The sequence below is a fragment of the Stenotrophomonas sp. YJH_SMC_4 genome (genome assembly GCF_059371575.1).
In genome coordinates this window covers 56,825-108,732 of record NZ_JCAFUR010000011.1, presented here as the reverse complement: position 1 = coordinate 108,732, position 51,908 = coordinate 56,825, and the positions used below count along the sequence as shown (strand labels likewise).

The window sequence follows — 51,908 nt, the reverse complement described above, 5'->3', positions numbered from 1 at the left end:
CGGCCGCTGGCCGGCATCGCGCCCAAGGTGGCAGGTGAATCACCACCCGGTAGTGCCGGCCGCTGGCCGGCATCGCGCCCCGGATGGCAGGTGAATCACCATCTGGTAGTGCCGGCCGCTGGCCGGCATCGCGCCCCGGATGGCAGGTGAATCACCATCTGGTAGTGCCGGCCGCTGGCCGGCATCGCCTACCGCTTATTCCAACGCGTAGCGCAGGGTGAACAGCACCGCCACCAGCCACACCGCCGGATGCACTTCGCGCCAGCGCCCGGTACCCGCCTTCAGCGCGGCATAGGCGATGAAGCCGAACGCCAGGCCGTTGGCAATCGAGTAGGTGAACGGCATCGCCAGCGCACACAGCGCCGCCGGCACCGATTCGGTCAGGTCGCTCCAGTCCACTTCCACCAGCTCACGCAGCATCAGGCCAGCCACGAACAACAGGGCCGGCGCGGTGGCATAGCTGGGCACCATCGCTGCCAACGGCGAGAACAGCAGCGCCGCCAGAAACAGCGCCGACACCACCAGTGCGGTCAGGCCGGTGCGGCCGCCCACCTGCACGCCGGAGGCGCTTTCGGCAAAGGCCGTGGTGCTGCTGGTGCCGAGCATCGAGCCCGCCACGATCGCGGTGCTGTCGGCCAGCAGCGCGCGGCCGAAACGCTTCTGCGCGCCCGGCAGCTTCAGCAGGCCAGCCCGGCCGACTACGCCGTACAGGGTACCGGTGGCATCGAACACTTCCACCAGCACGAACACCAGCACCACCTGCAGAAGTACTGCGATGGGTGCGCCGCCGTCATGGTGCAGCAGGCCCGGCAGGTCCAGCTGCAGGAAGGTGGGTGCAAGGCTCGGCGGCAGCGAGACCAGACCCTGGTACTGCACGTCGCCCAATGCCCAGCCAGCGCCGGTCACGGCCAGGATGCCGATCAGGATCGCACCGCGGATGCGGCGCGCTTCCAGCACCGCGATCAGCAGGAAGCCGGCCAGTGCCAGCAGCGGCGGCGCCGTGTTCAACGGGCCCAGTGCCACCAGCGTGTCTTCATTGCCGACGATCACGCCCGACTTCTGCAGCGCGATGATCGCCAGGAACAGGCCGATGCCGGCCACGATGGCCGAGCGCAGCGATGAGGGAATACCCGATACCAGCCACGCGCGTACTCCGGTCAGCGACAGCACCAGGAACACCAGGCCTGAGATGAACACCGCACCCAGTGCCTGCTGCCACGGCAGGCCGGCGGCGCCGACCACGGTGAAGGCGAAGAACGCGTTCAGGCCCATGCCGGGCGCCATGCCGACCGGGAAGTTGGCGGCCAGCGCCATCACTGCCGAACCCAGTGCGGCGGCCAGGCAGGTGGCCACGAACACCGCACCCGCATCCATGCCGGTGGTGCCGAGGATCTCGGGGTTCACGAAGACGATGTAGGACATCGTCAGGAAGGTGGTGACACCGGCCAGCAGCTCGGTGCGCACGGTGGTGCCGTGCTGCTGCAGCTGGAACAGGCGCTCGAACAGGGACATGGGGTCGCTCATGGGTAGATGCCGGCCGCTGGCCGGCATGCATGGTCGGTACACATTGCAAAAAGGAGAAAGGCCGCGCGAGCGCGGCCTTTCCGGTTGCCTTACTTCAGCGCCTTGAAGCGCAGGCGCTTCGGCGCGGCGTCGTCGCCCATGCGGCGGCGCTTGTCTTCTTCGTACTCGCGGTAGTTGCCCTGGAAGAACTCCACGTGCGAGTCGCCTTCGAACGCCAGGATGTGGGTCGCGATGCGATCCAGGAACCAGCGGTCATGCGAAATGACGAAGGTGTTGCCCGGGAACTCCAGCAGCGCATCTTCCAGCGCACGCAGGGTTTCGATGTCCAGGTCGTTGGACGGTTCGTCGAGCAGCAGCACGTTGCCACCCTGCAGCAGGGTCTTGGCCATGTGCAGGCGGCCACGCTCACCACCGGACAGCGAACCGACCATCTTCTGCTGGTCCTGGCCCTTGAAGTTGAAGCGGCCGATGTAGGCGCGCGACTGGATCTCGATGCCGTTGATGTTGAGGATGTCCAGGCCGCCGGCGATTTCCTGGAAGACGTTGTGGTTGCCTTCCAGCGCGTCGCGGCTCTGGTCCACGTAGGACAGCTTCACGGTCGGGCCGACCACGATCTCGCCGGTATCCGGCTTTTCCTGGCCGGTGATCATCTTGAACAGGGTCGACTTACCGGCACCGTTCGGGCCGATGATGCCGACGATGGCACCGGCCGGCACCAGGAAGCTCAGGTTGTCGAACAGCAGGCGGTCGCCGAACTTCTTGGAGACGTTCTTGAACTCCATCACCGCATTGCCCAGGCGCTCGCCCGGCGGGATGAAGATTTCGTTGGTCTCGTTGCGCTTCTGGTAATCGACCGACTGCAGCTCTTCCAGGCGGGCCAGACGGGCCTTGCCCTTGGTGCGGCCGCCCTTGGCGTTCTGGCGCGACCACTCCAGTTCCTTCTGGATCGCCTTCTGGCGAGCCTTTTCCTGGTTGTCTTCCTGCTTCAGGCGCTCGTCCTTCTGGGTCAGCCAGTCGGTGTAGTTGCCCTTCCACGGAATGCCGCGGCCGCGGTCCAGTTCCAGGATCCACTCGGCGGCGTTGTCCAGGAAGTAGCGATCGTGGGTAACGGCCACCACGGTGCCGGTGTAGCGCGCCAGGAACTGCTCCAGCCATTCCACCGACTCGGCGTCGAGGTGGTTGGTCGGTTCGTCGAGCAGCAGCATGTCCGGCTTCTGCAGCAGCAGGCGGCACAGCGCCACGCGGCGCTTCTCACCGCCGGACAGCTTGCCGACCACGGCATCCCACGGCGGCAGGCGCAGCGCATCGGCGGCCACGTCCAGCTGGTTTTCCAGCGTGTGCGCGTCGCCAGCGGCGAGGATCGCCTCCAGGCGCTCCTGTTCCTTGGCCAGTGCGTCGAAGTCGGCACCTTCCTCGGCGTAGGCGGCGTACACCGCTTCCAGCGCGGCCTGTGCCTGCAGCACTTCGCCCACGCCTTCCTCGACCGCTTCACGCACGGTCTTGGTCGGGTCCAGCTCCGGTTCCTGCGCCAGGTAGCCGACCTTGATGCCGGGCTGCGGGCGGGCTTCGCCCTCGAAATCGGTATCCACGCCGGCCATGATCTTCAGCACGGTGGACTTGCCGGCGCCGTTCAGGCCCAGCAGGCCGATCTTCGCGCCCGGGAAGAAGGACAGCGAGATGTCCTTGATGATCTGCCGCTTGGGCGGGACCACCTTGGACACGCGGTTCATGGTGTAGATGTATTGCGAGGACATGCGGTCTCCGTAGGCGCGGCCCTGCGCCCGACCCGTCACGGGAACATCCCGTTGCGGCAGCGGGCACAGACTGAAATGGAATACCACCAATTATAGCCGGAACCGGTTCCGGGCCGCTCCCGGGAGGCGCCGCCGGGCTGGCTATCGCCTGAATACTCGGTCACAGTCCTGCAGCGGGAAGCGTTTCCAGCCGGAAACGGTTCAGATCGGTTGCGCAATATGGGTTCACCACCCACCCAAGCAGAGGTCTGACATGCGCATCAATCGAGTAATGGCCAGTGCCGTGGCCTCTGTGCTGGCACTGGGCGCCGTGGCCCCGGCCTTCGCCGACAACGACCATCGCCGCGACCACGACCGCCGTGAATGGCGGGAGGATCGCCGTGAGTGGCGCCAGGACCGCCGTGACTGGGAGCGCGACCGCCGCGAGGCCCGGCGCGACTGGGAGCGCGACCGCCGCGACTGGCACCGCGACCATGACCGCTACTACCGTCCGGCACCGCCGCGGGTGGTCTATCGCCCTGCCTATGGCCCCGGCTACGGCTGGAAGGTCGGCCACCGCTACCGCGACTACTACCGTGGCCCGATCTACGTGGTGAACGACTACCCGCGCTACAACCTGCGCCGCCCGCCGTACGGCCACCAGTGGATCCGCGATGATCGCGGCAACATGCTGCTGGTCGCCATCGCGACCGGTGTGATCGCCCAGTACGTACTCAGCAGCCGCTGAGGGGCGCGGCTGGGGTCGGATCCCTTTCCAACGGAAAGGGCTCTGACCCCACGACATCAATCGAAACCATACGGGGCCGGATTCCTTCGGGGATGCCGGCCCCGTCCGTTTCGGCCCCAGCGGGCCGGTGCGGGGCTACAATCGAAGGCTGAGCCGTACCCCTTTTCCCTGCCTGCTGGAGTACCCGATGTTCCCGCGTGACGTCCGCATCGAATCCTACGATCCCGAACTGGCCAAGGCCATCGCCGCTGAAACCCAGCGCCAGGAAGACCACGTCGAGCTGATCGCCAGCGAGAACTACACCAGCCCGGCGGTGATGGAAGCCCAGGGCAGCCAGCTGACCAACAAGTACGCCGAAGGCTACCCGGGCAAGCGCTACTACGGCGGCTGCGAATACGTGGACATCGCCGAGCAGCTGGCGATCGACCGCCTGAAGCAGCTGTTCGGTGCGGACTATGCCAACGTGCAGCCGCACAGCGGTTCGCAGGCCAACCAGGCCGTGTACTTCGCGCTGCTGCAGCCGGGCGACACCATCCTTGGCATGAGCCTGGCCCACGGCGGCCACCTCACCCACGGTGCCAAGGTGAATGCCTCGGGCAAGCTGTTCAACGCCGTGCAGTACGGCGTGAACGACCAGGGCCTGATCGATTACGACGAAGTCGAGCGCCTGGCCCTGGAGCACAAGCCGAAGATGGTCGTGGCTGGTTTCTCGGCCTACTCGCAGGTGATCGACTGGGCGCGCTTCCGTGCCATCGCCGACAAGGTCGGTGCCTACCTGTTCGTGGACATGGCGCACGTCGCCGGCCTGGTCGCCGCCGGCGTCTACCCGAGCCCGCTGGAACATGCTCACGTGGTCACCTCGACCACCCACAAGACCCTGCGCGGCCCGCGTGGCGGCATCATCGTCGCCAAGGGCGCCGACGAAGACCTGGTCAAGAAGCTGCAGTCGATCGTGTTCCCGGGCATCCAGGGTGGTCCGCTGATGCACGTCATCGCCGGCAAGGCCGTGGCCTTCAAGGAAGCGCTGGAACCGGGCTTCAAGGCCTATCAGCAGCAGGTGGTGAAGAACGCCCAGGCGATGGCCAACACGCTGATCGCGCGCGGCTACAAGATCGTCTCCGGTGGTACCCAGAACCACCTGATGCTGGTCGACATGATCGGCAAGGACGTGTCCGGCAAGGACGCGGAGGCCGCGCTGGGCAAGGCCCACATCACCGTCAACAAGAACTCGGTGCCGAACGACCCGCGCTCGCCGTTCGTGACCTCGGGCCTGCGCCTGGGCACCCCGGCGGTGACCACCCGTGGCTACGTCGAACAGGACTGCGTGGACCTGGCCAACTGGATCGCCGACGTGCTTGATGCACCGAACGACGACGCTGTCATCGCCCGCGTGCGCGACGCCGTCAGCGCGCAGTGCCGCAAGTACCCGGTCTACGGCTGATCGAAACAGGGGTCGGATCCCTTCCCGCAGGGAAGGGCTCTGACCCCGGTATTGGAGCAACCGCGCATGGATGAGCGCCGCCTCAAGTATCTGTACGTGGTGCTGGCCGCGCTGTTCGGCCTGCCCAGCCTTTTCGCGGGCGGCGTCGGTGCCTGCATCGCCCTGGTCATGGGGGTGATCGGCCTGGTCTCGCTGGATGCTGACAAGCTGTGGTTCGCTGCCGTCATGTGCGTCTGGGGAACGGCCGCGCTTGCCGGCCTGGTGGCCTGGGTCGCGCTCAGCGTCATCTGGTTGCGTGATGGACTGCAGGGCCTGCGCACGGCCTCGCCACGCTGGTGGTGGTTGCTGGGCATGGGCGTGCTGGCGGGCCTGCCGTTGCTGGGATTGGCGATATATACCTTCTCCGGGTTGGGCCCGGCGGTGGTGAGCGGTCTCTTCGCAGGGCCGTCGCTGCTGGTGCCCACCGGCATGCTGATGTTGCTGCGTGCGCGTGCCGATACCGTGGATGTGCCGCCCGTACGAGCGCGGGCATCGGAGTAACCGCGCATGGATGAGCGCCGCCTCAAGTACCTGTATGCCGCGTTGGCGGTACTGCTCGGCCTGCCCGGCCTGGCGATGGGCGGCGCGGTCGCGGTGATGTTCCTGGTTGTTGGCGTGCAATCCTTCGGCGGCAACCGCTCCCCCGATCTGGTGCCACTGCTGTGGGGCCTGGCCGGCGTGGCGGGTTGCCTGGCCTGGCTGTGGCTCAGCGCCGGCTACCTGCTGCAGGGCCGGGCCGGCCTGCAGGTGCGCGCGATCTGGTGGTGGCTGCTGCTGGCCGGTGGGCTGGCAGCGCTGCCGGTTCTCTGGATGACCGCATGGTTCGGCTTCCAGCAGGGGGGCGCCGCGTTGGAACTACTGCTGCTGGGGCCGTCGATGCTGGTACCGGCCGCCATGCTGGTGTGGCTCAAGCGCCGCGCCTGACGCGGCCAATCAAAGGGAATGGAACGCATGGATGAGCAGCAGCACAAACGATGGATGGGGATAGCAGGCCTGCTGGTGGGCCTGCCCACCGCGGCGGCAGGAGGCACCGGGGCAGTATTGGGGTTGATGGTCGTGCTGGATGGCAAGTATCTGACTGGCGATGAGCACTCGCTGTTGCTGCTCTGGTCATCGGCCGGAGTGCTCGGCCTGCTGTCCTGGATGTGGCTGAGCGGCCTCTTCCTGTGGCGTGGTCGCGCAGGCCTGCATCAGGCGCCGGTGGTCGCATGGATTGGCCTGGTGCTGGGAATACTGGCCGCGCTGGGTGTCGTCGCCGCCACGCTGTATTTCACCTTCAAGGAAGGGGAGATCTCGACCTTGGGCTTTCTCGGGTTTGGCCCACTGCTGCTGGTGCTGGCCGCGCACCTGTTGTGGTTGCGCTGGGGCGGGAATACTCCGGCGTCCGGCCCGGCCGGCTGAGTGGCGGCCCAAGAGCGCATCAGGCGCCCATTCCGGCTTTCGCGCAGGCAGCATTTGCTGCTGGACCCTTTCTCAGGTACCTTTGCGACGCTGCCATGACCGTGGCATCTAGGTTGCCCCCTGAGCCAGGCGTTCCATGCATTGCCCCTTCTGCCAACATGCCGATACCCGGGTCATCGACTCGCGCGTCTCCGAAGACGGCGCGACGATCCGCCGTCGGCGTGAATGCGAAGCCTGCGGCGAGCGCTTCAGCACCATGGAAACGGTTGAACTGAAGCTGCCGGCGATCATCAAGAGCGATGGCACCCGCGAAGCCTTCGACCAGCGCAAGGTCCGCGCTGGTTTCGACCGCGCACTGCAGAAGCGTGCGGTGGCCGAAGACAAGATCGAAGCGGCGGTGCGGGCGGTGGTTCACCAGCTGCGCATCAGCGGCGAGCGTGAAGTGCCTTCGATCAAGGTCGGCGAGTTCGTCATGAACGAACTGCGCAAGCTCGATCATGTCGGCTATGTGCGGTTTGCTTCGGTCTATCGCAGCTTCGAGGACGTTGCCGATTTCCGCGAGGAGATCGAGAAGCTGGAACGTGACCTGCCGTCCAGTACCGAACAGCTGCAGCTGCTGGGCGACGTGATTGCCCTGACCAAGAAGAAGAAGGGCTGACCGCTTCTGCCTTGGTGGGTGCCAACCTTGGTTGGCACAATGGCCGTTGCTCTGGTGGGGGCCAACCTTGGTTGGCACTGATGGCATGGATCTACGCCAGCGGCGGTACCATGGTGGCATGAGCATCCCGTTCTCCGTCCTCGACCACCTGCACATGGCCAACGCACTGCGCCTGGCCGAGCGTGCTGCCTATACCACCCGCCCCAACCCAATGGTCGGTTGCGTCATCGCCCACGGCGAACGCGTGGTCGGGCAGGGCTGGCATCAGCGCGCCGGCGGTCCGCATGCTGAAGTGTTCGCCCTGCGCGAGGCCGGAAGCGAGGCGCGTGGTGCCACCGCCTACGTCACCCTGGAGCCTTGTGCGCACTACGGGCGCACACCGCCGTGCGCGCTGGCCTTGATCGAAGCGGGCGTGTCGCGCGTCGTTGCCGCGATGCGCGATCCGTTCCCGAAGGTCGATGGTGGTGGCTTCGATCTGCTGCGCAATGCCGGCATCGAGGTTGCCGAAGGACTGATGGCGACGCAGGCGCGTGAGCTCAACAAGGGCTTCCTATCGCGCGTGGAGCGCAACCGGCCGTGGCTGCGGGTGAAGCTGGCGGCCAGCGTCGACGGTCGCACCGCGATGGCCGATGGCAGCTCCAAGTGGATCACCGGCCCGGCCGCGCGCGAAGACGTGCAGCACTGGCGCGCGCGCGCAGGTGCGATCCTGACCGGCGCCGATACCGTGCTGGCCGACGACCCGATGCTGACCGCGCGCCTGGCCGATACCGAGGTGATGCCGCCACTGCGCGTGGTGCTGGATTCGCGCCTGCGCTCACTGGAGTGCAGCCGTGTGCGCGAGGGTGGGGCACCGACGCTGTACCTGCACGATGCAGCGGTGAGTGCACCGGATGCGGCCGACGCCGAATTCGCCAGCGTGCCCTGCGTTGAAGGGCGGCTGGACCTGGGCGCGGTGCTGGCGCTGCTGGCCGAGCGCGGCATCAACGAAGTGCATACAGAAGCCGGCGCGACGCTGGCCGGTGCGCTGCTGCGCGGCGGCTGGGTGGACGAGCTGCTGCTGTACCAGGCCCCCACGTTGCTGGGCGATAACGGACGCCCGCTGCTGGCCGGCCTCGGCATCGATGCAATGGACCAGCAGCGCCGCCTGCGTGTGGTTGACCAGCGCCAGGTGGGCGAGGACATCAGACTGTTGTTGCGCCCGTGAGGGAATGACGGCATCTCCTGTGTCGTCAGGTGCCCTCGTCCTCGTCGGCGGGGCACTGCTCTGCCCATTGCTGCTTCCACAGCATGTGCAGGTCCCGGCAGTAGGCACCGAGCGCTTCCCCCGTCAGTTGCGTTGACTTCGACCGCAGCCTGCGCCGGCTGATGCCGTCGTCGTACTCGTCCGGCAATACCGTCGGCGCACATTCATCGTGGTATATCAGGAATGCACGGCAGTCGTCGTCTTCGCTCAGCTGTGCATCGATGTCCCTGTCGCGTAGCTGGTTCGACTCGAAGGCAACCGATGGGCGGATGATGAAGGTCTTGGGCCTGTGCGCTTCGGCCTGCCCACACACCATCAGCGCCAGCAGCATGACCGTGGTCGACCCTGTACGATGTTTCATGCGGTTGCCCCGGTGGAAGAGAGCAACAGCATTGACCATGCACACCGCAATGGGCCATGCAACGGTTCTGAAAGTGCGTTCGGCTGTTCGCGGCCTAGTGGCACTCATGCGTCCAGAGTGCCTGCATTGCGGGCCGCAAGGCCATGCATTGCTGCAGCAGCTCCGCCTCGGGAATCTGCTGTCGCCGCTTGCTCAGGGTAGTGGCCAGGTCACTCACCCCCTTCAGTTCCTGCGGCGCAATGCGTGCCATGCAGCGGCGATGCTGTTGCAGCAGGTCGTCACACTCGACGATGCCTGTCATCTGTGCGATGGCGTCACGCGTGCCCGCGCGGTCCAGGTGGCGCGGCTGTGCGATCAGTGCTTCGGTCAGAACCACGTATATGTCATGTTCGACGCGGCCGGAGGGGAAGTCTTCATTCGGATGCCTCGACTTCTCGCTGTGCCAGGCGGGTTCGCGAGTGGTCGATACCACGCGCGTGGTGCCAACGATCTCGTGGAAGGGGCCGTCGCGCAACGTCTCGATATAGGCTCTCCAGAAGCGCTGCTCGCTCTGCTCACCGCCATCGAAGACCGTAGCCTCGGACAGGTACCGAAGACGCTCGACATCGCCCACGCGGCAGCTGAAGTGCACGTCGGCAACCTGCATGCCTTCGGTCAGACTGTGCCATGCCTCGCTTCGGTAGGGCTTGCATCGGCTGTTGGCCAGAACCTGCAGCGCCCAGACAAGATGTGGCGAATCCACGCCGTCGATCGGATCGACATGGCGCTCGATGTTCCTCGTCCAGGTCGCCAGCAACTCCGCCATGGGCGGAGCATTGAAGAGATCACTGGTTGCACCGGTCCGGTCGGCCTGCTGCTTCTGGACAAGCATCTGCAGTGCGAAGTCGTTGCGTTCATGCATGGCCTGCAGATGCTGGGAAACGACGTCTTCCGGGGTTCTGTCGCGGGCAGTTGCCAAAGGCAGGTGCATGCCCAGGGCAAGCAGGCAGAGAAGAGGGCGGTGCACGGTGATTCCATCGGGACGGGGCGGGGGAGAATGCCCCCCGCCCCCAGGCCTGTCCATGCAACTCGTCCGAACCTGCGGCCGGGGTCGAGCCGGATATCGCCAATGCGGCTGCGTTCGGCCCCTGCGCCCTCACCTGCACTCGTCGGTCCACATCATCTCGGCGATCGGGCGCAGTGCCTTGCACTCCTGCGTCATCGCTTCGGCCGACTGCACCTGCGCCTTTGTTTTCAGTTCCTCGGCCATCGCATCCACGCCGCTGATCTGGTCCGGCGCGATCTTCGCCACGCAGGCGCGGTGCTGCTGCAGCAGCAGGTCGCAGCCCGGTACGCCGGTCACCTTCGGTGCGCTGGCGGCCTGCACGTCCTGCATCCAGTCTTCGAACGGTGCCAGTGCACCGGCCACGGTGCCTACCAGATCATCGAAGTTGCCGCTGTACCAGTAGCCATTGTCCTTGGCCGGGTACAGGGTGAAGGTGCCGCTGACCGGCACGCGCGCGCCACTCTGCAGTGCCTGGGTATAGGCATCGGTGAACTGCTTGCGCGAGGCCGGGCTGGCATCGGCGGCCAGGCTGGCGGCGAACAGCGGGCGCACCTTGCCCAGGTCGGGCACCTGGCAGCTGAAGCTGATGCGCGCCAGCTTCTGGTCTTCAACGTATTCGTTGTCTTCGACCACGCTCTTGGTCGCGCGGCACTTTGAATCGCGCAGGGCCTTGGCGTACAGCGCTTCAGTGGCCGCAGCGCCGGTCTTGTCACCGGCGCTGGCCAGCACGGTCTGCCACGGTTCGGCCAGGGCCTTGGCCAGTGCGCCCGGGGTCGGGGTCACCGCGTCCTGGCCTTCAAAGGCGGGTTTCAGCGCATCGTTGAGCGTGCGGGTAGCAGCCGCGTCGTCTTCCAGCAGGGTGCGCGCGTACAGGTCGAAGGCCTGCTCGGGGGTCAGCTGGGCCGATGCGGCGCCGGCCATCAGCGGGGCGCACAGCAGGGCGCTGGCCAGCAGGGTACGGGTGAAGGTCTTCATGACGGTGTTTTCCTTTTCCAGAGGCGCGCAAGCCTAGCGCATCCAGCAGTACTTTCGATGGCGACCAGCGGTCACATGGTGGCTGCACACCGGCCAAAAAAACGGGCCCCTTGCGGGGCCCGTTCGATCGCTCGACGAGAAGCGATCGTTGGATCAGAAGCTGGCGCGCACGCCAACCGAGTACTGGGTGACGTCGCGGTAGCCGGAGATCTCGCCCACCAGACCCCAGGTCCTGGTGAAGTTGATTTGGCCGCCGACCGTGCCAACCCAGGTGCCCTTGAAGTTGTTGCCGCCATCCATGTAGCCGGCCTTGGCCCAGGCTTCGGTCATGCGCGACGGCTTGCCGCGGATACCCATGGTGACGCGGCCCAGGTTGGTGTGGTCCTTGCCGTGGTAACGCACGCCGTCATAGCGCAGGGTCGATTCGGCGTTCTGACGCACCCAGGCGGCATCGGCGGTGAAGTCCACGCGATCGGACCACGGCATGTGGTAACCAATGCCCAGCTCCGGCTGGTTGAGTTCCAGCTTCAGCGAATCTTCGCCGTAATGGCGGGTCTTGCTGGTACGCGACCAGCCGCCGAACACGTAGACCTGTTCGGCCAGCGCGACCGAACCACGCAGGTAGCCGCCGTCGACCTTCGGGTCGTCCAGTGCGTTGTCGTCAACCTTGACCTGCGTCCAGCCACCTTCAACGTAGGTGTAGCTCAGGGCGTCGGCCGACGCAGTGAACGGGGCGGCGGCCAGCAGGGCGGCCACGATCAGGATCTTGCGCATGGGAATTCCTGTGAATTTCAGTCCATTGGCGGGCCTGCCCTTGCGGCTGCCCGTGGCGACATCATGTCGTCCAGGGCAGGATTTTAATGAAAGTTTTACAAATTGCGAGCGACGGCCGTCACAGCTGTGGCATCCGACCCCGTTCAGCCCGGGCTGGTACACTGGCCAGGCCGGTTCGCCGGTACACAAACGTCTTCAGGGCGGGGTGCAATTCCCCACCGGCGGTAGGTGCGCAAGCACGAGCCCGCGAGCGCCCCGGCCCACGGCCGGGGGTCAGCAGATCCGGTCCAATGCCGGAGCCGACGGTCATAGTCCGGATGAAAGAAGACGGTGCCACAGGGCGAATGCCCTGCGTGCGCCTGTTTGCCTTGCGGCGTTTTTCGCTCACATCCTGCGGAGAACGTTTCTTGTTTACTGGAATCATCGAAGGCGTCGGCCGTCTGGCCGCTCGCGAACCCATCGGCGGCGATGTCCGCTTCACCTTCAATGTCGGGAATCTGCCGTTCGACAACGTGCAGATGGGCGAGAGCATCGCCATCAACGGTGTCTGCCTCACCGTCATCGCATTCGACGCCAGCAGCTTCCAGGCCGATGCCTCCACCGAGACCCTGGGCCTGACCACGCTGGGCCAGCTCGGCGAGGGTGCGGTCATCAACCTCGAACGCGCCATGCGCCCGACCGATCGTCTCGGCGGCCATCTGGTCAGCGGCCACGTCGATGGTCTCGGCCAGGTGCTGTCCATCCACGAAGACGCGCGTGCCCAGCGCTGGCGCTTCGCCGCGCCGGCCTCGCTGCGCCGCTACATCGCCAAGAAGGGCTCGATCTGCGTGGATGGGGTCAGCCTGACCGTCAACGAAGTGGACGATGAAGGCTTCGAAGTCGCCCTCATCCCGCACACCGTGGCCAACACCGCGTTCTCCGCCGCTGGCGTGGGCAGCGCGGTCAATCTTGAAATCGATCTGGTCGCCCGCTATGTCGAGCGCCTGATCAGCGTGCCGGCCAACGGTCAGCACCCGCAAGGAGATGCAGCATGAATTTCGCCCCTATTCCGGAAATCCTGGAAGACATCCGCCTGGGCCGCATGGTGGTCATCGTCGATGACGAGGACCGCGAGAACGAAGGCGACCTGATCATGGCCGCCGAGCTGGTCAAGGCCAGCGACATCAACTTCATGGTCACCCACGGGCGTGGCCTGGTGTGCCTGCCGCTGAACCGTACCCGCGCCGCCGATCTGGGCCTGGCGCCGATGGTGCAGGCCAATACCGCGCAGTTCCAGACCAACTTCACGGTCAGCATCGAGGCCGCCGAGGGCGTCACCACCGGCATTTCGGCACACGACCGCGCCCATACCATCCGTACCGCGGTGAAGCCCAACGCCAAGCCGTCGGACCTGCACCAGCCGGGCCACATCTTCCCGCTGATTGCCCAGCCGGGCGGCGTGCTGACCCGCGCCGGCCACACCGAAGCCGCGGTGGACATGGCCATGCTGGCTGGGCTGGAGCCGGCCGGCGTGCTGGTGGAGATCCTGAACCCGGACGGCAGCATGGCGCGCCGCCCGGAACTGGAAGTGTTCGCGCGCGAGCACGGGCTGAAGATGGGCTCCATCGCCGATCTGATCGCCTACCGCCTGGCCACCGAAAAGACCGTTGAACGCGTGGACGAGCGCGAGATCGACACCGAATTCGGCCGCTTCAAGCTGGTCACCTATCGCGACCGCATCGCCCACGACCTGCATTTCGCGCTGGTCCGCGGCACGCCGGATGCGGAAACACCGACCCTCGTGCGCGTGCAGGTAGAAAACCCGCTGGCCGACCTGCTGCACTGGCGCCGTGACGACTTCGGCGTGGCTGCCACCGATGCCCTGCGCGCGATCGATGCCGAAGGCGCCGGCGTGATGGTGGTGCTGCAGGCCCCGCGCGACGGTGAAGCCCTGCTGGCCCGCCTGCGCCAGCAGCCGGCGCCGGTGGTACCGGGCAAGGACAAGGACGTGAGCCAGTGGCGCCGCAACGGTGCCGGCGCGCAGATCCTGTCCGACCTGGGTCTGGGCAAGCTGCGCGTGCTGGGCACCCCGCGCCGCCAGATCGGCCTGGCCGGGTACGGCCTGGAAGTGGTGGAGACGGTCACCCTGTAATGGGAATTGCCGGCCAGCGGCCGGCACTACCGGTGGGTGCCGACCCCCTGCCACCGGTGGGTGCCGACCGTTGGTCGGCACAGCCCTGGGCCCCGCCAGCCACGGCCGGGGCCCATCCACGCTAGAATTACCCCCTTATCGAGTCCCCCAAGCCGCATATGAGCCACTTCGAAGGCGATCTTCGCACTCCCGAATCGGCGCGCTTCGCCATCCTGGCCAGCCGCTGGAATGCCCGCATCACCGACACGCTGGTCGCTGGCGCCCGCCAGAGCCTGGCCGGCAACGGCATCGCCGAAGCCAACATCGACGTGATCCGCGTGCCGGGTGCCTGGGAGCTGCCGCTGGTGGCCGCGCGCCTGGCCGCCGCCCATGAACACGCCGCCATCCTCACCCTGGGCTGCGTGATCCGTGGCGACACCCGCCACTACGAACACGTGGCCGACCGCTGCGCCGAAGGCCTGATGCGCGTGCAGCTGGACTTCGGCGTGCCGGTGCTGAACGGCGTGCTGGCGGTGGAACGCGTTGAAGACGCCGAGGCCCGCGCAGGCGGCAGCCACGGCAACAAGGGCGAGGAAGTCGCACTCGCCGCATTGGAAATGGTCAACCTTCTGGAGCAGCTGCCATGAACAAGAACACCCAGGGCAAGCCCTCCGGTAAACCCGTCCGCCGCGATGGCGTCGACCCGGTGCTGCGCTCGCGCGCACGCCGTCGCGCCGTGCAGGCCATCTACGCCTGGCAGATCTCTGGCGGCAACGCCCAGTCGCTGATCGCCCAGTTCGCCCACGAGCAGGCCCGTGAAATCGCCGACCTGGCGTATTTCGAGGCGCTGCTGCACGGTGTGCTCGACAACCGTCGTGATATTGACGAAGCCCTCGGCCCGTACCTGGACCGTGGCATCGAGGAAGTGGACGCGATCGAGCGCGCGGTGCTGCGCCTGGCCGGCTACGAGCTGCGTTATCGCCTGGACGTGCCGTACCGCGTGGTGATCAACGAAGCCATCGAATCGGCCAAGCGCTTTGGTTCCGAACATGGCCACACCTACGTCAACGGCGTGCTGGATCGTGCCGCCGTGGAATGGCGCAAGGTCGAATCGGGTCACTGACCCACTGCGTCCCGCATCGTTCATTGAACGGCGCGGGAATCTGCTTCGGTAGAGTCGACTGTCAGTCGACTGCCTTTCGATCAGCAGTCGTAGTGTCGGACCGGAGAGCAGTCGACTGACAGTCGACTCTACCCCCCCCCAGCCGGTTCACCTGGTCGGCATCCGCGCCCGCCGCCCATCCATGCAACCCGCCGGAACGCCCCATGTCCCTGGCCGAATTCGCCCTCATAGACCGTATCCGCGCCCGCACCCTCGAGCGCGACGACATCCTGCTCGGCATCGGCGATGACGCTGCGCTGCTGCAGCCGCGGGCCAACGAACAGCTGGTGGTCACCGCCGACACGCTCAACAGCGGTGTGCATTTCCCGGTGGAAACCCGGGCCTTCGACATTGGCTGGAAGACCTTGGCGGTCAACCTGTCGGACCTCGCCGCGATGGGCGCGCGCCCGGCGTGGTGCACGCTGGCGCTGTCCCTGCCGGAAGCCTCTGAAGACTGGATCGAGGCCTTCGGCGATGGCTTCTTCGCCCTCGCCGACCAGCATGACATCGCACTGATTGGTGGCGATACCACGCGTGGCCCGCTGTCGCTGTCGGTTACTGCGATGGGACAGGTCGGCCGTGGCCAGGCATTGCGCCGCGACCGCGCGCAGTTGGGCGACGACATCTGGGTCAGTGGCACGCTGGGCGATGCCGCCGGTGCGCTGCGCCTGTGGCAGCAGGGCGCGCTGAACCTGGCCACCGCCACGTTGCTGGCCGACTACGAGAGCCTGCGTCTGCGCCTGCTGCGGCCGACGCCGCGCGTCACCCTCGGCCTGCGCCTGCGTGCGTTCGCGCATGCGGCGGTGGACGTGTCAGACGGCCTGCTGGCCGACCTGGGCCACATCGCCGCACGCAGCAACGTAGCCGCGCATGTGGATGCCGATTCGCTGCCGATCTCGCACGCGCTGCGTGAGCTGCTCGGCCGCGACGATGCACGCGACTGCGCACTGCGCGGTGGCGACGACTACGAACTGTGCTTCACCGCCGCCGCCGACCAGCGCGACGCACTGCACTACTTGGCCGAATCGCTGGACCTGCCGCTCACCCGCATCGGCCGCATTGCCGATGGGCAAGGCGTGCACGTGGATGGCGAAGCCGCCGACGGCGGCTACCAGCACTTCGCGTGACCCGCAAAGGTCTGCACACGATTCGTATCCTGTAGAGCCGAGTCATGCTCGGCTGCTTCTACGCAATACATGAAAGGTGGGCGCAAGCTCGGCTCTGCATCAGCGACACGGGTCTACCGCTCAACGCGGGCTTCCGCATCGCGAGGTGTGCCGTAGTCATCCAGCCATGTGAATGACACTGACGCTGGGATGACTGCGCCATCCGGCAGTGCATAGCGTACCTGTGCTCCCGGCGCGATCATGTCCACCTCGACGCTGCGGCCGTCGGCAAGCGTCAACGAACTCAGCGACACGTGGTACGCGCTTGGGTTACGCACCTGCAGGCCATCGCCATCGCCGGACCACAGCAGGGCAGCTGCCGCATCGCGCGCATTGCCCGGCAGCCCTGCCGGGCGATGGAACAGTTTCACCCGCGTGCGCACTGCGAACTGAAGCAGGTTGCGGTCTGCGGTTCCGGAAGGCTTGGGCGGTATGTCCAACAGATTGAAGTAGAACACCGACTCGCGATCCATGGGCACCGGCGGATCCGAGGGGCGCGGTGCATAGGTGATGCGAAATGCCTGGGCATGCTGTGACAGCAGCAGGCGCGGTTCGGCCGGCGTCAGCCGGAAGGGCGTGCGTACATCTTCCGGTCGTGCGTGGCTGTCGCCATCGTCGATCCAGACCTGGGTCATGGCAGGCTGCTCGCCGACGTTGCTCGCTTTCACTGTGACATCGCGGCCCTTGGCGGCATCGTGCACGATGCGGGTTCCCTGCAGTGTCACGGCGGCCTGGCCGGGAAGGGCGAATAGGGCAGCCAGCAACGCGGACAGCCCCGAAAGGAATGAGAATTTCATGCGGCGCCTCGCTGGACGACGACAGCCTGGCGCATCCGGCCAGGCTGCCACGGAAGTCAGTCGTAGAGAACGACGAAGTCACCGGATGCGTTGGCCTGCCCGGCCTGCGCATTCTGTGAGGGCGATGCGTACCAGGCGCTATACGTCAGCTGTCCACTGCCACCGGCGGCAATCGTCAGCCACCGCGTCGGGTCATCACCGATGCGCTGGTGATTGTCGTCCGCGTCATACAGCGCAACCCCGACGTTGCGTGCTGTCGAGGCCGCTGTCAGTGCGAGATTGCCGGTGCTGTCATGCTGCGTACCACCGAAGCGGACGCCAACCTTCTGCGCGGCACCGGAGCCGCTGCAGTCAAGGTTGATGGTGAAGTTCTTCTGGCCTGCACGTGTTGCCGCGTTCACCGAGACAAGATCAACCTTGCCCATCGGCACGGTGATCGCGCCACCGGTCGTGCCGACCGTACAGGTGGACGTTTCCAGCGATCCGGTGATTTCCAGGCGCTCGGCGTGGGCCAGGGAGGGAATCGTCAGGGCCAGGAAGGCCCCGCACAGCAGTTGCGTTTGAAGGGGCATGGACTGTTCTCTCTGCAATGGAATCCTGCACGACAGCGATGTCGTGGGTTGGCGGGAGTCTGTCCGGGCGTCGTCCGCAACGATATGAAGAATGTTGCAAAAGCCCGTCATTGCGGCAATTGCAACTTTCTGCATGGGCGATGGCTCGGCAAACGCGTACGGTGCGTGTCCCCGCCTTTGCTCCAGTAGACGCCAATGATGTCGCTCTGTCCTGCATACGCTGGCTGGCTCGCCCTGTTGGGAGCGACGGTTGCTTTCAGTGCGAGCGCGACCTGCCGCGCACCGGGGGGCGACGCACAGCTGGATCACGTTTTCGACGTCGCCTTTACCGAGCGCGCCGATGTCACTCTGGGATTCCGATCTGGATCGCTGACGCTGGTCTGCGATGCAGGCGAAACGCAGATGGAGGAGCTGCTTCAGCTGTCTGGAATGAAGTACGTTCGCGACGTGCCCTGGGGGAGCCGTGCCATTGCCGCCTACGAAATGGATTCCACCTCGCCCTTGTTGGCCTTCAGCTACAGCTATGGTGGCTGCGAAATATCCGATCCCGAATGCCCGATCGAGGAGGTCGAGGAAGGTGGCGTTCCGCTGCGCGACGGTGTTCCGAGCCGGTACTCGCTGAATGGAGCAAGAAAGAACGTCACCATGCAGGTCATCGCGTTCTCACGGGGCGGACCAATGCACGACGTGGCCCGCCGGCCTGCGGGCTCCCTGCGCACGACGTCTGGCGGCACGGGTGGGTTCCATCGTTTCAACCTTGGCTTCCGCTTTCGTGCCCAGACCTGCGCGGTCACTCCGCAGAACGTCGACCTGGATCCGGTGGACGCGGTAACCCTGCAGCGCAACGGCAGCGCGGGCGAGAAGTCGTTCAATGTGCGCGTCAGCTGTGCCGCCTCCGGGCGCCGACTGGTTCTGGAGCTGGTGGACGTTCACGATCCTGCCAGCACGTCAAACACGCTGAAGGCGGCGCCGGGCAGTACCGCCAATGGTGTGGCAGTGCAGATCCTCAGTGGAGGGAATCCTGTGCGGATGAAAGCCCCCTGGACCCATGGCGCCGCATCAGGCAGTACCCTGCCGGTTCCATTCAGTGCGCGCTACCTGCGCACGACCGGGACGCTGCGCACCGGATCGATACGTGGTGAAGCAACGTTGCTGGCAGATTACTACTGAGGTGCGTCGCGCATGAATGGAATGCGGGCATGATCCCTTCCACTACGCCGCGTCCAGGTCTGTGTGCTTCACGGCTTGCATCGGCCATGGCATTCGCTCTGTCGGGACTGGCGTTACCTGCCCACGCGGAGACCGAAACGGGCCTTGAATTCAGTGACGGCTTCCTCGTGGGTGGGCGAACCATCGATATGCGTCGCTATGTGCGCGGCAACCCCATGCCCGCAGGCGACTACCGCGTTGATGTGCTGGTCAACGGCCAGTACCTGCAGACACGCGACATCACCTTCGTAGCGGGCGACGACCCTGACCGGGCGGGTGCCTGCCTGTCTGCGGATCTGCTGCGGGAGCTGGAACTGCAGGCCACCTATCGAATGGCGCTGGAGCGGGCAACGGGTTGTATCGACCTGCCGTCCGTGATCGCGGGGGCAACAGTGACATTCGACAGCGGCACGCTGCAGCTGCTGATCTCCGTGCCGCAGGCTGCACAGGCGAGGGCGGCACGAGGCCTGGTGCCGGTTGAGCTACGTGATCCAGGCATCAACGCCCTGTTCGTGGACTACAGCGCCAGCCATGGCCGTAGTGCAGGCGTCGATCGCAGCCACCTCGGCCTGCGCATGGGTGCGAACATCGGGAGCTGGCGCTTCCGCCATCGCACCGCCTTCAACCATGCGCGGGGGCAGGTGCGCCGTACCACCATCAACAGTTACGCCCAGCGTGACATTCCCGGGTGGAACAGCCAGCTGTTGCTGGGTGAGGGCAACACCAGTGGGCAGCTGTTTGACAGTGTGCCGCTCACGGGGGTGCGTATCGCCAGTGATGAACGGATGCTGCCTGATTCACTGCGCGGATATGCACCGGTGGTACGTGGCATTGCCGACAGCAGTGCAGTGGTGCGCATCGAGCAGGACGGTGTTGTCATCCATGAAGTAAACGTCGCTCCAGGGCCGTTCGCGATAGACGATCTGTATCCCACCAACTTTGGTGGTGACCTGCAGGTGATCGTAGTGGAAGCCGATGGCCGGCAGCAGCAGTTCACCGTCAGCTTCTCGGCGGTGCCACAGGCGCTGCGCGCGGGTACGTCCCGCTCAAGCGTGACCGCCGGTGCACTAAGAGGCCGTCACGTCCTGCAGCGGCTGGGCTTCGCCGAGGCCACCCATGCACATGGACTGAACAATCGACTGACAGCTCTCGGGGGATTGCAGCTGGCTGAAGGATACGGTGCCGGCCTGCTGGGGGTGGCGGTCAACACTCCTGTCGGCGCGCTGGGCATGGACGTCACCCATTCGCGCGCCCGCCAGGCGGACGGGCGGCCCCTGATCGGCAACAGCTACCGGGTGAACTATCAGCGCTACCTGGCAGAAAGTGGCACCAACTTCGGGCTTGCGGCGTATCGTTACAGCACCCGGGGCTTCCTCACGCTGCACGATCTGGCAACGGCCCGCCCGGACGAGTGGCATCCAGTGGGACGTGCGCGCCAGCGCTACCAGCTGAACTTCTCACAGAGGATCGGGGAGCGCAGCAGCCTGCATCTCGACGGCGGCCACGTCGCGTACTGGGACAGCACGCAGCGCCAGAATGATCTGCAGCTGAGCTTCAATACCGTTGCGGGGAAGGTCAACTACGGCGTATCCGTCATGCGTTTCCGGCAGGGAAACGGTCGTCAGGACACCCGCTACGACCTCACGGTCAGTCTGCCCTTGGGATCCCACGGCAGCACGCAGCGGACCAGCACCCGCGTGGGTCGCTCTGACGGTGGAGGCCAGGCCCAGCTGAGCCTGACAGGTGCGGTGGGAGAGCGTCGCGCGCTCAACTATTCACTGTCTGGAGAGCAGCGGGCGGGCGGGGTACGCAGCAGCACTGCATTCGCCGATTATCAAGGCCGCTACGCACATCTCAGCGCGGGCTTCACCCGAGCCGGGCATTTCAGCAGTCACACGCTGGGGGCCGCCGGCAGCATCGCCTTGCACCGTGGTGGGATCACCCTGGGGCAGCCAGTGGGAGAGGGATTTGCGCTGGTGCAGGCGCCCGGCGCGCACGGCGCCCGCATCGGAGCCGGTGCTGATCTCCGTGTTGATCGCCGTGGTTATGCGCTGCTGCCGCACATCAGCCCTTACCGCTGGAACCGCATTGATCTTGACCCGTCCGGTTTGCCGCTGGAAGTGGAACTCCTACAGACCTCCCGGCGCATCGCGCCGACAGCGGGCAGCATCGTACGTGTTCCGTTCGAAGTGCGACGCGAGCGCTCCTTGTTCATCGATGCGACGGACGCGCTTGGGCAGCCGTTGCCGTTTGCCGCGCGCGTGCAGGAGGAGAACGGCACGCCGCGCGGAGCCGTTGGGCAGGGGGGCGTGATTCATCTGCGCGGTGCCCAGGATGAAGGAGCATTGATCGTCGATGCCGATGGCCCCAGCCGCTGTCGACTGCTGTACCGCATGCCCGCCAAGCCTGACGCCTATGGCCTGTCCTGGACCCAGGCGCTGTGCACGCCAATGGGCGACGCCGGGTTGCGGGTAGAGACCGCGATTCCAGGTCCTGACATTCAATCTTCGCTTGCTCCAGGAGAATCTCCATGATCGATCAGTACCGTCATCTGCCGGCCATGCTTGCATTGCTGATGGCCGCATCGCCGGCCAGCAGCCAGACACTTTCCATCAGTGGCCGAGTGTTGCCGGGTACCTGTGCGCTGGCCACCCCCGCCATCACGCTCGACAGCGTCAAGGCCGATGCACTCAATGTGGGCAACAACAATCTCAAGACCAGCAATCTGAATTTCACCGGATGCATCGGCGTCACCAAGGCACTGCTTTCCTTTGATGGGACCGCTGCGGAGGGCGATGCCCTGCGGTGGAAAAACACGGCGACGAGCGAGCCCGCCAAGGGCCTTTCCATTGTGCTGCTGGCAGGCGCGAGCGGATCGACACCTCTGAAGAAGGGAGACAAGGACATTCCTGTCATAGTGACTGGAGCGACGGCCAGCTACACGCTGCGTGCGGGCTACTACCTGCCCTCCACCAGTGGTATCAACGCGGGCTCGGTGCAGACCGAGATCACCATCACAGCAACCTACCAGTAGTCTTCATCCAGTCGCTGCATGGGGAAGAACTCAGGTTCCAATGAGCTTGCCATTGCGAATGGATGCTTCACCTCCATGCCGGATGACGTGCGCGTACGGCAATGACGACCTATCTCGCCTTGCCGATGTGCCGGCGAGGGGGGGAATGGTCGTCAGTCGACTGGGGTACACCGCGCGGAGAAGCAGATGGCAGGATCGAAGTCTTGACTGTATCTGAACGAAGGCCCCATCTGTCGTGATTGTCCATTGAGTGACTGTGCAGCCGGTGGCGATGCTGCCGGATCGCTCGCTACTGACCACGCGCATGTCCCCTCCCGAACGTTCCCACAACGCCGCCATCGATGGCCTGCGTGCATTGGCGGTGCTGGCCGTCGTGGTCTTCCACACCAATGCGGCGTGGTTGCCCGGCGGTTTCACCGGCGTGGATCTGTTCTTCGTGGTGTCCGGCTTCGTGATCAGCCAGTCGCTGGCCTCGCGCGCCAATGCGTCGCTGGGCGCGATGCTGCTCGACTTCTACCGGCGCCGCGTGCTGCGCCTGTTGCCGGCGCTGCTGGCGATGTTGATGGCCACCTTCGTGCTGTCGGCACTGTTCATTCCCCGCGCGTGGCGCAATGAGCAGTTCGACCAGACCGGCTGGGCCGCGCTGGTCGGCCTCAGCAACATCGTGCTGGCCGGCCAGCAGGACGACTATTTCTCGCCCGGTGCGGAACTCAATCCGTTCCTGCACACGTGGACGCTGGGCGTGGAGGAGCAGTTCTATCTGGTCTTCCCGCTGCTGTTCTTCGTGTGGCTGCGCGGGCGTGAGCGCTGGCCGTGGTCGCGTTGGCTGTTGCCGGTGCTCACCCTGCTGTCGCTGGCGTGGGCAGGCTGGCAGGCGCAGACGGCACCGGCGGCGGCGTTCTATCTGCTGCCCGCACGGTTCTGGGAGTTGGCCGCGGGCGCGCTGCTGTACCAGTGGATGCGCACGCGCACGCCGGGCCAGAACGGGGATGCGGTTGCCGTGGCCGGTCTGGCGCTGCTGGGTGCAGGCGTGGTGATTGCACCGCAGCTGGCGATGCCGGTTCCGGGCGTGCTGGCTACCGTGGCTGGCACGTTGATGCTGCTGGCGAGTGTGTCGGCGCCGGGTACATCGCGCATCGGCCGCGCATTGGGGTGCGCGCCGCTGGCGTATCTGGGCAGGCTGTCCTATTCGCTGTACCTGTGGCATTGGCCGCTGCTGGTGCTGCTGCGCTGGACCTGCGGCCTGCACGGTGCTGCGCTGTGGCTGTATCCGGTACTGCTGCTGGCGGTGTCGGCCGCGTCCTACCACTTCATCGAGCGCCCGCTGCGCAGTGCGGCGCCGCTGCTGCGGCTGGCACCGGCCAAGGTGCTGGCGATGGGGCTGCCAGTGGTCGCGCTATGCGGCGCAGGCGCGTGGGCTACGGTGGAATACCACGAGCAGATCTCGCTCAGCGTTACCCGCGATGGCTACGCATGGCAGGCGCGTCGCTATCCCGCATGGCGGTCGCTGGAGCCGGTGAGCGCGCCGGCGCTCGAAGGGCGGCGCCTGTTCGTGGTGGGGGATTCGCATGCGGCGGCCTACCGCACCATGACCAGCATGGTCGCGCGCCAGACCGGCATGGAGATGCGCCAGGATGACCGCGGTGGTTGCAGCTTCGTCAATCTACTGCGGGCCAGCCCGGCCGACTGTCGGGACTTCATTGAAAACGCATTGTCGAATATCGAGCGTGAGGCGCGTCCGGGTGACATCGTGCTGCTGGCAGCATTGCGCATGCCGGAGCTGCGTGGGTTCGATTGGCAGCGCCAGGATGCACAACAGATCTATCAACAGCTGTTGGACGAGCGCACCCCGGCCCATGCACAGGCCGCGCGTGACGAGGCTGATCGTGTTCTTGGGCGTTTGCAGGAGCTGGCCGTGCACGTGGTTGTGGATGCACCGCTGCCGTTGTTCAAGGCCGGGGCCTACCGTTGTTCGGATTGGTTCAACCGCCGCAATCCTGCCTGTGCCGGTGGCCTGAGCATGCCGCGTGCGGATCTGGAAATGCTGCGCGTGCCGCAGATGGCACTGCTGGCGGACCTGGCCGCAAGTTACCCGTCACTGACCGTGTGGGATCCGCTGCCGTTGCTGTGCGGGCCAGACACCTGTTCGGCGGTGGAAGACGGTGAACCCCTGTTCTTCGACAATGACCATCTGAGCGGGCACGGTAATCGCGTGCTGTTGCCCAGCTTCCGCCAGACCCTCATCGACAGCGTAGGCAGCGCGCCCCGGTAGCGCCGGGCATGCCCGGCGGCGTTCACACCGGCGGCAGCACCTTGCCCGGGTTGAGGATGCCATCCGGGTCCAGCGCGGCCTTGATCGCGCGCATTGTCGCCAGCGTTTCCGGGGTAAAGGCCTGCGCCATGAAATCGCGCTTGGCCAGGCCAATGCCGTGTTCGCCGGACAACGTGCCGCCCAGCGCCAGCGTCAGCGCGAAGATCTTTGGCAACGCTGCATGTGCGCGCGCGTTTTCGTCGGCATCGTCCGGGTGATACAGGATGTTGACGTGCAGGTTACCGTTGCCGGCATGGCCGAAGGTGACGATGGTCAGCGTGTAGTCGCGCGCCAAGGCCTGCACGCCCGCCACCAACTCCGGAATGCGCGACACCGGGACCACCACGTCTTCATTGATCTTGCCCGGCGCAACGCTGCGCAGCGCAGGCGACAACGCCTTGCGTGCGGCCCACAGCTGGTCGCGCGCGCGTCCTTCCATCGCCACGTCCAGTTCGATCATGCCGTCGCCTTCAGCTGCGCTGGCCAGTGCCTGCAGCAGATAGGGCAGGGTGTCGTGGTCACCATCGGCCTCGACCAGCAGCATTGCACCGGCCTCCGGCACGTCGGCACCGTTCAGCCGCAGCAGCTCGAGGCTACGTGCGTCCATGAACTCCAGGCGGGTGGGTACTACCGGCTGCGACATCAATCGCGATACCGCGGCTGCGGCGGCATCGGCATCGCGGTACAGCACGCGCAGCCCGGCCTGGCTGACCGGCAGCGGGGTCAGTTTCAGCGTGGCTTCCACGATCAATGCCAGCGTGCCTTCGCTGCCCACCAGCAGATGGGTCAGATCGTAGCCAGTGGCGTCCTTGGTGTAGGCGCCGCCGCAGCGGATCACATCGCCGGTGCCGGTCACTGCCACCAGGCCCAGCACGTTGTCGCGGCTGGTGCCGTACTTCACCGCGCGCGGGCCGCCCGCATTGCAGGCCAGGTTGCCACCGACGCTGCAGATCTCGGCGCTGGAAGGATCCGGCGCCCAGAACAGGCCATGCGGGGCCAGTGCCTGCTGCAGGGCGCCATTGAGTACGCCCGGTTGCACCACCGCGCAGCGATCGCCGGCGCGGATCTCGACGATGCGGTCCATGCGGGTGAACGACAGCACGATGCTGCCGGGCAGCGGCACGGCCGCGCCGGTGGTGCCAGTGCCGGCGCCACGTGCGACCAGCGCTACGTGATGGGCCCGGCATGCGCGTACCAGTGCCTGCACCTGTTCGATGCTGGCAGGCTGCGCGACGGCGGCGGGGCGTTGATGACGCCACGAGTTGTCCTGCGCGTTGGCCTCCAGCGCGCTGTCATCCATGCGCCAGCCCTCCGCGCCCAGCAGGGCGGACAGTTCGGCAACCAGGGCAGCAGGCAGGGCAGGACTCATGACGGATCTCGTGGGGCAGCAGGAGCGGGTTGGATCAGTTTCCAGGCAACAACGGCGCCAGCCAGTGGCAGCCACACCCAGCGCAGTTCCGACAGCAGGGTGGCCAGGCCGCGCGCGCTGAAGAACTGTGGGGCGAACGGTGAAACGCGGATCGGTCGCCACGGCGCGAAGAAGCGTTGTTCGCTCCAGGGCCAGGCGAGGGCCACGCCGAGGCCGCCGGAGGTCATCGCATCCAGCAGCGGATGGCTGGCAGCGCAGATGAAGACGAACACTGCCGCCTGCACGGTAGATGCCAAGCTTGGTTGGCACACACCCGCCGACCAAGGTCGGCGACTACCGGGGCTGTGTGGTGCCGACCAAGATCGGCGGCTACCCAAGAACGCCAGCACCGCGGCCAATGCCGCCAGCACGCCGGCAAACAGCAGCGAATGGCTGGCGCCGCGATGGCCGAACGCATCGGCGTAGGGGATGTGCAGCGCGAAGGCCAGTACATCGGCATCGGGCAGCATCGCTGCAATCACGCCGGCCGCCAGCAGGCGCGGCGGGATGCGGCCGCGATCAGCGGCGCACCACAGCGCCAGCGGCACAGCAGCATGGGTGATGATCGAAGGCATCAGTCACACACCGTGGTCGTGCTGGCCTGGCTGCGATCTGGCAGGTGCCAACCTTGGTTGGCACAGAAGCGCCGACCAAGGTCGGCCTCTACCAGAGCGGACGGTACCCATCAGCAATCATCCAGCCGGAACGCATCACGCAGCCACCGCAGCTGCGGCGGCTCGCCGGTGGCGTCGACCACATCAAAACGGCAGGGCGCATTGGCCAGCGTCGGGTTGTCCTGCAGGTACAGCTGCGCGGCGTGCGCCAGGCGTCGGCACTTGCGCACATCCACCGAAGCGGCACCGCCACCGAAATCCGATCGCGCGCGATAGCGCACTTCCACGAACACCACGGTGCCGGCATCGTCCATCACCAGGTCCAGTTCACCGCCGCGATAGCGCACGTTGCGCGCACGCGGCTGCAGTCCGGCCTGCTGCAGATGCTGCTCGGCGGCGGCCTCCACCGCCGAGCCACGTTGGCTGCGCTCAGCGACCACCGACGATCGGCATCGGCCGGCCGCCATTGAAGGTGGACCATGCCGGCTGGCGCAGGATGTTGCCGTTGCTGTCCAGGAACAGGGTGCCGGTGGCACCGTCCAGGCCGCCCTCGTTGGACAGCTTGTCCAGATAGGCGGTGATCTTCCAGGCATCGGCGCCGAAAGCGAACAGGCGGCCGGCTGCACCGCGTGCGCTGGGCAGGGTGCTGGCGACCTGGCTGGCCGACGGCAGGCCCGACACGCTGCGCACGTTCCAGGCTTCATTCGGGTAGACGATGCCGTCCAGCGCCACGTCTTCTTCCACCTTGCCGCTGCCGATGGTCAGCTGCGAGGTGCCGACGCGGGTGGCGCCGCCGGCACCGGCCAGCGCCAGCTGCGGCGCCAGCAGGCGCGCCTGCGGCGCACGCACGGCGAGAAATACGGCATCGACCTGGCCGGCATTGCGCACCTGCGCACCGACATCGCCGACCGCATCGCTGACGCCGATGGTGGCCACCACCTGGCCGCCACGCTGGGCGAAGCGCTGGGCGAAGGCGGCGGCGGCACGGCGGCCGGTATCGTCGGCGCTGTTGATCACCAGCGCCTTGCCGCGCTCGCGACCACGCAGGTATTCAGCGGCGACGATGCCGTCATCTTCCGGTGCCAGCGAGAAACCGGCGCTGCCGGCCGGCGGCGCATCCTTGCCACGGTTCAGCGCCAGCACCGGCACCTGCAGCTGCTTACGGCCGTACACCGCGTCCACTTCGTCGCGGCCCAGCGGGCCGACCACGAAGTCTGCACCGGAGGCCACGGCCTTGTCATAGGCGGCGAGGGCACCGGCCGGGGTGCCGGCGGTGTCGATGAAGTTGATGTCCGGGCGGCGGCGGGTCTCGCCGTAGTACGCGGCCAGCAGGCCATCGCGCACCGGCTGCGCGGCGGTGGCCAGGCGGCCGCTGAGCGGCAGCAGCACAGCCAGCTTGGCCGGCGGGCGGTAACCGTCGCTCATCGCCGGCGGGCGCTTGCTGGTGTCGAACTGGGCGGCGCCATCGCGGTCGAACGGTCGCGGCAGCGGCAGGCCGCGTGCGATCAGTGCGCGGCCGGCGAAGTTGTACAGCGGGTCGTTGGCCGGCAGGGCGGCGGCACGGCTGCGCAGGGTGGCGTCGTCGAGGGTACCGAGCAGGCCGGCGATGGCGGCCTGGTTCTCGCTGCGTGCACTGCCGGTCAGGCTGGCATGGGCGCGGGCGCGTTCGGTGGCAGCGCCGAAGGCATCGCCGGTGCCCTGCAGCGCAGTGGCGCGGGCCAGATACCAGCGCGTCCGCAGTGCCGGCAGCACGTTGTCGCCGCTGTCCTTCAGCAGTGCCAGCGCCTGCGCCGGCTGCTTGTCGGCCAGTGCCAGCTCGGCGCCGGTCAGCTGGTAGCGCTGCAGGCTGGCGCCGGTCAGCTGGCGGGCGGTGAGCTGGCCCAGCAGGCTGCGCGCGCGAGCGCTGTCGCCGGCCAGGTGCCAGGCCCAGGCGGCATCGGCTAGGGCGTTGCTGCGGGCGCCACCTTTCAGGGTTGCGGCCAGCGCTTCCAATTGCAGGGCGGCGTCGCGCGGTTTGCCCTGTTCGATCAGCGCCAGCGCCTGGCTCTGGGCCGGCGATTCGGGCGCGCTGGTCAGGCTGGTGGTGGCACAGCCGGCCAGCAGCATCAGCGACAACGACAGGGCGGAGATCCGTGCGGCGGGCTTGTTCATGATCGGGTCCATGCGATGAGGGCAGCGGCCTTGGCCGGGTACACGCTACGATTCTACCCTTGCCCCGTGAGTACCGCTGAAATGAGTGTCCCAACCCTGTACGTCGTCGCCACCCCGATCGGCAACCTGGCCGATCTGAGCCCGCGCGCGCAGGAGGTGCTGCGCTCGGTGGCGGCCATCTGTGCCGAAGACACCCGCCGCAGCGGCCAGCTGCTGTCCCATTTCGGCATCCAGCAACCGCTGGTGGCCCTGCACGAGCACAATGAGGAAGCGCTGTCGCAGCGCTTGGTCTCGCGCCTGCAGGCGGGCGAATCGCTGGCGATGGTCAGCGATGCCGGTACCCCGCTGGTCAGCGATCCCGGCTTCCGCCTGGTGCGTGCCGCGCGTGCGGCGGGCATCAAGGTCAGCCCGATTCCCGGCGCCTGTGCCGCCATCGCCGCGCTGAGCGTGGCGGGCCTGCCCAGTGACCGCTTCAGCTTCGAGGGTTTCCTGCCGGCCAAGGCCAGCGGCCGCCGCGACCGCCTGCAGGCGCTGGCCGGTGAAGTACGCACGATGGTGTTCTACGAATCCTCGCATCGCATCGCCGAGTCGCTGGCGGACATGGCGGCGATCTTCGGCGGCGAACGCCCTGCGGTACTGGCGCGTGAGCTGACCAAGCTGTTCGAGACCGTGCTCGATGGGGATCTGGCCGGACTGCTGGCCAAGGTGGAAGCTGACGAAAACCAGCGCAAGGGCGAGTTCGTGGTGATGGTGCAGGGCGCTGGCGACGATGAAGAAGCGCAGCTGGCGCATGGCCGCCGCGTCTATGCCAAGCTGAGCGAGCATCTGCCGCCGTCGACCGCGGCGAAGCTGGCGGCGGAGTTGACCGGTGCACCGCGCAAGGCGTTGTACGGCAGTTGATGGATCGTGCGGACCAAGGTCCGCACCCACCAAAGCGGAATCCGCACCCACCAGAGCAGCGGAATCAGTAGATCCACGCCATGCGTGGATGGATGGGCCGCGCCAGGGGCTGCACCTACCCGGGCGGAACCGATGGCGCCAGGCCCTGCGACGTCAGGACTGTACGGTTGTGTCGAGGGTGTCCAGATAGTCGGCAATCTCGGCAATCACCGAAGAGAGATCCGGCGCGATCAGGCGATTCCTGCGCAGGAAGGCGCGCCACTGGGTCTGCTTCTGGGTATCTGCGGCGAACGACTGAGTCAGTCCGTAGGGCAAGGGGGGCGGCGCCGGGGTCCTTCGCCGATCAAACGTCGCGCCAATGGCCGCAACAAGGTGTGGACGATCCATGGCGTCTTCGCGGACCAGTGCCAGCAAGTCGAAGAAGTCCTTCATCCTGCTGTTTGCGATGCCCAGTGCCGCAATGGCCTCCAGCTTTTCGGCAAACACGGTCTCGCGCGGATAGACGTGCAGGCAGGGGAGAGGAAAGCCATCCAGCATCACCGGGTAGGCGATTTCCGGCGGTGGGGGAGTCACCGCATCGCCAAACCCCACGTCCCACTGTACGTGGCAGCGCGAGCGGCCAAGATGTGCGGTCAGGCGGATTCGCAACCCCTCATACTCCGCTTCTTCGCGGGTGGCCTCGATGGCGATGCTGCCCGGGTCGAAGCATAGGCCGTCGTCGTCCGGTATTGCACAGAGCGACCGTGCGATGTGCAGCAGATGGTCGGGATCTGCAGAGCCGAATCGCAGAAAATCGGCATCCCGCGTGGGACGGTGGGGGGCGTCGAACCACACTGCAAACAACATGGCGCCCTTCAGCAGGAACTGGTCGCGGTATCGGGAAGCGGAGAGTCGGTAGAGCAGGCGCTCAACGGCGAACCGGTCCAGCACGAACTGAAAGTCCTCGCCTCGGCTGCGAGCGAGATCGAGCAGCCGTTGCCGGATGGAAGCAACGCGCTGGGGGAGTGGTGGAGAGTGGGTCACGCCAGGGCATCGAGGTACGGTCTCATCAGTCTGGCAACGCGGCAGATCCGCGCATACTCCATCAGCGCATCCGGCGTGGTCGCACGGCTGTGAAGCGCGTCACGCAGGGCTTCAATTGCGACATCAAGTCCTACGAGATTGCGGAACTTGAAGCAATCGACGACGGTTTTGGCTACATTGCTGACGTATATGAGACGTTTGCCTACGCGACGCTCTTCCAGCCCCGCGTTGAGGGTCTTTGCCGACATGCGGACCACTCGGAGGGGCGGCCAATCGATCCGCGGAACGCGGTCGCTGTTGCCGATGGAGACCCAGCGTTCGAATGGCGCCTGGGTGGTCAGGCCATGCAGGCGCAGGGCACTCAACAGGCACAGACGGGGGTGCGGCAGGCGTTCGGCAATGATCCGCAGTCCATCATCGGTGTCGTCACTGTTTCTTTCCGCCAACGCGTAGACGCCACGAGACAGCCGGATCAGCGCACCGGCCTCGACCAGTCGGGTCAGCTGGGCGCGGGCGATCCCGGCGGTCACCAGCTCGCGGGCGCGCAGGGTGCCTGCGCGTCGCAACAGCTTTCGTGCGTTGGCCTCGGCGTTTCCCATGACGGCATTGTTCCATAACGTCGGGTGTTTTTAATATCAACCGACAAAAAGGAACATTGTCGGCTACGAAGCGTGAATGGTGCGGACCAAGGTCCGCACCCACCAGAGCGGAATCCGCATCCACCGGAGCGGTATGAGTTTCGCCGGGCCCTGTCCGGCGAATCGGTAGATCCACGTCATGCGTGGATGGATGAACCGGATGCCGCGATCAGCACGGCAGGAAGGGCGTGCGTAGGCTAGAATGTGCGCTGGCGGAGCCGGCCAGACAGTCGCGTCATCCCTTCGGGGGTGCCGAGGAAAGTCCGGGCTCCATAGGGCAAGGTGCCAGGTAACGCCTGGGCGGCGCAAGCCGACGGAAAGTGCAACAGAAAGACACCGCCTACGTCTTCTTCGGAAGGCCGGTAAGGGTGAAATGGTGCGGTAAGAGCGCACCGCGAGTCTGGCAACAGACCGGCACGGCAAACCCCACCTGGAGCAAGACCAAATAGGGATCCTTTGGCGCGGCCCGCGTTGGATCCGGGTAGGTTGCTTGAGCGTTGCGGTGACGTAACGCCTAGAGGAATGACTGTCCACGACAGAACCCGGCTTATCGGCCGGCTCCGCCTCTTTCTTCTGTCTTCTACATGCGTGTTTCCATATGCGTGAACCGCGCATCGGTAGTGCCGGCCGCTGGCCGGCAGCTTCACGCTGCCAGCAGCGGCGGACAGAATACCGGCCAGCGGCCGGCACTACCTCGACGTCGCGCGGTCCTCAACCCGGCGTACGGTATTGCCCGGCGGAGATGAACTGCTCGAACCGTTCACACCACACCACCACGGTGGTGTAGTCGTCCACGTCCACGTTCGCAGGCACCTCCACCAGGAAGCGGTTGAAGGTCTTCACCTCGCCGATGCGCTGGGCCTGCGCCTTGATCTTCAGGAAATCGGCCTTGTTGTCGACAAAGTCGCGGACCAGGTAGACCTTGTAGTCCGGCCCCGGCCCCATCTTGCCTTCGAAGGCCACCTGGCGCGCGCTGACGCTGACCTTGCCTTCGGCCCAGTGCACCGCGTCGCTGCCCTTGAGGTCACGGCGGAACGTGGTGTGATGAGTGGCGTCGCTCATGGCAGCCTGCACCTGTGCCACCGGCGGATCATCAGGAGCGATCAGGATCGGGAGGAAGTACACGCCCAGGCCGAAGCCGAGGCCGAGGGTGAGCAGGTGGGTGGCGAGCAGGATGAGGGTACGGCGCATGGGGCCTCCATGTGGATGTGGATCGCGCGGCATGGCGCCGGGCATGACCACCTTGGGAGGTTGCGGGCGGCATTTATAGACACAGTGCGAGACGCAAAAAGGGCACAGTGGGACGACCGCAGCGGCGCAGGCCCTGTGGCGCGGGCGAGAAGCCGCTGCGCCGGGAAGCTGAATGACGCCGTTGGCAGTCCTGGAGCGGGTAGTGCCGGCCGCTGGCCGGCAGCTGCGTGGCCTGCCCGAAGATCCGGAGGTTGCCGGCCAGCGGCCGGCACTACCCTGCTGGAAAGAGATGCCGGCCGGCGGCCGGCACGAGCCGGTCAGAAAATGACGTGACTCTGCCCGTTGGCTGCACCCTGCGGGCCGAAGCGGCGCTCGTGGATCTCGCCGTGGCCACCGGCGTCGATCAGCAGCACGGTGCTGGCGCGGGTGCCGTAATCGTCGCCGCGGATGAAGGCCGGGCTCAGCCAGCGCTCGCGTTCCAGGCCGATGCCGGTGTCGGGCAGGTCGCTGTCGGCGGGGCGATGTTCGTCGGCCAGCGCGGCCCAGAGCGGGGCCAGGTCCTCATCGCCGGCCTGCAGCCACGCAGACAGCGCGTCCATCAGCCGTCGGGTCTTCGGCCAGGGCGCGTCTAGCGCGCCGTTGGACATGCCATGCACGCCCGGGCCCAGGCTCTGGCGCTCGGCGGGGTGGTTGCCGAGGTACTCCAGGCTGTCGCCATCGGCCAGCAGCAGGTTGAAGGGTGCATACGCGCCCGCCACGGTGGCCAGCCGGTCGATATGCACGGCGGCGGAGTCGCGGCCGCGCAGGAAGTCGGCCACCAGTGCACCCCGGGACGGGCCGGTCTGTGCGGCCAGCGGATCACGGACATTGGTGACCACGGCCGTGCGGCCGCCGGCGCCGACGCCGGCCCAGCCACCGCCGGAGCGCAGGTCGCGCCCTCCGATGACGGAGGTCTCATCCTGCCAGGGGGCCAGCGCCGCGGTCGGGCGGGCGTGGAACTCATCACGGTTGCCGGTCATCACCAGCCGCCAGCGCGGGTGGTGCATCCAGCCAAGAGCGAGCAGGCACATGGCCTCATTGTGCATCGTTTGCGCAGTCCGGCGGCGTTTCCGGCCGGTTCCGGATGAATGCGCGGGCAATGTTTCACGCCTTGTCCACAGCCCTGAACTTCCGTTCAATCTCAAAAATTGAGACGGATCAGCAACTTGTGGATAAGCCTTGAACAATTCTCTAAAGGTTGTTGCAAGCCATTGATGCGGCTGGCGATTTCCCCGCTGAAAAGTTGTTGACAACCCTTCGGCCGCTGCTAAGGTGGGCATCAGAGGGAAATCCGGGTGTTTTGTGGGTTTTCGTGGTTCAATGTTTCACCGGGCGAAGGATAGGTGCACGCGTCGTGTTCCAGGGCGAGACGGCCATCACAGTTGACGATAAAGGGCGCATGGCGGTTCCCACCGCTTACCGCGACCTCGTCGCGCGCGCCAGCAACAACCGTCTCGTGCTGACCTACAACCCGTTCGAAGCCGGCTGCCTGTGGCTGTATGCAGAGTCGGAATGGGAGCGGGTCCGCGACGACGTCATGTCCAAGCCCAACACCCAGCGCGTCGTGCGCCTGTTGCAGCAGAAGCTGGTCGGCTCGGCCGCCCATCTGGAACTGGACGGCAACGGTCGCATCAGCATCCCCGCCAGCCACCGCGGTGCGGTGGGCATTGAGAAGAAGGCGGTATTGCTCGGTATGGGCGACAAGTTCGAATTGTGGAGCGAGCAGGCGCATCGGGCCCTGATCCAGCAGACGTTGTCTGACGAGGATCTGGGTGATGGGTTGCTCGACCTGAAGTTGTGAGCCGGGGTGCCCGGATGCGCCCAGAAGCGCAGACCGGTCACCTTCCGGTGTCGCAGTCGCCGGCGGTGCACCTGCCGGTCCTGTACACCCAGGTCCTTGAAGGCCTGAGGGTGATCGAAAACGGACGTTATCTGGATGGCACGTTCGGTCGTGGCGGTCATGCACGTGGCGTGCTCACCCAGCTCGGTCCCGAGGGGCGCCTGCTGGTCATGGACAAGGATCCGGAAGCCATCGCCGTTGCCGAGCGCGATTTCGCGCCGGACCCGCGCGTGTCCATCTTCCGTGGCAGCTTCGCCCAGCTGCTGCAGTGGGATGCGACGGCCGAAGGCCTGGACGGCGTGCTGTTCGACCTGGGCGTGTCGTCGCCGCAGCTGGACGTGGCCGAACGTGGCTTCAGCTTCGGCAAGGACGGCCCGCTGGACATGCGCATGGACCCGGACAGCGGTGAAAGCGCCGCGCAGTGGATCAACCGCGTGGAAGAGCGCGAAATTGCCGACGTGCTGTGGACCTATGGCGAAGAACGCCAGAGCCGCCGCATCGCCCGTGCCATCGTGGCCCGCCGTGAGAAGCAGCCCTTCTCCCGCACCGCCGAACTGGCCGAGCTGATCGCCTCGGTGATGCCGCGTGGGAAAGACAAGATCCACCCGGCCACGCGCAGCTTCCAGGCCATCCGCATCCACATCAACCGCGAGCTGGCCGATCTGGAAGCCGGGCTCGATGCGGCCGTGGAACGGCTCAAGCCCGGTGGCCGGCTGGCGGTGATCAGCTTCCATTCGCTGGAAGACCGCATCGTCAAGCAGTACATGAACCGCCTGGCCAAGGCGCCGCCGGCCAACCGCCGCCTGCCTGAGGCGGTGGCGTTCGTGCCGACGCTGGACCTGATCGGCGGTGCCATCAAGGCGACCGACGAGGAACTGGCCGCCAACCCGCGTGCGCGCAGCGCCGTGCTGCGCGTGGCGCAGAAGCGGGAGGCCGACGCATGAGCCGGCTGCTGCTGATCATCCTGTTGGCCTCGACCGTGGCCTCGGCGATCGGCGTCGTGTTCGTGCGTCACCGTCACCGGCAGACGTTCATCGAGCTGTCGCGCGCCGAACGCAAGCGCGATGACATCAACCTCGAATTCGGCCGCCTGCAGCTGGAGCAGGCGACCCTGGCCGAAGCCAACCGTGTCGATCGCATCGCCCGCGAAAAGCTCGGCATGAAGTTCCCCGAAGCCGGGGACATCGTGGTGGTGCGGCCATGAGCAAGACTGGCCGCAACCGCCCGCGCAACGCCTTCAACCTGCGCCAGCGCCTGCGCTGGGTCGCGCTGGCGCTCGGCCTGTGTTCGGTGTCGCTGGTCGGCCGCGCCGCCTACGTGCAGATCATCAACAGCGACTTCTACCAGCGCCAGGGCGAGGCCCGCTACCTGCGCGAGCTGCCGATCAAGACCTCGCGCGGCATGATCACCGACCGCAACGGCGAGCCGCTGGCGGTGTCCACGCCGGTCGCCTCGATCTGGGTCAACCCGCAGGACCTGCTGCGTTCGCCCGAGCGCATCCCGGAGCTGGCCCAGGCGGTCGGCATGTCGGTGGACGAGCTGAGCAGCCGCCTGTCGCAGAAGTCGGACAAGGAATTCATGTACCTGCGTCGCCGGATCAATCCGGACGAGGCAGAGAAGGTGGTCGCGCTGAAGATTCCGGGCGTGGCCGCGCAGCGCGAGTTCCGCCGCTTCTACCCGCAGGGTGAGGCGATGGCGCACGTGCTGGGCTTCACCAACATCGACGACCGCGGCCAGGAAGGCCTGGAGCTGGCGTTCGACGAATGGCTGCGCGGCAAGGCCGGCGCGAAGCGGGTGATCCGCAACCGCAAGGGCGAGACCGTCGAGAGCGATCTGCTGCGCGCCGCCGAGCCGGGCAAGGACCTGACCCTCAGCATCGATCGCCGCATCCAGTACCTGGCGTTCAAGGAACTGCGCAACGCGCTGGTGGCCAACAAGGCAGCGGGCGGTTCGATGGTGATCATGGACGTGACCACCGGCGAGATCCTGGCCATGGTCAACCTGCCGACCTACAACCCGAATTCGCTGACCGGCGCGCTGCCCGATGCGCGCCGCAACCGTGCGGTGACCGATCTGGTCGAGCCGGGTTCGACGATGAAGCCGTTGACCATCGCTACCGCGCTGCAGGCCGGTGCGGTGACCAAGGACACCATCATCGACACCAATCCGGGCTACATGACCCTGGGTCGCTTCACCATCCGTGACGTGCCGCGCAACAACGGCGTGCTGAACGTGACCGGCGTGATCACCCGCAGTTCGAACGTGGGTGCGGCCAAGGTCGCGGCGAAGATGCCGGACCAGGTGTTCTACGACGGCGTGCGCCGCTTTGGTTATGGCTCGGTACCGCACAGCGGTTTCCCCGGTGAATCCGGCGGCGTGGTGCTGCGCCCGGCGCGCTGGTCGGGTACCACCAAGACCACGATGTCCTACGGCTACGGCCTGAACGTGACGCCGCTGCAGATCGCTACCGCCTATTCGGCACTGGCCAACGGCGGTCGTCTGATCGCGCCGACCTTCGTCAAGGGCCAGCGCAATGAAGGCCAGCAGATCATCGACGAAAACGTCGCCAGGCAGGTGGTGGCGATGATGGAAACCGTGGTCACCCAGGGCGGCGCCAAGCAGGCGGCGGTGCTGGGCTACCGCGTGGCCGGCAAGACCGGTACCGCGCGCAAGGCCGGTCCGGGTGGTTACGAGCGGGGTCATTACAACGCGCTGTTCGCCGGCGTGGTGCCCGCCACCAACCCGCGCTTCGCCACCGTCATCGTCATCAACGATCCGCAGGCCGGCAAGTTCTACGGCGGCCTGGTGTCGGCGCCGGTCTATCACAACGTGATGGAAGGCACCCTGCGCCTGATGGACGTGCCATTGGACGACCTGCAGTCGTGGCTGGCCGCACAGCAGTCCGGCAAGGTCGGCCACTCGGCCTCGATCCTGCCTGCGCCTCCGGCCGAGACCGCGCTGCCGGTGGATGCCGCCGCTGAATTCGATGCTGCGCTGCCGAGCGCGCACGCCCAGACGCCGCCCACTACGGGAGGCACGCAATGAGTCCTTCGATGTTGCTTTCGCAGTTGCTTCCGGACGTTGCCCTTGCAGGGCACGACCCCGTTCTGACCGGCCTGGTGCTGGACAGCCGCGCCGTGCGTCCCGGCAATGCCTTCGTCGCCATCGCCGGTTTCGGCGCGCATGGCCTGGGCTTTGTCGAGCAGGCCCGCGCCGCCGGTGCCAGCGTCATCCTGTTTGAACCGCCGGCGCCCGCCGAACTGCCGGCACCGGCCGATGCGATCGCTGTGCAGGGTCTGCGCGCACGCATGGGTGCGATGGCCGACCAGTTCCATGGCGCGCCGTCGCGGGCGATGGCGATGGTCGGTGTCACCGGCACCAACGGCAAGACCTCCACCGTGCAGCTGCTGGCCCAGGCCTGGCACCTGCTCGGTATGCCCAGTGGCAGTATCGGCACGCTGGGCGCCGGACTTTATGGTGCGGTCGAACCGACCGGCTTCACCACGCCGCTGGTGCTGCAGATGCATGCGCTGCTGGCGCAGCTGCGCGACGCCGGTGCGCGCGCGGTGGCGATGGAAGTCAGCTCGCATGCGCTGGACCAGGGTCGCGTGGATGCCGTGCACTACGACGTGGCGGTGTTCACCAATCTCACCCGCGACCATCTGGACTACCACGGCGACATGGCCAGCTACGGCGCGGCCAAGGCGCGGCTGTTCCACCGTCCGGGCCTGAAGGCCGCGGTGATCAATCTGGACGACGCGTTCGGCCGCCAGCTGTTCGCCGGCCTGCCGGCGGGCGTGCAGCCGATCGGCCTGAGCTCGCGCGGTGCCACCGACGCCAGCGTGCGCGCCGAGGCGCTGCAGCTGGATGGCCGTGGCATTGCCTTCGAACTGGTCATCGACGGCCAGCGCGCGGCGGTGCAGTCGCCGCTGCTGGGCCGCTTCAACGTGGACAACCTGCTGGCGGTGGCCGGCACCCTGCACGCGCAGGGCCAGCCGCTGCCGCGCATCGCCGAAGTACTGTCGGCGCTGCAGCCGATCCGTGGCCGCATGAACCGCCTGGGCGGCGAAGGCGGCCTGCCGACCGTGGTGGTCGACTACGCACACACCCCGGATGCGCTGGAACAGGCGCTGGACAGCCTGCATGGTCACCTGCAGGGCACGCTGTTCTGCGTGTTCGGTTGCGGCGGCGAGCGTGATACCGGCAAGCGCCCGCAGATGGCCGCCATCGCCGAGCGTCTGGCCAACCAGGTCATCGTCACCGACGACAACCCGCGTGGCGAGGATGGCGACGTGATCGTGGCCGACATCCTGGCCGGCTTCACCGATGCCTCCGTCGTGACCGTGCAGCGTAGCCGCGCCCGTGCGATCGGCCTGGCGGTGAAGCGTGCCGGTGCCGGTGACATCATCCTGATCGCTGGCAAGGGCCACGAGCCGTACCAGGAAGTGAATGGCGTGCGCCATGACTTCGACGACACCGAAGTGGCCGCCGCTGCACTGGCGGCCAAGGCCGGTGTACTAGAGGCGCAGGCCGGGGAGGGCACCGCATGAAGCGCACCCTGCTTTCGCTGATCGCACACTGGGCCGGCGGTGAGATCCACGGCGACGACGTGGCCATCGATGCGGTCAGCAATGACACCCGCAGCCTCGGCCCGGGCAGCCTGTATGTGGCGCTGCGCGGCGAGCGTTTCGACGGCCATGACTTTGCCGCCGACGCGCAGGCGCGCGGTGCCAGCGCACTGCTGGTCGAGCGCCTGCTGCCGATCGAACTGCCACAGGTGCTGGTGGCCGACAGCGAACTGGCACTGGCGAAGATCGCCACCGGCATGCAGCGCGACCGCGGCACCGAGGTGTTCGCGATCACCGGCAGCAACGGCAAGACCAGCGTGAAGAGCCTGCTGCTGTCGATCCTGCAGCAGGTGGCACAGCACGCCCACAAGGTGGTCTACGCCAACCCGGGCAACCGCAACAACGAGATCGGCCTGCCGCTGGCGGTGATCGATGCGCCGGAAGATGCCGACTACGCCGTCTACGAGATGGGCGCCGGCAAGCCGGGCGATATCGCCTATCTGACCGACATCGCCCGCCCGCGCTATGCGCTGGTCAACAACATTGCCCCGGCGCACCTGGAACGCATGGGCAGCCTGCTCGGCGTGGCGGTGACCAAGGGCGCGATCTATGCAGCGCTGCCGGCCGATGGCGTGGCGGTGATCAATGTGGACGATGCCTACGGCCGCTGGTTCGAACAGCACTTCGTCGGCACCCCGCCGCGTTGCCGCGTGCTGCGCTACGGCCTGGAACATACCGCCGAGGTGACCGCGCGCGACATCCGCGCCGGCGCGCAGGGCAGCCAGTTCACCCTGGTCGCACCGAGCGGCGAAGCCCGCGTGGTGCTCGGCCTGCCGGGGCGCCACAACGTCAGCAATGCGCTGGCCGCCGCCAGCCTGGCGCTGGCCGCCGGTGTCGACCTGGCGCTGATCGCGACCGGCCTGGCCGAAGCGCAGCCGGTGCCGGGCCGCCAGATTGCCCATCAGCTGCGCAATGGCGCGGTGCTGGTGGACGACAGCTACAACGCCAACCCCGGTTCGCTGGCTGCGGCCATCGACGCCCTGGCCGCCGCGCCGGAAGAGGGCTGGCTGGTGCTGGGCGACATGCGCGAGCTGGGTCCGGACGGCGAGGCCCTGCATGCGCAGGCCGGCATCCGTGCACGCGCCGCCGGCCTGAAGCGGCTGTATGCACTGGGTCCGCTCAGTGCCGCCGCTGCGGCCGCCTTCGGTGAAGGTGGACGCCATTTCGATACCCATGGTGCGCTGTCACAGGCGCTGCAGGACGAGTTGCACGCTGGTGTGCGCTGCCTGGTCAAGGGTTCCCGTGGCAGTGCCATGGACCTGATCGTCAAAGCGCTGCTGGCGCAAGGAGAGGAATCCCCGCATGTTGTATGAACTGGCTCGATGGTTGCAGCAGTTGGAGAGCCTGTTCGGGCTGTTCAACTACCAGACGTTCCGCGCCATCCTTGCCGCGCTGACGGCCCTGTTCCTGTCGCTGTGGCTTGGCCCGGCGATGATCCGCAAGCTTGCCCAGTTCAAGGGCGGCCAGCCGATCCGCAAGGACGGTCCGCAGACCCATTTCTCCAAGGCCGGCACGCCGACCATGGGCGGTTCGCTGATCCTGCTCACCATCACCCTGTCGGTGCTGATGTGGGCCGACCTGCGCAACCGCTACGTGTGGCTGGTGCTGGCGGTGATGCTGTGCTTCGGCGCCATCGGCTGGTATGACGACTGGATCAAGATCGTCCGCCGCGACCCGAACGGCCTGAAGTCGCGCTGGAAATACCTGCTGCAGTCGATCTTCGGACTGGCTGCTGGCCTGTTCCTGTTCTACACGGCCGACGTGCCGGCGGCGCTGACCTTCTACATCCCGATGTTCAAGTCGGTGGCGTTGCCGCTGGCCGGCATCGGCTTCGTGGCCATCGCCTACTTCTGGATCGTCGGCTTCTCCAACGCGGTGAACCTGACCGACGGCCTGGACGGCCTGGCCATCATGCCCACCGTGCTGGTGGCCTGCGCGCTGGGCGTGTTCGCGTATGCCTCGGGCAACGTGGTGTTCGCCAACTACCTGCAGATTCCGCAGATTCCAGGCGCCGGCGAGCTGGTCATCATCTGCGCGGCCATCGCCGGTGCGGGCCTCGGCTTCCTGTGGTTCAACACCTATCCGGCCATGGTCTTCATGGGCGACATCGGCGCGCTGGCGCTGGGCGCGGTGCTGGGCACGATCGCGGTGATCACCCGCCAGGAACTGGTGCTGGTGATCATGGGCGGCGTATTCGTCATCGAAACACTGTCGGTGATGATCCAGGTGGCCTCGTTCAAGCTGACCGGCAAGCGCGTGTTCCGCATGGCGCCGATCCACCACCATTTCGAACTGAAGGGCTGGCCCGAGCCGCGCGTGATCGTGCGCTTCTGGATCATCTCCGTCGTGCTCGTGCTGATCGGCCTGGCCACGTTGAAGGTGCGCTGAGATGAACGACCTGTCCCGCCAGGCAACACGCCTTGAAGCCATCGAAGGCAGCTACGACAAGTGGCTGCTGGGCGCGATCATCGCGCTCACCGGCGTGGGCGTAGTGATGGTGGCGTCCAGCTCGATCGCCTTGATGAGCAGTCCGTTCTACTACCTCAACCGCCACCTGATCTTCCTGGCGGTGGGTATCGTGCTGGCGGTCATCGCCGCCCGCACTGAACTGAAGTCCATCGAGCAGTACAACCAGATGCTGCTGCTGGGCTGCTTCGTGCTGCTGCTGGCGGTGTTCGCACCGGGCCTGGGCAGCACGGTCAACGGTGCGCGCCGCTGGATCAACCTGGGCATCTCCAAGTTCCAGACGGTCGAAGCGGTGAAAGTGCTCTACATCGTCTGGCTGTCCAGCTACCTGGTGCGTTTCCGCGACGAGGTCAACGCGACCTGGCCGGCGATGCTCAAGCCGCTGGGCGTGGCCGGGGCGCTGGTGGTGCTGCTGCTGCTGCAGCCGGACTTCGGCTCGTCCACCCTGCTGCTGGCGATCACCGCCGGCATGCTGGTGCTGGGCGGGGTGAACATGCCGCGCATGTCGATGCCGGTGATCATCGGCCTGGTCGGCATGAGCGCACTGGCGATCATCGAGCCGTACCGCATGCGCCGCATCACGTCCTTCCTGGACCCATGGGCCGACCAGCAGGGCGACGGCTACCAGCTGTCCAACGCGCTGATGGCGGTGGGCCGTGGCGAGTGGACCGGCGTCGGCCTGGGCAACTCGGTGCAGAAGCTGTACTACCTGCCCGAAGCGCATACCGACTTCATCTTCTCGGTCACCGCCGAGGAATTCGGCTTCCTGGGCACCTGCGTGATCGTGGCCCTGTACGCGCTGCTGGTCGGCCGGACCTTCTGGCTGGGCATGCGCTGCGTGGAGATGAAGCGGCACTTCTCCGGCTACATCGCCTTCGGCATCGGCCTGTGGATCAGCATGCAGACCTTCGTTTCGATCGGCGTGAACCTGGGCATCCTGCCGACCAAGGGCCTGACCCTGCCGCTGATCTCTTCCGGCGGCTCGTCGGTGCTGATGACCTGCGTGGCGATGGGCCTGCTGCTGCGCGTGTCCTATGAACTCAAGCGCGCCGAGCGCCGCCAGGCCGTGCGCATCGGCGGCACCGAAGACGCCGCTGCCGAGCCGAGCGACGAGCCGGCCGCGCCGGTGGCCGCCAGCGTACCGATGAGCGCCGAGCCGGTGGCTGCCGCTGCAGCGAACGCTGCGCGTGGCACCAGCCGCCTGCAGTCGCGCATCGAACCGACCTTCGGGAGGCTGTCATGAGCACAGCCACCGACAACGTGCGCCCGGTGATGATCCTGGCCGGTGGTACCGGCGGTCACATCTTCCCCGGCCTGGCCGTGGCCCGCGTGCTGCGCGCGCGCGGCGTGCCGGTCACCTGGATGGGCGCCGACGGTGCGATGGAAACCCGTCTGGTGCCGCAGCACGACATTCCGATCGACACGCTGGCCATCACCGGCCTGCGCGGCAAGGGCAAGCTGGCCCTGCTGGGCGCGCCGTGGCGGCTGATGCGCGCGTTGCGCGCGGCCGGCATGATCATCCGAAAGCGCCAGCCGCGTGCGGTGGTGGCCTTCGGTGGATTCGCCTCCGGTCCCGGCGGCATGGCCACGCGCCTGCATGGCCTGCCGCTGATCGTGCATGAGCAGAACCGCGCACCGGGCCTGACCAATCGCATCCTGTCGCGCTATGCACGCCGTCTGCTGACCGGGTTCCCGGGCACCTTCGCCAAGGGCGAGGAGTTTGTCGGCAACCCGGTGCGTGCGGAGATCGCCGCCATCGCACCGCCGGAACAGCGCTTCGCCGACCGCCAGGGTCCGCTGCGCGTGCTGGTGGTGGGCGGCAGCCAGGGTGCACGCGCGCTCAATACCGGCGTGCCGCAGGCGATCGCTGCGCTCGGTGCCGGGGTTCCGGTGCAGGTGCGCCACCAGAGCGGCGAGAAGATGCATGCCGAAGCGGTCGAGGCGTATGCCAAGGCCGGCGTGCAGGCGGAGATCACCCCGTTCATCGCCGACATGGCCGAGGCGTTTGCCTGGGCCGATCTGGTCGTATGCCGCTCCGGCGCGTCCACGCTGGCCGAGCTGTGCGCGGTCGGTGTCGGCAGTGTGCTGGTGCCATTCCCCGCTGCCGTCGACGATCACCAGACCCGCAATGCGGAGTACCTGGTCGAGCGCGGCGCGGCGGTTTTGCTGAAGCAGGACGGAACGCTGGCCGACGGCATTGCCGCACTGCTGCGCGATCTGTCCGAAAATCCCGCCCGCCGCATGCAGATGGCGCAAGCCGCGCGTGCCCTGGCCAAGGTCGATGCCGCCGAGCGCATCGCCGATATCATTCTCGAGGAAGCTGTATGAAGAAGGCATGCCACCGCGCCTGCCCTGCGCGAGGCCGCGCATGATCCGCCGCCTGCACGACACCAACGACCTGGTGCGCGCGTTCCCGCGCGTGCATTTCGTCGGCATCGGCGGCACCGGCATGAGCGGTATCGCCGAAGTGATGCTGACGCTGGGCTATGAAGTGTCCGGCTCGGACAACGCCGACAACGTGGCGACCCGCCGCCTGGCCAGCCTGGGTGCGCGCATCATGCGCGGCCACTCGGCGGCCAACGTGCTGGGCACCGACTGCGTGGTGGTCTCCAGCGCCATCCGCGAAGACAACCCGGAACTGATGGAAGCGCGCAGCCAGCGCATTCCGATCATGCCGCGTGCGGCCATGCTGGCCGAGCTGATGCGCTTCCGTCGCGGCATCGCCGTGGCCGGTACCCATGGCAAGACCACCACCACCAGCCTCACCGCTGCGGTGCTGAGCGAAGGCGGCCTGGACCCGACGTTCGTGATCGGTGGCCAGCTGCTGGCCGCCGGCGCCAACGCCAAGCTGGGCGGTGGCCAGTGGCTGGTGGCCGAGGCTGACGAAAGCGATGGCAGCTTCCTGCGCCTGAACCCGCTGATGTCGATCATCACGAACATCGATGCCGATCATCTGGAGAACTACGGCAACGACTTTGCCCGCGTGCAGGCGGCGTTTGCCGAGTTCCTGCAGCGCCTGCCGTTCTATGGCCTGGCGGTGCTGTGCATCGACGACCCGGAAGTGGCTGCGCTGGCCGCCAGGACCCCGCGCCACGTGATGAGCTACGGCATGAGCCCGCAGGCCGATGTGCGCGCCGAGAACGTGGTGCAGGAAGGGTCGCGCATGCGCTTCACCCTGCGCCTGCCGCAGGGCACCAGCCAGGAAGTGGTACTGGCACTGCCGGGCAGGCACAACGTACTCAACGCACTGGCCGCCGCCGCAGTGGGCTGGCAGCTGGGCGTGGCCCCGGACGCCATCGCGCGTGCGCTGGAAGGCTTCGCCGGTGTCGGCCGTCGCTTCAACGATCTGGGCGAAGTGACCACCGCCAGTGGCGCCAAGGTGCGCATCATCGATGACTACGGTCATCACCCGAGCGAGCTGGAAGCCGTGTTCGCCGCCGCCCGTGGTGGCTGGGCCGACAAGCGCCTGGTGGTGGCCTTCCAGCCGCACCGCTACAGCCGAACCCGCGACCAGTTCGACAAGTTCGCCGCAGTGCTGTCCAGCGTCGATGCGCTGGTGCTGAGCGAGGTCTACCCGGCTGGCGAGGAACCGATTGCCGGTGCCGACTCGCATGCGCTGGCCCGCGCCATCCGCGCGCGCGGCCGCAGCGAACCGGTGGTGGTTGGCAAGGCCGCCGAGCTGGCCAGCGTGCTGCCGGACGTGCTGCAGGACGGTGACCTGCTGCTGATGATGGGGGCGGGCGACATCGGCGCCGTGGCTACCCACATCGCGGTGGAAGGCTTCAAGGGGGAGGGCGAGGCGTGAGCGCGCTGACCTTCCCGCCGCTGCGCGTGAGCGACCCGGCTGTATTCGGTCGCGTCGCCGTGCTGCTCGGCGGCACTTCCAGCGAACGCGAGGTGTCGCTGGATTCCGGCCGCAACGTACTGGAAGCACTGCAGTCGCGCGGTGTCGATGCGTTCGCGGTGGACGGCATTCCGGCGCTGGCCAAGGCGCTGGCTGCCGGCGGCATCGACCGTGTGTTCAACATCCTGCACGGCCACAACGGTGGTGGTGAGGACGGCATCGTGCAGGGCCTGATGGACGCCTTCGGCGTGCCGTACACCGGCTCGGACGTGCTGGGCTCTGCGCTGAGCATGGACAAGATCCGTACCAAGCAGGTGTGGTTGTCGCTGGGCCTGCCGACCCCGCAATACCGCAAGGTCGACGCATCGAACGTGCATGCACTGGCGGCCGAGCTGGGCCTGCCGGTGGTGGTGAAGCCGGCCAACGAAGGCTCCAGCGTGGGCATCAGCCGGGTCACCGACGACGCCGGCCTGGATGAGGCCGTGGCCCTGGCTGCGCGCTACGACGGCCAGCTGCTCATGGAGCAGATGGTGGTCGGCGACGAACTGACCGTGGCCATTCTCGGCGACGTCGCGCTGCCGTCGATCCGCATCGTGCCCAAGGGCCAGTGGTACGACTACAACGCCAAGTACATCGCCGAGGACACCCAGTACCTGTGCCCGGGCCTGGACGGTGGCGACGAAGAGGAAATCCGCCGCATCGCGCTGGCCGCGTTCCGCGCTGCTGGCTGCCGTGGCTGGGGCCGCGTGGACGTGATGCGCGACCGCAGCAGCGGCCGCTTCTTCCTGCTGGAAGTGAACACCGCGCCGGGCATGACCAGCCATTCGCTGGTGCCCAAGGCCGCAGGCCAGGCCGGCATCAGCTTCGAAGAGCTGGTGTGGCGTGTGCTGGAACAGACCCTGGAGGCCTCGCACGCATGAACGCGGTGCTGCGCATCTTCGTCTGGCTGTTGGCGCTGTCGGTGGTTGCACTGCCGGTGGTGGCCGTGGTCAATGGCTGGGTCGGCGCCGAGCGCTGGCCGCTGGCGAAGCTGCGCGTGCATGGCGAGTTCAAGCGGGTACCGGCCGAACAGCTGCAGCAGGTGCTGCTGCCGTATGCGCGCGCCGGGTTCTTCGCGGTCAAGCTGCAGGATGCCCAGGACGCACTGGAAAAGCTGCCGTGGGTGGAAAGCGCACGGGTACGCAAGCAGTGGCCGGACGTGCTGGAAGTAACCCTGGTCGAGCACAAGCCGTTCGCGCGCTGGGGCAACGACCGCCTGGTTTCCGAGCAGGGCAAGCTGTTCCCCACGCCGAAGAAGCTGGCCGACCTTGCGCTGCCCGAACTGGATGGCCCGGACAGCCAGACCGAGGAAGTGATGAAGCTGTACAGCGACTCGCGTGCATTGTTCGCACCGGCCGGCGTCGATGTGCGCCGGGTGACGATGGATGCACGCGGCAGCTGGTCGCTGGTGCTGAGCAACGGCACCGAAGTGGTGGTCGGCCGCGACGACGCGCGCTCGCGCATGCAGCGCTTCGTCAAGGTACTGCCGCAGCTCAACCGTCAGGACGCGCCGATCGAGCGCGCCGACCTCCGTTACACCAATGGTTTCACGCTGAGCTGGGGTACCCCGGCCACGCCGGCGAAAGCGCCGGCGACCCCGGCCAGAAGCACGCAGGAAAGGACATGAATCGCAAGGGTGACAAATCGCTGATCGTTGGCCTGGACATCGGCACCTCCAAGGTGGTGGCGCTGGTGGGCGAGTATTCGCCGGGCAACCCGATCGAAGTGATCGGCATCGGCTCGCACGAGTCGCGCGGTTTGAAGCGCGGCGTGGTGGTGGACATCGAATCGACCGTGCAGTCGATCCAGCGCGCGGTGGAAGAAGCCGAGCTGATGGCCGGCTGCGAGATCCGATCGGTGTACGCCTCGATCTCCGGAAACCACGTGCAGTGCAAGAACTCGCCGGGCATCGTGCCGATCCGCGACGGGGAAGTGACCTGGGGCGACCTGGATCGCGTGCTCGATGCGGCCAAGGCGGTGGCGATTCCGGCCGACCAGAAGATCCTGCACGCGATCCCGCGCGAGTACGTGCTGGACGATTCGCAGGAAGGCATCCGCAACCCGGTCGGCATGACCGGCGTGCGCCTGGAGGTGCATGCGCACCTGGTGGTGTGCGCACAGTCGGCCGCGGCCAACATCAGCAAGTGCGTGCAGCGCTGCGGCCTGCAGGTGGATGACCTGGTGCTGTCCTCGCTGGCCTCCAGCGTTGCGGTGCTGACCGCCGACGAACGCGAGCTGGGCGTGGTGCTGGTCGACATGGGCGCCGGCACCACCGACATCGCGGTGTTCGTGCAGGGCGCGATCTGCCACACGGCTTCGCTGCCGATCGCCGGCGACCACGTCACCAATGACATCGCGCACATGCTGCGCACGCCCACCCCGGAAGCCGAGCAGATCAAGGTGCGCTACGCCTGCGCCCTGGCCCAGCTGGCCACCGCCGAGGAAAGCATCCAGGTGCCGTCGGTGGGCGACCGTCCGCCGCGCCGCATGCCGCGTCATTCGCTGGCGCAGGCGGTGCAGGGCCGTTACGAGGAAATCTTCGAGATGGTGCAGGCCGAACTGCGCCGCTCCGGCTTCGAGGAACTGGTGCGCGCCGGCATGGTGCTGACCGGTGGTGCCTCGAAGATGGAAGGCGTGGTCGAGCTGGCCGAGGAAATGCTGCAGATGCCGGTGCGCGTGGGCATCCCGCAGCACGTTACCGGCCTGGGCGAAGTGGTGGGCAACCCCGTGCATGCCACCGGCGTGGGCCTGCTGCTGATGGGCAGCCAGATCGAGCACCCGCGGCGGCCGTCGCTACCGACCGGGCGCGCCGGAAGCATGTTCAAGAAACTCAAGACCTGGTTCCGCGGCGAGTTCTGACGCGGAACCCGTAACACCGGGGTCACCCCGGCGCAGCACCTGCAGTACCCGCATCACAACGCAGCAACGCAATACACAACCCACACAGCCGCAACGGCAACATGACACGCGAAGGCAGGAGGCCCGACCGTCCATGCCACCGACAAGCGGATACAACGAGGACACGGACATGGCGCATTTTGAACTGATCGAAAAGATGGCACCCAATGCGGTGATCAAGGTGGTTGGCGTGGGCGGCGGCGGCGGCAATGCCGTGGCGCACATGGTCAACTCGGCGGTGGACGGCGTGGAGTTCATCACCGCCAACACCGACTCGCAGGCCATCAAGAATTGCGGTGCCAAGCTGCAGCTGCAGCTGGGTACCAACGTGACCAAGGGCCTGGGCGCAGGCGCGAACCCGGAAGTCGGCCGCCAGGCCGCGCTGGAAGACCGTGAGCGCATCATGGACGCCCTGCAGGGCGCGGACATGGTGTTCATCACCGCCGGCATGGGCGGCGGCACCGGCACCGGCGCTGCACCGGTGGTGGCGCAGCTGGCCAAGGAGATGGGCATCCTGACCGTGGCCGTGGTCACCAAGCCGTTCCCGTTCGAAGGCCGTCGCCGCATGCAGGTGGCGCTGAAGGGCATCGAGGAACTGAGCCAGCACTGCGACTCGCTGATCACCATCCCGAACGAGAAGCTGATCACCGTGCTGGGCCGCAATGCGACCATGATCCAGGCATTCCGCGCCGCCAACGACGTGCTGCAGGGCGCCGTGCAGGGCATCGCCGACCTGATCGTGCGTCCGGGCCTGATCAACGTCGACTTCGCCGACGTGCGCACCGTCATGTCCGAAATGGGCCTGGCGATGATGGGTACCGGCACTGCCCGTGGCGATGACCGCGCCCAGGCCGCTGCCGAATCGGCCATCCAGAACCCGCTGCTGGACGACGTGAACCTGGCCGGTGCCAACGGCATCCTGGTCAACATCACCGCCGGTGCTGACTTCACCATGGCCGAGTTCGACGAGATCGGCCGCACCATCGACGGCTTCGCTTCGGAAGACGCCACCGTGGTGGTCGGCACCGTGCTCGACCCGGACATGCAGGACGAAGTGCGCGTGACCGTGGTTGCCACCGGCCTGAACCGCGTGTCGACCAGCAAGGCCCAGCGTCCGGGCGAGCGCGCGCCGATCAAGCTGGTCCGCAACGCCACCACCGGCCAGCCGGAGTTCGGCGACTTCGACAACGGCGGCGACGCCGTGTCCAAGGCCGTCGGCGGCATGGGCCTGGGCCTGCGTCGCGCCAGCAGCGATACCGCGGCGGCTTCGGCCCCGTCGGCGCCGTCCTCTTCGGCCCCGGCCGCGGCAGAACTGCCGAACGATTACCTGGACATCCCGGCGTTCCTGCGCCGCCAGGCGGACTGAGCGGGCCGGCCCGGGGTTGTCCTCCCCGGGTGGCGCCACCATGTCCTGAAAACGCGGGCGCCGGGCCAGGATGGGCCCGGCCGCCCTGCTTCATGTGCGTCCCATTGGCGCGCCGGTGTGTCCTGCCTGCCTTTCAGCCGGGGTAGGGGACCGTGCGTGTTAATCTAATGTGTCACTTCCGGTCCATCCCCCATGATCCAGCAACGCACCCTCAAGAACACGATCCGCGCCACCGGCGTTGGCCTGCACAGCGGCGACAAGGTCTACATGACCCTGCGCCCGGCACCGGTCAACCATGGCATCGTGTTCCGCCGCGTGGACCTGGACCCGGTGGTGGAAGTGCCGGCCAAGGCCGAGCTGGTCACCGAAGTGACCCTGTGCACCGGCCTGACCTGCAACGACGCCAAGATCCAGACCGTCGAACACCTGATGTCGGCGCTGGCCGGCCTGGGCGTGGACAACATCATTGTCGAACTGTCCTCGGCCGAGCTGCCGATCATGGACGGTTCGGCCGGCCCGTTCGTGTTCCTGCTGCAGTCGGCGGGCATCGTGGAACAGGATGCGCCCAAGCGCTTCATCCGCGTGCTGAAGACCGTGGAAGTGACCGAAGGCGACAAGGTGGCCCGCTTCAGCCCGTACGAGGGCTACAAGCTGGGCTTCACCATCCAGTTCGACCACCCGATGATTCCGGCCAAGCAGTCGCGCCAGGAAATCGAGTTCTCGACGCTGGCCTACACCAAGGAAATCTCCCGCGCGCGCACCTTCGGCTTCATGCGCGACCTGGAATACATGCGCGAGCGCAACCTGGGCCTGGGCGGTTCGATGGACAACGCCATCGTGCTGGACGAGTTCCGCGTGCTCAACGAAGACGGCCTGCGCTATGCCGACGAATTCGTGCGCCACAAGATCCTCGATGCGATCGGCGACCTCTACCTGGCCGGTGGCCAGGTGCTGGGTGCCTACGAAGGCTTCAAGTCCGGCCACGCCCTCAACAACAAGCTGGTGCGGGCGCTGATGGCCGACGCCACTGCCTGGGAATGGGTCAGTTTCGACTCGCCGGCGACGCCGGATCCGGTGGAATATGCCACTCCGGCCTACGCCTGATTTCTGTAGGTTGTTGAATTAAAAGACAAAAACGCCGCCTTCCAGGGCGGCGTTGTCGTTTCAGGGGTGTTCGGCGCATTCAGCATGCTTGACACGCGTCAAGGCCGGTTCGAGGTCACGGTTTTGTGAACCTGTTGGATCGGAAGCCTGAATTTAACGCGATTTTAACAACAATCTAACGACAGGCCCCCGGATGGCAGCTAGGATGCGACCCGGCCCCCGAAATGTTTCACGCCGTGGTGACACGCGCGACGGGGAGCGGAGCCGGATGCTCCGTTGTCGTCAGGACTGCTTCTTCGGCTTCGAGGGAACGTCCTGCAGGCAAGCCAAGGCGTCGCGTAGCCCTTTGTGCGTGGCGGCTGAAACTGCGTGGGGTCCATTCCGGTTGTCGAGCGCTGGGGAGCGCGTGGGAGTGGGAGACGCAGTCTTGATGGTCACCCTGGTGGCCTTCAGCCCGATGGAACGGGCCGCGTCGAGCAACTGGGCTTCGGCAAGCCGCAACTTGGCATGCCAGACCGGGGACTCGACGAGAAAAACGAGGTGTTCCCCGTCCACATTGGCCAGCCGGCAACGGCTGCGCAGAGGTGGCGGCAACTGGGGGCGCAACTGACGGTCCAGCGCGTCGAGCCACAAGGCACGCCGCAGCGGGTTCCCGCTTTTGTCCGCCATCACCGCATCCAGCGCCGGCTTCGGCACTGACGCGGGGCGAACGCTGGATTTCGGCTCAGACATGAAAACTCACTGATGGCATTCAAAAAGATCGTAATCAAAACGCGTGAAGGACAGGCCAAGTCGTCGCCGATCGCGCGTTTGCGGTTCTATTTCGAGGACCGCCCCCGCGCCCTGCTGGGCAGCGTGCTCGGGGTAGGCTGCATTATCGGCCTTGCTGGCGGCATTGGCGCCAGCGCGCTGAATGATTCCCGGCTGCAGGCCAAGGTCGAGCGCCAGGATGCGGAACTGGCCAAGGTCAAGCGCGATGCGCAGACCCAGGTCAACGCGCTGGCGGCACGCCTCGGCGAGCTGCAGGCGCAGGCTACCCGCCTGAACGCCCTTGGCGAACGGCTGACCCAGATGGGCAAGCTGGAAGACGGCGAGTTCGACTTCAACGAGACCCCTGGCCTCGGTGACGGCGATGCCGGCGGCCCGACCAGCGACATCCCGGTCAAGGACGTCAACGCCGACTTACAGGTGCTGGAGCAGCGTTTCGCTGCTTCAGGCCGCCAGTTGTCGGTGATGGAATCGCTGATGTTCGACCACCAGCTGCAGCAGAACGCCGTGCCGTCGCGCATGCCGATCCGCAACAGCTACGTGACCTCCGGCTTCGGCACCCGTGCCGACCCGTTCGGCCGCGGTGCCGCGACCCACAAGGGCATGGACTTCCACGCCAAGGTCGGTGACCCGGTGATGGCCGTGGCCGAAGGCGTGGTCAGCTTCGCCGGCGTGAAGGGCGGCTACG

49 protein-coding genes, 1 other RNA gene, 1 pseudogene and 1 riboswitch (1 of these 52 cut by a window edge) are annotated in these 51,908 nt (G+C 66.7%); of the genes and pseudogenes, 34 read left to right on the top strand and 17 right to left on the bottom strand.

The genetic code is table 11. The features are described from left to right. Positions 1-195: 195 nt before the first annotated feature. Both AC5P9F_RS15490 and ettA read right to left on the bottom strand, forming a co-directional pair. Positions 196-1,512, bottom strand: a complete 1,317-nt coding sequence (locus AC5P9F_RS15490; RefSeq protein WP_005408048.1) for an NCS2 family permease — start codon at positions 1,510-1,512, stop codon at positions 196-198. Positions 1,513-1,613: 101 nt separating this feature from the next. Then, the gene (gene ettA, locus AC5P9F_RS15485; protein WP_010481992.1) at positions 1,614-3,278 is read right to left on the bottom strand and encodes an energy-dependent translational throttle protein EttA; all 1,665 of its coding nucleotides are present in this window, start codon (positions 3,276-3,278) and stop codon (positions 1,614-1,616) included. A gap of 253 nt (positions 3,279-3,531) precedes the next feature. Here ettA and AC5P9F_RS15480 point away from each other — a divergent pair, with 253 nt between their 5' ends. The 7 genes from AC5P9F_RS15480 to ribD all read left to right on the top strand — a co-directional run bounded on the left by AC5P9F_RS15480 (position 3,532) and on the right by ribD (position 8,748). Further along, entirely contained in the window at positions 3,532-4,005 is a 474-nt protein-coding gene (locus AC5P9F_RS15480) for an RcnB family protein (protein ID WP_033834700.1), read from the top strand. A gap of 187 nt (positions 4,006-4,192) precedes the next feature. Further along, complete coding sequence (gene glyA, locus AC5P9F_RS15475) at positions 4,193-5,446, top strand: serine hydroxymethyltransferase (protein ID WP_010481990.1); 1,254 nt, start codon at positions 4,193-4,195, stop codon at positions 5,444-5,446. Between the two features lie 66 nt (positions 5,447-5,512). Then, complete coding sequence (locus AC5P9F_RS15470; protein WP_049397397.1) at positions 5,513-5,986, top strand: hypothetical protein; 474 nt, start codon at positions 5,513-5,515, stop codon at positions 5,984-5,986. Positions 5,987-5,992: 6 nt separating this feature from the next. Then, the gene (locus tag AC5P9F_RS15465; protein WP_049397398.1) at positions 5,993-6,409 is read left to right on the top strand and encodes a hypothetical protein; all 417 of its coding nucleotides are present in this window, start codon (positions 5,993-5,995) and stop codon (positions 6,407-6,409) included. A 27-nt stretch (positions 6,410-6,436) separates the two neighbouring features. After that, the gene (locus tag AC5P9F_RS15460; RefSeq protein ID WP_049397456.1) at positions 6,437-6,886 is read left to right on the top strand and encodes a hypothetical protein; all 450 of its coding nucleotides are present in this window, start codon (positions 6,437-6,439) and stop codon (positions 6,884-6,886) included. Between the two features lie 136 nt (positions 6,887-7,022). Further along, positions 7,023-7,544, top strand: coding sequence for a transcriptional regulator NrdR (gene nrdR / locus AC5P9F_RS15455; protein ID WP_049397400.1), 522 nt, complete (start codon positions 7,023-7,025; stop codon positions 7,542-7,544). Positions 7,545-7,662: 118 nt separating this feature from the next. After that, the gene (gene ribD / locus AC5P9F_RS15450; protein ID WP_049397401.1) at positions 7,663-8,748 is read left to right on the top strand and encodes a bifunctional diaminohydroxyphosphoribosylaminopyrimidine deaminase/5-amino-6-(5-phosphoribosylamino)uracil reductase RibD; all 1,086 of its coding nucleotides are present in this window, start codon (positions 7,663-7,665) and stop codon (positions 8,746-8,748) included. Between the two features lie 25 nt (positions 8,749-8,773). Here ribD and AC5P9F_RS15445 read toward each other — a convergent pair whose 3' ends face one another. From AC5P9F_RS15445 to AC5P9F_RS15430, 4 genes are all read right to left on the bottom strand, one after another. Further along, the gene (locus tag AC5P9F_RS15445; protein WP_223846467.1) at positions 8,774-9,187 is read right to left on the bottom strand and encodes a hypothetical protein; all 414 of its coding nucleotides are present in this window, start codon (positions 9,185-9,187) and stop codon (positions 8,774-8,776) included. A 55-nt stretch (positions 9,188-9,242) separates the two neighbouring features. Next, positions 9,243-10,154 carry a hypothetical protein gene (locus AC5P9F_RS15440; RefSeq protein WP_133050600.1) on the bottom strand — a complete coding sequence of 304 codons (912 nt, stop codon included), beginning with the start codon at positions 10,152-10,154 and terminating at the stop codon, positions 9,243-9,245. Between the two features lie 129 nt (positions 10,155-10,283). Further along, complete coding sequence (locus AC5P9F_RS15435) at positions 10,284-11,168, bottom strand: hypothetical protein (protein ID WP_049397403.1); 885 nt, start codon at positions 11,166-11,168, stop codon at positions 10,284-10,286. 153 nt (positions 11,169-11,321) lie between these two features. Beyond that, entirely contained in the window at positions 11,322-11,942 is a 621-nt protein-coding gene (locus tag AC5P9F_RS15430) for a hypothetical protein (RefSeq protein ID WP_049397405.1), read from the bottom strand. A 187-nt stretch (positions 11,943-12,129) separates the two neighbouring features. Beyond that, a riboswitch (FMN riboswitch) is annotated at positions 12,130-12,275 on the top strand. Positions 12,276-12,349: 74 nt separating this feature from the next. On the opposite strand from AC5P9F_RS15430, the gene AC5P9F_RS15425 reads away from it, so the two are divergent. The 5 genes from AC5P9F_RS15425 to thiL all read left to right on the top strand — a co-directional run bounded on the left by AC5P9F_RS15425 (position 12,350) and on the right by thiL (position 16,341). Then, positions 12,350-12,976, top strand: coding sequence for a riboflavin synthase (locus AC5P9F_RS15425; RefSeq protein WP_049397406.1), 627 nt, complete (start codon positions 12,350-12,352; stop codon positions 12,974-12,976). Continuing rightward, on the top strand, positions 12,973-14,073 hold the full coding sequence (ribB, locus tag AC5P9F_RS15420) for a 3,4-dihydroxy-2-butanone-4-phosphate synthase (protein ID WP_150359470.1): 1,101 nt from the start codon (positions 12,973-12,975) through the stop codon (positions 14,071-14,073). Before AC5P9F_RS15425 ends, ribB begins: the two co-directional genes overlap by 4 nt. A 158-nt stretch (positions 14,074-14,231) precedes the next feature. Next, positions 14,232-14,699 (top strand): 6,7-dimethyl-8-ribityllumazine synthase, encoded by a 468-nt coding sequence (gene ribH, locus AC5P9F_RS15415; RefSeq protein WP_107379105.1) that lies wholly within the window; start codon positions 14,232-14,234, stop codon positions 14,697-14,699. Continuing rightward, positions 14,696-15,175 carry a transcription antitermination factor NusB gene (gene nusB, locus AC5P9F_RS15410; protein WP_012479139.1) on the top strand — a complete coding sequence of 160 codons (480 nt, stop codon included), beginning with the start codon at positions 14,696-14,698 and terminating at the stop codon, positions 15,173-15,175. The genes ribH and nusB overlap by 4 nt, the downstream gene beginning before the upstream one ends. 203 nt (positions 15,176-15,378) lie before the next feature. Next, positions 15,379-16,341 carry a thiamine-phosphate kinase gene (gene thiL, locus AC5P9F_RS15405; RefSeq protein ID WP_012479140.1) on the top strand — a complete coding sequence of 321 codons (963 nt, stop codon included), beginning with the start codon at positions 15,379-15,381 and terminating at the stop codon, positions 16,339-16,341. Between the two features lie 113 nt (positions 16,342-16,454). Here thiL and AC5P9F_RS15400 read toward each other — a convergent pair whose 3' ends face one another. Continuing rightward, on the bottom strand, positions 16,455-17,177 hold the full coding sequence (locus AC5P9F_RS15400; protein WP_065183599.1) for a fimbrial biogenesis chaperone: 723 nt from the start codon (positions 17,175-17,177) through the stop codon (positions 16,455-16,457). Between the two features lie 56 nt (positions 17,178-17,233). Next, on the bottom strand, positions 17,234-17,749 hold the full coding sequence (locus tag AC5P9F_RS15395; RefSeq protein ID WP_043033817.1) for a fimbrial protein: 516 nt from the start codon (positions 17,747-17,749) through the stop codon (positions 17,234-17,236). Positions 17,750-17,944: 195 nt separating this feature from the next. Here AC5P9F_RS15395 and AC5P9F_RS15390 point away from each other — a divergent pair, with 195 nt between their 5' ends. The 4 genes from AC5P9F_RS15390 to AC5P9F_RS15375 all read left to right on the top strand — a co-directional run bounded on the left by AC5P9F_RS15390 (position 17,945) and on the right by AC5P9F_RS15375 (position 24,264). After that, complete coding sequence (locus AC5P9F_RS15390) at positions 17,945-18,919, top strand: fimbrial protein (RefSeq protein WP_080047680.1); 975 nt, start codon at positions 17,945-17,947, stop codon at positions 18,917-18,919. An 86-nt stretch (positions 18,920-19,005) separates the two neighbouring features. Next, positions 19,006-21,492: a fimbria/pilus outer membrane usher protein gene (locus AC5P9F_RS15385; protein WP_495231993.1), complete on the top strand. Its 2,487-nt coding sequence runs from the start codon at positions 19,006-19,008 to the stop codon at positions 21,490-21,492. Further along, complete coding sequence (locus tag AC5P9F_RS15380; RefSeq protein WP_012479145.1) at positions 21,489-21,992, top strand: fimbrial protein; 504 nt, start codon at positions 21,489-21,491, stop codon at positions 21,990-21,992. Before AC5P9F_RS15385 ends, AC5P9F_RS15380 begins: the two co-directional genes overlap by 4 nt. A gap of 271 nt (positions 21,993-22,263) precedes the next feature. Next, entirely contained in the window at positions 22,264-24,264 is a 2,001-nt protein-coding gene (locus AC5P9F_RS15375) for an acyltransferase family protein (RefSeq protein ID WP_154329677.1), read from the top strand. A gap of 22 nt (positions 24,265-24,286) precedes the next feature. Here the strand turns inward: AC5P9F_RS15375 and AC5P9F_RS15370 are convergent, their stop codons facing one another. The 4 genes from AC5P9F_RS15370 to AC5P9F_RS15355 form a co-directional block, all read right to left on the bottom strand. Then, complete coding sequence (locus tag AC5P9F_RS15370; protein ID WP_005408066.1) at positions 24,287-25,672, bottom strand: FAD-binding oxidoreductase; 1,386 nt, start codon at positions 25,670-25,672, stop codon at positions 24,287-24,289. Beyond that, positions 25,669-26,286 (bottom strand): metal-dependent hydrolase, encoded by a 618-nt coding sequence (locus tag AC5P9F_RS15365; protein WP_154329236.1) that lies wholly within the window; start codon positions 26,284-26,286, stop codon positions 25,669-25,671. Before AC5P9F_RS15365 ends, AC5P9F_RS15370 begins: the two co-directional genes overlap by 4 nt. 110 nt (positions 26,287-26,396) lie before the next feature. Continuing rightward, a complete protein-coding gene (locus AC5P9F_RS15360; RefSeq protein WP_181453355.1) occupies positions 26,397-26,765 on the bottom strand; it encodes a YraN family protein in 369 nt (122 codons plus the stop codon). Further along, the gene (locus tag AC5P9F_RS15355) at positions 26,755-28,476 is read right to left on the bottom strand and encodes a penicillin-binding protein activator (RefSeq protein WP_274850046.1); all 1,722 of its coding nucleotides are present in this window, start codon (positions 28,474-28,476) and stop codon (positions 26,755-26,757) included. Before AC5P9F_RS15355 ends, AC5P9F_RS15360 begins: the two co-directional genes overlap by 11 nt. Before the next feature lie 81 nt (positions 28,477-28,557). Here AC5P9F_RS15355 and rsmI point away from each other — a divergent pair, with 81 nt between their 5' ends. Further along, positions 28,558-29,376, top strand: a complete 819-nt coding sequence (gene rsmI / locus AC5P9F_RS15350; RefSeq protein ID WP_060381104.1) for a 16S rRNA (cytidine(1402)-2'-O)-methyltransferase — start codon at positions 28,558-28,560, stop codon at positions 29,374-29,376. A 153-nt stretch (positions 29,377-29,529) separates the two neighbouring features. Here the strand turns inward: rsmI and AC5P9F_RS15345 are convergent, their stop codons facing one another. Further along, a complete protein-coding gene (locus AC5P9F_RS15345) occupies positions 29,530-30,399 on the bottom strand; it encodes a nucleotidyl transferase AbiEii/AbiGii toxin family protein (RefSeq protein WP_157803285.1) in 870 nt (289 codons plus the stop codon). Next, positions 30,396-30,998 carry a type IV toxin-antitoxin system AbiEi family antitoxin domain-containing protein gene (locus tag AC5P9F_RS15340; protein ID WP_032966430.1) on the bottom strand — a complete coding sequence of 201 codons (603 nt, stop codon included), beginning with the start codon at positions 30,996-30,998 and terminating at the stop codon, positions 30,396-30,398. The genes AC5P9F_RS15345 and AC5P9F_RS15340 overlap by 4 nt, the downstream gene beginning before the upstream one ends. Positions 30,999-31,251: 253 nt before the next feature. Here AC5P9F_RS15340 and rnpB point away from each other — a divergent pair. After that, positions 31,252-31,603, top strand: an RNA gene (gene rnpB, locus AC5P9F_RS15335) — RNase P RNA component class A. 145 nt (positions 31,604-31,748) lie between these two features. Here the strand turns inward: rnpB and AC5P9F_RS15330 are convergent. Together AC5P9F_RS15330 and AC5P9F_RS15325 are read right to left on the bottom strand one after the other, a co-directional pair. After that, complete coding sequence (locus AC5P9F_RS15330; RefSeq protein ID WP_100438877.1) at positions 31,749-32,228, bottom strand: DM13 domain-containing protein; 480 nt, start codon at positions 32,226-32,228, stop codon at positions 31,749-31,751. A gap of 317 nt (positions 32,229-32,545) precedes the next feature. Then, complete coding sequence (locus AC5P9F_RS15325; RefSeq protein WP_274850047.1) at positions 32,546-33,298, bottom strand: NRDE family protein; 753 nt, start codon at positions 33,296-33,298, stop codon at positions 32,546-32,548. Between the two features lie 323 nt (positions 33,299-33,621). Here AC5P9F_RS15325 and mraZ point away from each other — a divergent pair, with 323 nt between their 5' ends. From mraZ to lpxC, 15 genes and pseudogenes are all read left to right on the top strand, one after another. After that, complete coding sequence (gene mraZ / locus AC5P9F_RS15320) at positions 33,622-34,068, top strand: division/cell wall cluster transcriptional repressor MraZ (RefSeq protein WP_004143635.1); 447 nt, start codon at positions 33,622-33,624, stop codon at positions 34,066-34,068. Positions 34,069-34,082: 14 nt separating this feature from the next. Then, positions 34,083-35,051, top strand: a complete 969-nt coding sequence (gene rsmH, locus AC5P9F_RS15315) for a 16S rRNA (cytosine(1402)-N(4))-methyltransferase RsmH (protein WP_012479154.1) — start codon at positions 34,083-34,085, stop codon at positions 35,049-35,051. Continuing rightward, positions 35,048-35,311, top strand: coding sequence for a cell division protein FtsL (gene ftsL / locus AC5P9F_RS15310; RefSeq protein ID WP_005408074.1), 264 nt, complete (start codon positions 35,048-35,050; stop codon positions 35,309-35,311). The genes rsmH and ftsL overlap by 4 nt, the downstream gene beginning before the upstream one ends. Next, positions 35,308-37,152: a peptidoglycan D,D-transpeptidase FtsI family protein gene (locus tag AC5P9F_RS15305; protein ID WP_049451412.1), complete on the top strand. Its 1,845-nt coding sequence runs from the start codon at positions 35,308-35,310 to the stop codon at positions 37,150-37,152. The genes ftsL and AC5P9F_RS15305 overlap by 4 nt, the downstream gene beginning before the upstream one ends. Then, positions 37,149-38,657: a UDP-N-acetylmuramoyl-L-alanyl-D-glutamate--2,6-diaminopimelate ligase gene (locus tag AC5P9F_RS15300; RefSeq protein ID WP_065183601.1), complete on the top strand. Its 1,509-nt coding sequence runs from the start codon at positions 37,149-37,151 to the stop codon at positions 38,655-38,657. The genes AC5P9F_RS15305 and AC5P9F_RS15300 overlap by 4 nt, the downstream gene beginning before the upstream one ends. Continuing rightward, entirely contained in the window at positions 38,654-40,048 is a 1,395-nt protein-coding gene (locus AC5P9F_RS15295) for a UDP-N-acetylmuramoyl-tripeptide--D-alanyl-D-alanine ligase (RefSeq protein ID WP_005408077.1), read from the top strand. The genes AC5P9F_RS15300 and AC5P9F_RS15295 overlap by 4 nt, the downstream gene beginning before the upstream one ends. Beyond that, the gene (mraY, locus tag AC5P9F_RS15290; RefSeq protein WP_004154219.1) at positions 40,038-41,123 is read left to right on the top strand and encodes a phospho-N-acetylmuramoyl-pentapeptide-transferase; all 1,086 of its coding nucleotides are present in this window, start codon (positions 40,038-40,040) and stop codon (positions 41,121-41,123) included. Before AC5P9F_RS15295 ends, mraY begins: the two co-directional genes overlap by 11 nt. Before the next feature lies 1 nt (position 41,124). Further along, the gene (gene ftsW / locus AC5P9F_RS15285) at positions 41,125-42,444 is read left to right on the top strand and encodes a putative lipid II flippase FtsW (RefSeq protein WP_005408078.1); all 1,320 of its coding nucleotides are present in this window, start codon (positions 41,125-41,127) and stop codon (positions 42,442-42,444) included. After that, positions 42,441-43,529 (top strand): undecaprenyldiphospho-muramoylpentapeptide beta-N-acetylglucosaminyltransferase, encoded by a 1,089-nt coding sequence (murG, locus tag AC5P9F_RS15280; RefSeq protein ID WP_111188856.1) that lies wholly within the window; start codon positions 42,441-42,443, stop codon positions 43,527-43,529. The genes ftsW and murG overlap by 4 nt, the downstream gene beginning before the upstream one ends. Before the next feature lie 40 nt (positions 43,530-43,569). Then, positions 43,570-45,006: a UDP-N-acetylmuramate--L-alanine ligase gene (murC, locus tag AC5P9F_RS15275; RefSeq protein ID WP_005408080.1), complete on the top strand. Its 1,437-nt coding sequence runs from the start codon at positions 43,570-43,572 to the stop codon at positions 45,004-45,006. Beyond that, positions 45,003-45,965, top strand: a complete 963-nt coding sequence (locus AC5P9F_RS15270; RefSeq protein WP_111188855.1) for a D-alanine--D-alanine ligase — start codon at positions 45,003-45,005, stop codon at positions 45,963-45,965. The genes murC and AC5P9F_RS15270 overlap by 4 nt, the downstream gene beginning before the upstream one ends. Beyond that, positions 45,962-46,639, top strand: a pseudogene (locus tag AC5P9F_RS15265) (cell division protein FtsQ/DivIB); the annotation flags it as partial. The gene AC5P9F_RS15270 and the pseudogene AC5P9F_RS15265, both read left to right, overlap by 4 nt. Before the next feature lie 68 nt (positions 46,640-46,707). After that, the gene (gene ftsA / locus AC5P9F_RS15260) at positions 46,708-47,943 is read left to right on the top strand and encodes a cell division protein FtsA (RefSeq protein ID WP_005408083.1); all 1,236 of its coding nucleotides are present in this window, start codon (positions 46,708-46,710) and stop codon (positions 47,941-47,943) included. A gap of 169 nt (positions 47,944-48,112) precedes the next feature. Then, positions 48,113-49,348 (top strand): cell division protein FtsZ, encoded by a 1,236-nt coding sequence (gene ftsZ, locus AC5P9F_RS15255; RefSeq protein ID WP_154329238.1) that lies wholly within the window; start codon positions 48,113-48,115, stop codon positions 49,346-49,348. Between the two features lie 192 nt (positions 49,349-49,540). Next, positions 49,541-50,452 carry a UDP-3-O-acyl-N-acetylglucosamine deacetylase gene (gene lpxC, locus AC5P9F_RS15250; protein WP_005408085.1) on the top strand — a complete coding sequence of 304 codons (912 nt, stop codon included), beginning with the start codon at positions 49,541-49,543 and terminating at the stop codon, positions 50,450-50,452. A gap of 282 nt (positions 50,453-50,734) precedes the next feature. Here lpxC and AC5P9F_RS15245 read toward each other — a convergent pair whose 3' ends face one another. Continuing rightward, positions 50,735-51,184 carry a DciA family protein gene (locus AC5P9F_RS15245; protein WP_162292030.1) on the bottom strand — a complete coding sequence of 150 codons (450 nt, stop codon included), beginning with the start codon at positions 51,182-51,184 and terminating at the stop codon, positions 50,735-50,737. Between the two features lie 12 nt (positions 51,185-51,196). On the opposite strand from AC5P9F_RS15245, the gene AC5P9F_RS15240 reads away from it, so the two are divergent. Beyond that, positions 51,197-51,908, top strand: partial view of a M23 family metallopeptidase gene (locus AC5P9F_RS15240; RefSeq protein WP_005408087.1) — the 5' portion only. Its footprint extends 245 nt past the window's final position; 712 of the gene's 957 nt are visible here — the first part of the coding sequence; the start codon lies at positions 51,197-51,199; its stop codon lies beyond the right edge, outside the window.

Excerpts from the sequence above, each read along its gene's own strand:
- AC5P9F_RS15490 (WP_005408048.1), bottom strand. The coding sequence starts at position 1,512 with ATGTCCCTGTTCGAGCGCCTGTTCCAGCTGCAGCAGCACGGCACCACC.
- ettA (WP_010481992.1), bottom strand. The coding sequence starts at position 3,278 with ATGTCCTCGCAATACATCTACACCATGAACCGCGTGTCCAAGGTGGTC.
- AC5P9F_RS15480 (WP_033834700.1), top strand. The coding sequence starts at position 3,532 with ATGCGCATCAATCGAGTAATGGCCAGTGCCGTGGCCTCTGTGCTGGCA.
- glyA (WP_010481990.1), top strand. The coding sequence starts at position 4,193 with ATGTTCCCGCGTGACGTCCGCATCGAATCCTACGATCCCGAACTGGCC.
- AC5P9F_RS15470 (WP_049397397.1), top strand. The coding sequence starts at position 5,513 with ATGGATGAGCGCCGCCTCAAGTATCTGTACGTGGTGCTGGCCGCGCTG.
- AC5P9F_RS15465 (WP_049397398.1), top strand. The coding sequence starts at position 5,993 with ATGGATGAGCGCCGCCTCAAGTACCTGTATGCCGCGTTGGCGGTACTG.
- AC5P9F_RS15460 (WP_049397456.1), top strand. The coding sequence starts at position 6,437 with ATGGATGAGCAGCAGCACAAACGATGGATGGGGATAGCAGGCCTGCTG.
- nrdR (WP_049397400.1), top strand. The coding sequence starts at position 7,023 with ATGCATTGCCCCTTCTGCCAACATGCCGATACCCGGGTCATCGACTCG.
- ribD (WP_049397401.1), top strand. The coding sequence starts at position 7,663 with ATGAGCATCCCGTTCTCCGTCCTCGACCACCTGCACATGGCCAACGCA.
- AC5P9F_RS15445 (WP_223846467.1), bottom strand. The coding sequence starts at position 9,187 with ATGGTCAATGCTGTTGCTCTCTTCCACCGGGGCAACCGCATGAAACAT.
- AC5P9F_RS15435 (WP_049397403.1), bottom strand. The coding sequence starts at position 11,168 with ATGAAGACCTTCACCCGTACCCTGCTGGCCAGCGCCCTGCTGTGCGCC.
- AC5P9F_RS15430 (WP_049397405.1), bottom strand. The coding sequence starts at position 11,942 with ATGCGCAAGATCCTGATCGTGGCCGCCCTGCTGGCCGCCGCCCCGTTC.
- ribB (WP_150359470.1), top strand. The coding sequence starts at position 12,973 with ATGAATTTCGCCCCTATTCCGGAAATCCTGGAAGACATCCGCCTGGGC.
- ribH (WP_107379105.1), top strand. The coding sequence starts at position 14,232 with ATGAGCCACTTCGAAGGCGATCTTCGCACTCCCGAATCGGCGCGCTTC.
- nusB (WP_012479139.1), top strand. The coding sequence starts at position 14,696 with ATGAACAAGAACACCCAGGGCAAGCCCTCCGGTAAACCCGTCCGCCGC.
- thiL (WP_012479140.1), top strand. The coding sequence starts at position 15,379 with ATGTCCCTGGCCGAATTCGCCCTCATAGACCGTATCCGCGCCCGCACC.
- AC5P9F_RS15400 (WP_065183599.1), bottom strand. The coding sequence starts at position 17,177 with ATGAAATTCTCATTCCTTTCGGGGCTGTCCGCGTTGCTGGCTGCCCTA.
- AC5P9F_RS15395 (WP_043033817.1), bottom strand. The coding sequence starts at position 17,749 with ATGCCCCTTCAAACGCAACTGCTGTGCGGGGCCTTCCTGGCCCTGACG.
- AC5P9F_RS15390 (WP_080047680.1), top strand. The coding sequence starts at position 17,945 with ATGATGTCGCTCTGTCCTGCATACGCTGGCTGGCTCGCCCTGTTGGGA.
- AC5P9F_RS15385 (WP_495231993.1), top strand. The coding sequence starts at position 19,006 with ATGGCATTCGCTCTGTCGGGACTGGCGTTACCTGCCCACGCGGAGACC.
- AC5P9F_RS15380 (WP_012479145.1), top strand. The coding sequence starts at position 21,489 with ATGATCGATCAGTACCGTCATCTGCCGGCCATGCTTGCATTGCTGATG.
- AC5P9F_RS15375 (WP_154329677.1), top strand. The coding sequence starts at position 22,264 with ATGCTGCCGGATCGCTCGCTACTGACCACGCGCATGTCCCCTCCCGAA.
- AC5P9F_RS15370 (WP_005408066.1), bottom strand. The coding sequence starts at position 25,672 with ATGAGTCCTGCCCTGCCTGCTGCCCTGGTTGCCGAACTGTCCGCCCTG.
- AC5P9F_RS15365 (WP_154329236.1), bottom strand. The coding sequence starts at position 26,286 with ATGCCTTCGATCATCACCCATGCTGCTGTGCCGCTGGCGCTGTGGTGC.
- AC5P9F_RS15355 (WP_274850046.1), bottom strand. The coding sequence starts at position 28,476 with ATGAACAAGCCCGCCGCACGGATCTCCGCCCTGTCGTTGTCGCTGATG.
- rsmI (WP_060381104.1), top strand. The coding sequence starts at position 28,558 with ATGAGTGTCCCAACCCTGTACGTCGTCGCCACCCCGATCGGCAACCTG.
- AC5P9F_RS15340 (WP_032966430.1), bottom strand. The coding sequence starts at position 30,998 with ATGGGAAACGCCGAGGCCAACGCACGAAAGCTGTTGCGACGCGCAGGC.
- AC5P9F_RS15330 (WP_100438877.1), bottom strand. The coding sequence starts at position 32,228 with ATGCGCCGTACCCTCATCCTGCTCGCCACCCACCTGCTCACCCTCGGC.
- AC5P9F_RS15325 (WP_274850047.1), bottom strand. The coding sequence starts at position 33,298 with ATGTGCCTGCTCGCTCTTGGCTGGATGCACCACCCGCGCTGGCGGCTG.
- rsmH (WP_012479154.1), top strand. The coding sequence starts at position 34,083 with ATGCGCCCAGAAGCGCAGACCGGTCACCTTCCGGTGTCGCAGTCGCCG.
- ftsL (WP_005408074.1), top strand. The coding sequence starts at position 35,048 with ATGAGCCGGCTGCTGCTGATCATCCTGTTGGCCTCGACCGTGGCCTCG.
- AC5P9F_RS15305 (WP_049451412.1), top strand. The coding sequence starts at position 35,308 with ATGAGCAAGACTGGCCGCAACCGCCCGCGCAACGCCTTCAACCTGCGC.
- AC5P9F_RS15300 (WP_065183601.1), top strand. The coding sequence starts at position 37,149 with ATGAGTCCTTCGATGTTGCTTTCGCAGTTGCTTCCGGACGTTGCCCTT.
- AC5P9F_RS15295 (WP_005408077.1), top strand. The coding sequence starts at position 38,654 with ATGAAGCGCACCCTGCTTTCGCTGATCGCACACTGGGCCGGCGGTGAG.
- mraY (WP_004154219.1), top strand. The coding sequence starts at position 40,038 with ATGTTGTATGAACTGGCTCGATGGTTGCAGCAGTTGGAGAGCCTGTTC.
- ftsW (WP_005408078.1), top strand. The coding sequence starts at position 41,125 with ATGAACGACCTGTCCCGCCAGGCAACACGCCTTGAAGCCATCGAAGGC.
- murG (WP_111188856.1), top strand. The coding sequence starts at position 42,441 with ATGAGCACAGCCACCGACAACGTGCGCCCGGTGATGATCCTGGCCGGT.
- murC (WP_005408080.1), top strand. The coding sequence starts at position 43,570 with ATGATCCGCCGCCTGCACGACACCAACGACCTGGTGCGCGCGTTCCCG.
- ftsA (WP_005408083.1), top strand. The coding sequence starts at position 46,708 with ATGAATCGCAAGGGTGACAAATCGCTGATCGTTGGCCTGGACATCGGC.
- ftsZ (WP_154329238.1), top strand. The coding sequence starts at position 48,113 with ATGGCGCATTTTGAACTGATCGAAAAGATGGCACCCAATGCGGTGATC.
- lpxC (WP_005408085.1), top strand. The coding sequence starts at position 49,541 with ATGATCCAGCAACGCACCCTCAAGAACACGATCCGCGCCACCGGCGTT.
- AC5P9F_RS15245 (WP_162292030.1), bottom strand. The coding sequence starts at position 51,184 with ATGTCTGAGCCGAAATCCAGCGTTCGCCCCGCGTCAGTGCCGAAGCCG.